This window comes from Mangrovicoccus sp. HB161399, assembly GCF_013184745.1.
Lineage (GTDB): Bacteria > Pseudomonadota > Alphaproteobacteria > Rhodobacterales > Rhodobacteraceae > Mangrovicoccus.
This window is the reverse complement of record NZ_JAATVU010000017.1, coordinates 55,396-113,066: the sequence shown is the minus strand read 5'-3', so window position 1 is coordinate 113,066 and position 57,671 is coordinate 55,396. Positions and strand designations below refer to the sequence as shown.

The window sequence follows — 57,671 nt, the reverse complement described above, 5'->3', positions numbered from 1 at the left end:
GCAGCCGGAATCCGCCGCCGGAGCGGGCTATGCTGCGGCGCTGCAAGTGTCTGATTATATTCTAATGTAGTCAGATGTAGGAAGTCGGGATGACGCCCGTGGCCTTCATCTCCTCCATCGAGATGTAGGAGGAGACATCGAAGAAGTTCAGCCGCGTCACCAGCCGGTTGTAGATCATGTCCCAGTGCTCGACATCGGGCAGGACGATCTTCAGCAGGTAGTCGATATTGCCGGTCAGCCGGTAGGTCTCGGTGATTTCCGGGATGTCGGCCACCGCGCGGCGGAACCGGTCGGTCCATTCCGTGGAATGGTCGGAGGTGCGGATCAGCACGAAGATCGTCGTCGGCACGTTCATCTTGCGGCGGTCCAGGACGGCCACGCGGCGGCGGATGCAGCCCTCGTCGCCCAGCCGCTTGATCCGCCGCCAGCAGGCGGAGACCGAGAGCGCGACGGTCTCGGCCATGTCGTTCACCGACATTTCGGCATTTTCCTGGAGCAGGGCCAACAGCCTGCGGTCGCGGTCATCCAGCATCGGCGTCTCCGTCCGGGGAATGCGGCCAGTCAAGCCCGCGGACGGGCGGGACCGGGCGCGGCATTTGCGGAAGACGGGCCGATTTTCGGCCGGCCGCGCGATCTGCGCCGGATTTCTCCAGCATTCCGCGCCAAATGCACAAAGCTGATGCGCAGTTTGCGCGGAAGGCTACCAGATGCCTTCGTCGAGAAACGCCGAGAGCCGGGCGGCCGGGGCGGAAATGTCGATGCCGCTTCGCGCCAGCCAGCTGGGCGAGAAATAGGTGTCGCGGTAGCGCTCCCCGCTGTCGCAGATCAGCAGTGCATAGAGCTTCAGCGGGCCCTCCCCGCTGCGGGCGGCGAGATCGCAGGCGGCATAGAAGGCTGCGCCGGTGGAGGCCCCGACCGGACGGCCAAGCCGTTCCGACAGGACATGCATCGCCGCGATCGAGGCGGCATCGGGCACTTTCAGCATCTGGTCGACCACGCCGGGCAGGAAGCTCGGCTCCATCCGCGGGCGGCCTACGCCCTCGATTCGCGAAGGGCGGGCGCAGATTGCCGCAGGGTCGCCCGCGCGGACACCTTCGAAGAAGGCGGAGAACTCGACATCGGCGATGCAGAGCCCGACCGGCAGGTCGAGATAGCGGATGTAGCGCCCCATCGTGGTCGCCGTGCCGCCGGTGCCCGCGCCCACCACCAGCCAGTCGGGCAGCAGCCCGAGGCTGGCGGCCAGCTGGGCGAGGAATTCCTGGGCGATGTTGTCCCGCCGCCAGTCGGTGACATTGGCGGCATTGCCGAACTGGTCGAGATAGACGCCGCCCTCGGCATCGGCGAGGCGCTGCGCCTCGGCATAGACCGTGGCCGGATCGGCGACGAGGTGGCACGCGCCGCCATAGGCGCGGATCGCCTCGATCTTGGCGGGGCTGGTGCCGGCCGGGATCACCGCGACGAAGCGCAGCCCCAGCATCCGCGCGAACCAGGCCTCGGAGATGGCGGTCGAGCCGGAGGAGGCTTCGACCAGCACGGTATCGGGGCCGATTTCGCCCGAGCAGAGCCCGCTGACGAACAGCGCGCGCGCGAGCCGGTGCTTCAGGCTGCCGGTGGGCTGGCGGGATTCGTCCTTCAGCGCGAAGCGGATGTCGGGGCGGCCGCGGGCCGAGAGAAAGCAGAGCGGCGTCGGCGCAGCCGCCTCGGCCTCCGCTCGCAGCTTGGCAAGCGCCCCGGCGATCCAGCCGCGCGGCGCGTGGCGCTGCAGCGACAGGCAGTGGCGGTCCGCGGCGGCACGCATGGAACGAGGCGGATCGGGGAAGGCGGTCATGGCGGCACTCTGCGGAAATGTCGGCGCTTTCCCGCAATCCTAGGCGAAGGCGAACGGAAAAGGCGGGCGACCTGGTTCGTCCCCGGCAGCTTTCCTGCGCCGATTTTGCGTTCCGGCGGCCATGCGCGAAAAATCCTGCTGCTCCCCGGCCGGGCCGCGCGGGACCGGCGGCGCGAGTCTCCGCGGCGCCGGAAAAGCGGCGCAGGCGGTCGCGGCAAAGGGGCGGGGATCCGCAGGCCCGGCCACTTGCTGCGGCCGGGAGGCAAGGCTCCGGGCGGGGCGGCGACCCTCCCGGAGCGGCAGGCTCAGGCGGCGAGGACCGAAACGGTGCGGACGATGCCGCGCAGTTCGGCCAGCCCGCGCATCCGCCCGATCAGCGGATAGCCCGGGGCGGTCCTGCGGCGCTGGTCGTCGGCCATGGCGTGGCCGTGATCGGGGCGGAACGGGATCTGCCGCCCGGTGCGGGCCTCGATCGCCAGCGCCTCGCGGATCACCGCGATCATGTCGACATCGCCGTCGAGATGCGGCGCCTCGTGGAAGCTCAGCGGATCGGCCTCGCGCTTGGTCGCGCGCAGGTGCAGGAAATGCACCCGGTCGCCGAACTCGCGCAGCATCGCGGGCAGGTCGTTGTCCTCGCGCACGCCCAGGCTTCCGGTGCAGAAGGTCAGGCCGTTGGCGGGGCTGTCTACCATGGCGAGGATCGCGCGCAGGTCGTCCGCGGTCGACACGATCCGCGGCAGGCCGAAGAGCGGGCGGGGCGGATCATCCGGGTGCATCCCCATGACGATGCCTTCCCTCTCGACGATCGGCACGACGAATTGCAGGAATTGCGCGAGGTTGGCGCGCAGCCCGGCATGGCCCAGCCCGTCATAGCGGGCAAGCTGGGCGCGGAAGCTTTCCACCGTGAAACTTTCCTCCGATCCCGGCAGCCCGGCGATCACGGTGCGGGTCAGCTTGTCCTTCGCGGCCTCGTCCATCGCGGCGAAGCGTGCGGCGGCGCGGGCCGCGACTTCGGGGCCATGATCCTCCGCGGCGCCGGGGCGCTCGAGGATATGGATGTCGAAGGCGGCCATCTCGTCATTGTCGAAGCGCAGGCAGGTCGCGCCGTCAGGCAGGGCGTGCTCCAGGTCGGTCCGCGTCCAGTCGAGCACCGGCATGAAGTTGTAGCAGATCGTCCGGATGCCGCATTTCGCCAGGTTCACCGCGCTTTCCGCCCAGGCCTCGGCATAGCGTTCCCAGCCGGGCGCGCCGGTCTTGATGTCCTCGTGGACCGGGATGCTCTCCACCACCTGCCAGTCGAGCCCGGCAGCGCGGATCATGTCGCGCCGCGCCGCGATCGCCTCCACCGGCCAGACGGTCCCGTTGGGCAGGTCATGCAGCGCGGTCACGATCCCGGTAGCGCCGGTCTGGCGCACATCGGAGAGCGTCACCGGATCGTTCGGGCCGAACCAGCGCCAGGTCTCGATCATCAATAAGCCTCTGTCTTGTCAGGGGTCCGGGGATCGGCGGCCGATCTCCGGGACGGGTTGGAAAAGGTAGCCGTCGAAGGCCGGGTCATCGGCATCCGACACGGCCAGCAGCGTTTCGCGGACATGGCCGAGATGCGCCCACATCGCGCGGCGGGCGGCCTCCGGGTTGCGGGCGCGCAGCGCATCGAGGATCGCCTGGTGGTCGTCCAGCCAGTTGGCGCGGTAGTCCTGGTTGAAGATCCGCGCATGCAGCCGCGCCCACATCGGGCTGCGGTCGCGGGCGGCCCATAGCTCCTCGACCATCGTGGTCAGGACCGAGTTCTGCGTGGCTTCGGCAATCAGCCGGTGGAACAGCTCGTCCGACGAATAGTCGGGACCGCCGCCGGCCTCGATATAGGCGCGCTCGGCCTCCAGCGCATCGCGCATCTTCAGGATGTCGCCCTTGGTCACCTGCTCGGCGGCGAAGGCGGCGATGGAGCTTTCCAGCAGCTGCCGTGCCTGAAGCAGCTCGAACGGGCCGACATCGTCCTGCGGGGCAGGGGCCGGTTCGGCGGGTTCGGCCAGAAGGTAGATGCCCGAGCCCTGGCGGACCTCCACCAGTCCCTGGATTTCCAGCATGATCACCGCTTCGCGCACCAGCGAGCGCGACACGCCGAGGGATTGCGACCACTGCCGCTCGGTATCCAGCCGCGTGCCGGGGGGCAGCTTGCGGCGGGCCACCTCGGCGCGGATCATCGCGGCCACGTCCTGATAGCGGCGGTGCTGGGTCATGCGTCGACCTCCGGGCTGTCCGCCCGCGCCAGCGCCGCGTAATGCGCCGCGAGAATGGCGAAGGCAGGCTTCTTCGTTGCCTTGTCCCCGGCGATCAGCCCCTTGCGGTTCCAGCCGCGCTGGAACGGGTTCTGCCGCCGCTCGACCCGGAAATCGTAGAGGATCCAGGGCGACATGCCCTTGATGTAGCTCAGCCTTTCCAGAGTCTCGATCTGGCGGACATAGACCTCGGACTGGTAGGCGAGGGAGAACAGCCCGCGCTCGGGGCCCGCTTCGCTGTCGCCGTCGGCGCCGGTTTCCGAGATCACCACCGGACGGTCCGGCGCGGAGTTGCGGCCGATGATCTCCAGCTCCGCGAAGTCTTCCTCGTACCAGCCGTAATATTCGTTGAGCCCGATCACGTCGATATGCTGGGCCAGCCGGTCCTCGATCTTCAGCTTGGCGTGGTTGACCAGGCAGGCGGCCGAGGTCAGCCGCGTCGGGTCCTCGGCCTTGGCCAGGTCCGCGAGACCCTTCATGAAGTCGAGCCGCGCATCGGTATCGGGGTTCTCGTTGCCGACCGACCAGATGATCACGCTGGCGCGGTTGCGGTCGCGGCGGATCAGCTCGCGCAGCTGGTTTTCCGCGTCGCGGCGGGTGGCGGGATTGGCGAAGTCGATGGCCCAGTAGACCGGAACTTCCTCCCAGAGCATCAGCCCCAGCTCGTCGGCGATCTGCGCGGCCAGCTCGTGATGCGGGTAATGCGCCAGCCGCAGGTAGTTGCAGCCCAGCTCCTTGGCATGGGCGAAGCGGCGGCGGATATCGGCCTCGGACGTGACCTTGCCCAGCTTGGCGTCATCCTCGTGGACCGAGATGCCGCGCAGGAAGACCGGGCGGCCGTTCAGCAGGATGTCGGTGCCGCGCCGTTCGATGGAGCGGAAGCCGACGCGGTCGGTGACGCGGTCGCCGCCTGCGGTGGCCTCGATGTCGTAGAGCACCGGCGTCTCCGGCGACCAGAGGCGCGGGCTTGCCGGAACCGTCACTTCGCCCTTTCCGGATGCGAGCGCTATCACGAGAGAGAGCGACAGGCCTGGGATCTCGACCCTGGCCTCCGTCGCGGGGCCGTCGGCAGTCACGGCGACGCGGATGCCGCCGTCCGCGAGATGCACGAAGACGTCGCGGATCACCGTCGCGGGCGTCTCGTAGAGCGCGACCTCGCGGTAGATGCCGCCATAGTTGAACCAGTCGGTGTTGCGCATCGGCACCCGGTCCAGCGTCCGCGTGTTGTTCACGCAGAACATGATCCAGTTGCGGCCTTCCTGCAGCGCCTCGGTGACCTCGGCGCAGAACGGGGTCGAGCCGCCGTAGTGGTTGCCGAGGAACTGTCCGTTGACGAAGACCTTGCAGTCGTACTGCGCCGCGCCGACGCGCAGGAAGCGGCGGTTGCCGGGGGCAAGCGGGCCTGCCTCCAGCGCGCGGGTGTACCAGGCGGAGCCTTCGAAGAAGTACCACTTCTCCTTCTGCATCTGCCAGCAGGAGGGCAGCTCCACGGTCTCGCCCGCATAGGGATCGTAATCCCAGGGTTCGGTCCGGTCCTCGGGGGCCTCGGGCGTCATGGCGAACCATTTCTGCCTGAGCCCGGTATCGAGGAGGTCGACGCAGAAGTTCCACGTCCCGTCCAGCGCCAGGCCCTGCCTGCCGCCGGTGAAGATCATGGTATCGGCGTCCAGCGACTGCGTGTTGAAAGGACGGTCGTAGTCCTCGTCATGCAGGCACTGCAGCGCGTTCTCCGCCAGGTCGGACCGTTCCAGCATGGCTCACTCGTCCGCGGCGGCCTGGATGCGCTCGATCAGGTCGCGCAGGTTGTCGGAACGCGCGGCGACTTCCTCGATCATCGGGGCCACGGCCTCGGCGAAGGGGGCCTTGTCGACCTCGTGGATCTCGACGCCCATCTCGGTCCTGGCTGCCTCGATCGCGGCGTCCGATGCCTTGTTCCAGGCCTCGCGCTGGTCGGCCATCGATTCCATCGCGGCGGTGTGCAGCGCTTCCTGCTGCTCGGGGGTCATCGAATCCCAGGCGCAGTTGGAAATCACCACGACCGAGGGGATCATCGTGTGCTCGTCGAGCGAGAAATGCTTGGCAACCTCGCCGTGGCGCGCGGTGGTCAGCGCGGTCGGGTTGTTCTCGGCCGCGTCGACCACGCCCTGCTGCAGCGCGCTGTAGAGCTCGCCCCAGGCGATCGGGGTCGGGTTGCCGCCCAGCAGTTCCACCATGCGGATCGCCGACGGGCTGGGCTGGACGCGGACCTTGACGCCGGCCAGGTCGGCCGGGGAGAGGATCGGCTTGTTGCCGTAGAAGCTGCGCGCGCCCTCGGTGTAGAAGGCCACGCCGCGGAAGCCCTTGTCGGCCGAGGAGGCCAGGATGTCGGCGCCGATGTCGCCGGTGATCACCTTGTTGAAGTGCTCTTCGGACGTGAAGATGTAGGGCAGGTTCAGCGCGGAGTAGCTTTCCTCGAAGGCCTCGAGCTCGGAGGCGTTCGAACGCGCCATGTCGAGCGCGCAGTTCTGCACCAGCTCCATCGATTCGCGCTGCGTGCCGAGCTGCCCGTTCGGGAAGATCTGGATCTTGATGTCGCCGTCGGTCAGCTCGGCGACGCGGTCGGCCATCTGCTGCATGGCGATGTGGACCGGGTGGTCCGGCGGGTTGTTGTGGTTCAGGCGCAGCGTGCGCGCGTCGGCCGAAGCCGCGGCAAGGACGAGCGCAGTGGTGGCCAGCGCGGCGGTCAGAACGGATTTCATGGCATCCTCCCAGGACGGTCTGTCACACGGCCCGGCCAATCACGGAAAATTGGCCGGCCAAACAACGATATTCATGGCGCTGAATTCGCCACTCGTCAAGCGGTCCGACAAATTGGTTGACCAGTTCGTCCGAATGGATAAGTTTTGCCGCACTGTGGACCCCCCTTGTCCGGGTCAGACTGCGGAGGAGACGACATCGTGCTAAAAGACCCGCAACCCGCCATCGCCATGGCCCGGCCCTCCGGGGACGCGCCGTGATCCGCGCCCTCGACCTGGTCCTGCGGCCGATCATCATCGCGATCTTCTCGGTGCTCGTCGGCTGCGTCGTCTGGCAGGTGGTCAGCCGCTACGTGCTGGGCACCCCCTCCACCGTCACCGACGAGCTGGCGCGCTTCCTGTTCATGTGGCTTGCGCTGATCGGCGGCGCCTACACGCTGGGACAGCGGCGTCACCTGGCCATCGATTTCCTCACCGGCCTGATGAAGGGCCGCTCCAGGACCGTCTCCGAGGCGGTGGTGCTGGTCATCGTCGCGCTCTTCGCCGCTCTCGTCATGATCAAGGGCGGCTGGGCGCTGACCTCCAAGACGCTGGCCTCGGGGCAGGTGACGCCCGCGCTGCAGATCCCGATGGCCTGGGTCTATGCCGCGATCCCCTTTGCCGGGCTCGTCATGCTGATCTACTGCGGCCATTTCCTGGCCGAACTGGCGCGCCACGGCGCGCGGCCCGACGATGCCGGCCCGACGCCCGGCCCGCTGGACTGAGGACATTCCATGACCAACGCGATCTTCCTGCTCTTCGGGTCCTTTGCCGTCCTCATGGTGATCGGCGTGCCGATCGCCTTCGCCATCGGCGCCGCGACCTTCCTCACCTTCCTGCTGTTCATGAGCTTCGACCAGTCGCTGTTCATCGTGGCGCAGCAGATGGCCTCGGGGCTCGACAGCTTCACGCTGCTGGCGATTCCCTTCTTCATCCTCGCGGGCAACATCATGAACCGCGGCGGCATCGCGATGCGGCTGATCAATTTCGCGCTCGTCCTCGGCGGGCGCTTGCCGGGCGCGCTGGCGCATTGCAACGTGATCGCCAACATGATGTTCGGCTCGATCTCGGGCTCCGCCGTGGCCTCCGCCGCGGCCGTCGGCGGGGTGATGGCGCCCCTGCAGAAGAAGGAGGGCTATGACCCGGCCTACTCGGCCGCCGTCAACATCGCCTCCTGCCCGACCGGCCTGCTGATTCCGCCCTCCACCACCTTCATCGTCTACTCGCTGATCACCGGCGGCACCTCGATCGCCGCGCTCTTCATGGCCGGCTACGTCCCCGGAATCCTGATGGGGCTCGGCCTGATGGCGGTCGCGGGCTTCATCGCCAAGAAGCGCGGCTATCCGCTGGCGCCGAAGCCGACGCTCTGCCAGGTCTGGCATGCCGCGCGCGACGCGATCCTGCCGCTGGGCCTGATCGTCGTCATCATGGGCGGCATCATCTCCGGCGCCTTCACCGCGACCGAGGCCTCTGCCGCCGCCGTGGTCTACACGCTGTTCCTGGCGCTGGTCTGGTACCGCGAGATCACCATCCGTGACCTGCCCGCGATCATCATGGAAAGCGCGGTCACGACCTCTATCGTGCTCCTGATGATCGGCGCCTCGATCGCGATGAGCCGGGTGATGGCCTTCGGCGGCATCCCCTACATGATCTCCGACACGCTGCTGGCGCTCTCGGACAACCCGCTGGCGATCCTGCTCCTGATCAACATCGCGCTGCTGATCGTCGGCACCTTCATGGACATGACGCCGGCGCTGCTGATCTTCACCCCGATCTTCCTGCCGGTCGTCCAGAATCTCGGCATGGATCCGGTGCATTTCGGCGTGATGATGACGCTGAACCTGTGCATCGGCATCTGCACCCCGCCGGTGGGCTCGGCGCTGTTCGTCGGCTGTTCTGTCGGCAAGACCTCCATCGCCTCGGTGATCAAGCCGCTGCTGCCCTTCTATGCCGTTCTCTTCGGCCTCCTGCTGCTCGTGACCTACGTGCCCTCGATCAGCCTGTTCCTGCCCCGCATTCTTGGTGTTTATCAATGAAGACCCTGACCGACTGGACCCTCAAGGACCGGACCGAAACCGGCGTCGAGATCCTGATCGACGGCCGCCACCTGCTGCTGGTCGCCGTGCTCGACGAGACGCTGTTCCGGGTCTCGCTGCTCAAGGACGGGGCGTGGCGGCTGAACCGCGGCTGGTGCGTGGCGCCCGATGGCGAGATGCCCTGGGAGGGCCGCCTGCGCGATGACCTCTCGGGCCATCCCTGCCCGGATTTCGAGCTGGAGGAAGGCGAGGGAATCGCGCTGTCCACCGGATCGATGCGGCTGGCGATCGAGCATCCGCTGCGCTTCGTCTGGCAGAAGAAGGACGGCGGGAATTGGTCGACCTTTGCCGAGGAGCGCCCCACAGGCGGCCTGATGCTCGGCCTGCGCGACAACCGCCACGGCCATTTCCTGCGCCGCTTCCCCGGCGAGAAGGTCTATGGCCTCGGCGAGAAGGCGGGCAACCTGGAACGCTCCGGCCGCCGCTACGAGATGCGCAATCTCGACGCGATGGGCTATGACGCGGAATCCACCGACCCGCTCTACAAGCACATCCCCTTCACCCTGACCAAGACGCCGGAGGCAGGCTGCTGGTCGATCTACTACGACAACATGGCGGGCGCCTGGTTCGACCTCGGCAACGAACTCGACAACTACCATCTGCCCTACCGCGCCTACCGCGCGGAGGACGGCGATCTCGACTACTACATGCGGTGGGCGCCTACGCTGATCGAGCTGGTCAAGGGCCAGGTCCGGCTCACCGGCGGCACCGCCTTCCCGCCGCGCTGGTCGCTGGGCTATTCCGGCTCGACCATGAGCTATACCGATGCCCCCGACGCGCAGGCGCAGCTGGAAAGCTTCCTCGCGCGGATCGAAGAGCATGACATCCCCTGCGACAGCTTCCAGATGTCCTCGGGCTACACCTCCATCGGGCCGAAGCGCTACGTCTTCAACTGGAACTTCGACAAGTGCCCGGATCCGAAGGCGATGTCGGCGAAATTCGCCGCCTCCGACGTGCACCTGATCGCGAACATCAAGCCCTGCCTGCTGCAGGACCACCCGCGCTATGCCGAGGCCGCCGAAAAGGGCCTGTTCGTCCGCGCGAGCCTGGAGATGGACCCCGATTGCGGGCCGGAGCGCTCGATCTACTGGGACGATACCGGATCGCATCTCGACTTCACCAATCCCGGCACCGTGGACTGGTGGAAGGACGGCGTGACCTCGCAGCTGCTGGACTACGGCATCGGCTCGACCTGGAACGACAACAACGAATACGAGATCTGGGATGACGAGGCGCAATGCGCGGGCTTCGGCGACGCGATCGACGTCGCGCTGATCCGCCCCGTCCACTCGGTGCTGATGACCCGGGCCAGCGAAGAGGCGCAGCGGGCGCATGTGCCGGAGAAGCGGCCCTACCTGATCTCGCGTTCGGGCATGCCGGGCATCCAGCGCCACGCCCAGACCTGGTCCGGCGACAACCGCACCATGTGGAAGACCATCCGCTACAACATCCGGATGGGCCTCGGCATGTCGATGTCGGGCATCTACAATATAGGCCACGATGTCGGAGGCTTCTCCGGCCCGCGGCCCGAGCCGGAGCTGTTCGTCCGCTGGGTGCAGAACGGCATCTTCCACCCGCGCTTCACCATCCATTCCTGGAATGACGACGCCACGGTGAACGAGCCCTGGATGTTCCCGGAGGTGACGCACCATATCCGCGACGCGATCAAGCTGCGCTATCGCCTGCTGCCGTACCTCTACACGCTGCTGTGGCAGGCCGCCGAGCAGGACGAGCCGATGATCCGCCCGGCCTTCATGGACTTCCCCGGGGACGAGGGCGCCTATGCCGAGTCGGACGACTTCCTGCTGGGCCGCGACCTGCTGGTTGCCAACGTGGTCGAGGAAGGCGCGACGACCCGAAGCGTGCGCCTGCCCGACTGCCCGGCCGGCTGGTGGGATTTCCATGCCGGGACCTGGCACGAGGGCGGCACCACGCTGACCCTCGATGTCGACCTGGGCTCCATGCCGCTCTTCGTGCGCGGCGGGGCGGTGATCCCGATGGGGAACTCCACCACCCGCGCCCATCCTGGCGCCGAGACAGAGCGCGTGCTGGCCGTCTTCCCGGCCCCGGGCGATTTCGAGGATGCCAGCGTCCTCTACGAGGATGACGGCATCACCGAGGGCGGCGCCTCCTGCGTCACCACCTTGACGCTGAAGGGCAGCGCGGACAGCCTGTCCCTGACCGCCGCCCGTGCGGGCGAGGGCGCGCCGGCGATCCCGGTGGCAAGGATCGTCCTGCCCGCGGGCGAAACCCGCAGCCTGCCCGAGGAGATCGCGCTGTGAGCACTGAAACCGTGGATATCGGCTTCGACGCCGGGGCGCTGAAGCCCCGCATCCTCCATCTGGGCTTCGGCGCCTTCGCCCGCGCCCATCCGATGGTCTATCTCTCCGAAGGCCTGGCAAAGGCCGGCGGCGACTGGGGCGTCGTCGTGGCGCGGCTGAATTCCGGCCGCGCGGCGATGGACGAGCTCGACGAAGCCGGCCACCGCTATCACGTGGCCGAAGCCGACGGAGAGGGCGTGACCCTGCGCGAGATCGGCGTCGTCACCGGCACGCTGCACCCGGCCCGCGACGGCGTCGCCGCCATCCCGGCGCTGATCGCCACGGAGGCGATGTCGGTCATCCTGCTGACCATCACCGAAAAGGGCTATTGCGCGCGCTCGGGCGGGCTCGACCGCGGCAATGCCGGGATCGTCGCCGACCTGGCCGCGCCGGAAGCCCCCGGCACCGCCATCGGCGTGATCGTCGAGGGGCTGGCGCGCCGCCGGGCCGCCGGTCATGGCGGGCTGACCGTGCTGAGCTGCGACAACCAGCCGGAGAACGGCCACCTGACCCGCGCCGTCATCCTGCAATTCGCCGAAGCGCGGGATCCTGCGCTGGCGGCTTGGATCGCCGAAACCTGCACTTTCCCCTGCTCGATGGTCGACCGGATCGTGCCTGCCATGACCGAAGAGAGCCACGCGCTGCTTGAGGACATGCTGGGCCGCCCGGACCCGAACGGCATCGTCTGCGAGCCCTTCCGCCAATGGGTGATCGAAGACGCCTTTGCCGCCGACCGCCCGCCCTTCGCCGAAGGCGGCGCGGAGCTGGTCGAGGATGTGCGGCCCTTCGAGGAGATGAAGCTGCGCATGCTGAACGGGTCGCACACGATGCTGGCCTGCCGCGGGCAGATCGCGGGCCATGTCACCGTCGACAACTGCATGGGCGACGCCGCGCTGCGCGGCAAGGCGCGCAGCCTGATGCTGGAAGAGCAGGCGCCGACGCTATCGGTGCCGGAGAGCGTCGATCTTGCCGCCTATGCCGAAGCGCTGCTGACGCGCTTCGCCAATCCGCGGCTGCGCCACCGGCTGGACCAGATCGCCTCGGACACCTCGCAGAAGATGCCGCAGCGGCTGTTCGCGCCGGCGCTTGTCCATCTGCAGAAGGACGAGGACTGGCCGGTCACGGCCGAGGGCATCGCCGCCTGGATCCGCCTGCTTTGCGACGGCCGCGGCAGCGCCGATCCTCGGAAGGAAGAGCTCGACGCCGCGGCGAAGGAGGCCGATCCGGTTGCCGCCGTGCTGGCCCTGCCGGGGCTGGTCCCTGCCGAGCTGGCCGCGCAGCCTGGATTCCTGCCGGGCGTGAAGGCCGCTTTCGCGGCGCTGCCCGAGACTGCAGCGGCGGAGTGATCCCCGGCGCGGCGCCCAAGCCGGTTCAGCTTGACGCCGCATCGCCTTTCGCAACCTGAAATCCCGGATTTCGACGCGACAGGCGATGCTTGCTTCCCGGGGCCGAAACCGGACCGGGTCAGTCAGTGCAGCCCCGCGCATCCACCGCGATCTCCCGGTCGCCGAGCCAGAGACGCGGCGCCAGCGCGGCCACCGCGCAGGCATGGTTGGGCAGGACCCGCACCTGTTCGCCCACCGCCAGCAGGCCGTCCGGATCGGCGATCACGCCGTGCTCTTCCGAGAGCCGCGCGACCGTCAGCACATGGCTCTGGCCGCCGCGCACCACCTCGATCCGGCCATGGCCGACATCGCCGCCGGTGCCATGCGCGCCCTTGTCGGAGCTCAGCTCCTTGCTGCCCGCATCGATCACCGCCCGGCCCGGCGCGGCGAAGATCACCGTCGCCTCGACCGACAGCGCGATTTCTTCCGGAGAGCACAGTCCCAGCCGCACGGCGGTCATGTCGAGGAAGGCATAGTTTCCGGGCCGCAGCTCGTCCGATCCGCGCTGGACCGGCGCGCCGAGGCAGGTGGGCGTGGAGCCCACCGAAATGCGGCCGGGCAAGCCCAGCACCGGCGCGACCTCGGCTTGGACGGCGCGCAGCTGCGCCAGCTCCTGCGCGGCGATCTCGGCCCGGCGCGCGGGTTCGGGGGCGCCATAGGCGTGGCCGGCGTGGGACAGGAGCCCGAGATAGCGCAGCGAGGGACTGGCGGCCAGGATATGCGCGAGCACCGCCGCGGCGCCGCTGCCGGCCGTCACGCCGATCCGGGCAAGCCCGGTATCGACCTTGAGGAAAACTTCCGCGATGCTGCCGGTCTCGCGCGCCGCGGCCTCCAGCACCTCCAGATGCACCGCATGGGCGGCAATGAAGCGGAGCCGGCTGCCCGTGCCTTTCGCCGCCGTCATCAGCGCGGCGGCGGCCTCCTTGCGCATCAGCGGATATGCGACGGTCACCGACGGCAGCCCGGCCCGGACGAAGACCAGCGCTTCGGAGGGTTTCGAGGCCGTGACGCCCGCCGCCCCGGCAGCCACCTGCATGCGGGCGATCTCGACGCTCTTGTGGGTCTTCACATGCGGATGCAGCTCGGCCGCGGCGGCCTTCGCGATCCCGGCCATGCGGGCGATGTTGGCGGCAAGCTTCGCGGGGTCGATCCGCACGGCGGGGGTGGCACGGGGGCTGACCGCCGCTTCCTCGAAATGCCGGGCCGGTGTCGTCTCGTTCATGCGCATCTGTCCTTCGGGCTGCGGGTCCGGCCAGATTTCCGCTGCCGCGCGGGAAGGTCAAGCAAATGCCGGCCGGCCGGAAGGCGGCCGGCCGGAAGGATCATTCCGCCGGAGCGGGAGCAGCGAGCGGCGCGTCCACGGTGACCGAGGCCACGCCATGGCGGGCGCGCAGCCCGTCGCGGTAGATCGCCTTGAAGAGCCCGAGGCACATCAGCACCATCACCACCGAGAAGGGCAGGGCGCCGATCACCATCGCCGTCTGGATCGCGGTCAGCCCGCCGACCAGCAGGAGCGCCGCCACCACGACGCCCAGAGTCACGCCCCAGAAGATGATGTGCGGCCGCGCCTTCGGCCCCTCGTCGCCGGCGGCGTTGATCGTGTTGACGATCAGCACGGCAGAGTCGGCGGAGGTTACGAGATAGGTCATCAGCAGGATGACGATCAGCACCGCCATGGCCCAGCCCAGGTAGTCGCCGAGGATCAGCCCGGTCATGGTGAAGATCTTGGCGCCGTCGGTCGAGCCGAAGATCGCGCCGCCCGCGGCGCCGTTCAGCTCCATGTCGATCGCCGTGCCGCCGCCGAAGGAGAACCAGACGAAGCACATGATCGAGGGCACGATCATCGCGCCGAGAACGAATTCGCGGATGGTGCGCCCGCGCGAGATGCGCGCCAGGAAAAGCCCGACGAAGGGCGCGAAGGCGACCCACCAAGCCCAGTAGAAGACGGTCCAGCCGCCCTGCCAGCCCTCCAGCGCCGCGCCCATTTCCGTGCCGTCGCCGCGATAGACGGTGAACAGCATCGAGGGCAGCTCCATTACGTAGTTGAGAGTGCCCATGAACAGCGCCTTCATCCCGAACCAGGTGGAGCCGAAGATCATCAGGAAGGCGAGCAGGAAGATCGACAGACCCATGTTGAGGTTCGACAGCCACTTGATGCCCTTGCCCACGCCCGACAGCGCCGAGAGCGTCGAGGCGCCCATGATGATGACCAGGGCCACGATGATCCCCATTGTGGAGGCGTTGCCCTCGTCGTTCAGCAGCCAGCCGCCGATGCCGATCTTGCTCATCCCGGCGACGAACTGCTCGACCCCGAAGCCCAGCGTTTGCGCCACGCCGAGGATGGTGGCGATCACCGCGACGATGTCGACGACATGGCCGAGCGGACCCGAGAGCCGCGACCCGAACAGCGGGGTCAGCGACGACCGGATGGTCAGCGGCAGCCCGCGGCGGTAGGTGAAATAGGCGAGTGCCAGGCCCGCGACGGCATAGGAGGACCAGGCCGAGAAGCCCCAGTGGAGATAGCTCCACTTGTAGGCGTTCAGGAAGTTGTCCATGTTCTCCGAGGTCGCCAGCCCCTGGATCACGTCGGGGTTGTTGCGGAAATGGTAGATCGGCTCGGCCACCGCCCAGGTCAGCATGCCCACCCCGATGCCCGCGCCGAACATCATGGAAAACCAGGAGAAATTGTCGAATTCCGGTTTCTCGTCGTCATGGCCGAGCTTCAGCTTGCCGGCCGCGGGCCAGAGTGCCAGCGCCAGGCAGACCAGAACGAAGAAGGCCATGACATAGACATACCAGGCCGCGAAGTTCGCCAGGATGAACTTGTTGAGCCCGCCGAGGATGGCGCCCGCCTGATCGGGGAAGGCCACCGCCCAGAGCACCAGACCGCCGACGGCGAGCTTCGAGGTCACGGTCACGTCCAGCGAGAAGCCGTGATAGAATCCGCCGTCTGCCGTCTTGATCGGCAGATGCGAGAGGGGTGGTTCGATTTTTGCCATGCGCGTTTCCCTGTTGATCGGACGGATAATTGGGACCCCGGCGGCGCCGCCCTTCGCTGCGCGGGGATGCTCGTTACGTGCGCGGGGTCATTCTCCCCGCGGAAAGCGTGCGTTCTCCTCGACCACGTTGAGGTCCATGTGGTTGCGCATGTAGCGCTCGGAGGCCTTCTGCAGCGGCTGGTAGTCCCAGGGGAAATAGCTGCCGTTCCTCAGCGCCTCGTAGACGATCCAGCGCCGTGCCTGGGAATGGCGCACCTCGGCGTCGAACCGCGCCAGGTCCCAGCGGTCCCCGGCCATCGCGCGGTAGCGCTTCAGCGTTGCCGCGTGGGCCGGGTCTCCGGCGAGGTTCGCCAGTTCGTGCGGATCGGCCTCGAGGTCGAAGAGCTGCTCGGGGTCGAGCGCGCAGGCGGTGTACTTCCACCGGCCTTCGCGCAGGCAGACCATCGGCGCGTAGCTGGCCTCGGCCGCGTATTCCATTGCCACCGGGCCGCGCGTGCCGCCATTCGCGAGCGGCACCAGGCTCTCGCCGTCGGTCCAGTCGCGGATCTCGTCGAGGCTGATCCCCGCGAGGTCGCAGAGCGTCGGGCAGATGTCGATGTTGCTGACCGGCACGTCCACGCGCCCGGCGGGCATCTGCGGCGCAGCGATCATCACCGGGACGCGGGCGGCGCCCTCGAGGAAGGACATCTTGAACCACAGCCCGCGCTCGCCCAGCATGTCGCCATGGTCGGAAACGAAGAGGATGATGGTGTTCTCCTCCTGGCGGGTGCCGCGCAGCGCCTCCATGACCTCGCCGATCTTGTCGTCCAGATAGGAGATGTTGGCGAAATAGGCGCGGCGGGACCGGCGGATGTCGTCCTCGGAGATGTCGAAACTCTTCCAGTCATTTGCGTCGAAGATGCGCTTCGAATGCGGGTCCTGGTTCGGGTATCCCAGATCGCCGACCTCGGGCAGCAGGCGGTCGCAATCCTCGTAGAGATCCCAGTATTTCCGCCGCGCCACGTAGGGGTCGTGCGGATGGGTGAAGCTGACCGTCAGGCACCAGGGGCGGGCGTCATGGCCGCGGCCGAGGTCATAGATCTTGCGGGTGGCGTGATAGGCGACCTCGTCGTCATATTCCATCTGGTTGGTGATCTCGGCCACGCCCGATCCGGTAACCGAACCCATGTTGTGGTACCACCATTCGATCCGCTCGCCCGGCTTGCGGTAATCCGGCGTCCAGCCGAAATCCGGCGGGTAGATGTCGGTCGTCAGCCGCTCCTCGAAGCCGTGCAGCTGGTCCGGCCCGACGAAATGCATCTTGCCAGACAGGCAGGTCTGGTAGCCCGCGCGGCGCAGGTGATGGGCATAGGTCGGGATCGAGGAGGCGAATTCCGCGGCATTGTCATAGACGCCGGTCCGCGAGGGCAGCTGGCCCGACATGTAGCTTGCACGTCCCGGCGCGCAGAGCGGCGAGGCGGTATAGGCGTTGCGGAACCGGGTGGACCGCTCCGCCAGGGTGCGGATGTTGGGGACATGCAGGAACTCCGCCGGGCCGTCGGGGAAGAAGGTCCCGTTCAGCTGGTCGACCATGAAGATCAGGATGTTCGGGCGGGAAGTTTCGGTCATTGTCTCTCGCTGCGCGTCAATGCCGGCGCCGGAAGGGCGCATCGGCGATATTTCATTGGGAATCCGGGGGCGGCTCCGCGGAAGACTAGTTGACTTTTCCCTATGGTCATTGGGAAATCGGCTAATGTCTGATATTGGAAAAAATTATACCAGCCTGTCGCGCCATGCCGCCGATCTGTGCCTGTTCCTGCTGGTCGCGGACTGCGGGCAGCTGTCGCTGGCCGCCGAGACCGCGGGCCTGTCGCAGCCGCGGCTGAGCCAGCGGATCAAGGCGCTGGAGGAGTCGCTGGGCCGGGTGCTGTTCCAGCGCCACCGCCGCGGCGTGACGCTGACGCGGGAGGGGCGGGAGCTGGCCGAGGTGCTGGGCCCGCCGCTCGGCGAGGCGGCGGCGGGCTTCGCGCGGCTGACGGAAAAGCGGCAGCGGCGGCAGGTGGTGATCCAGTCGGACCTCGCCTTCGCCAGCTTCCGCTTCCTGCCTGCCTTCCCCTCGCTCTGCGCCGCCTTCCCCGATCTCGGCCTGTCGCTGATGACCCGCCAGCTGCCCGAGCCGGGACCGCGCGGCGGGGCCGACCTGATGGTGCGCATGGAGCCTGCCGGCGAAGACGGCCCGTCGCGCCGCCGCCTCTTTCCCGAACGGGTGCAGGCGGTGGCCAGCCCCGGCTTCCTCGCCCGCCATCCCGGGCTCGCCACCCCTGCCGACCTGGCGACCATGCCGCTGATCGACCTCGCCGCCGACGGGGCGCCGCCCTGGTTCACCTGGACCACCTGGCTGCGCCGTTTCGGCGTCGCCCTGCCTGCACGGGCGGAGCGGATCACCTTTTCCAGCTATGACCACGTGATCCAGGCCGCCGAGGAGGGCTTGGGCGTCGCGCTCGGCTGGCGCGGGCTGACGGATGCGCGGCTGGAGGCGGGGACGCTGGCCCCGGCGGTGCCCCAGCTTGCGGAAAGCGGCATGGCCTATGTGCTGCGCATGGAAACGCCCGGAGCCTCTAAAGAGGTCCGGGCGGTGTTCGACTGGATCGCCGCGCGTTTCGGCAGCTGATCCGGGCAGGCTCAGAAGGTCAGCACGGCCTGCGTGCCGACGTCAGGCAGCTTCTCTTCCGTGAGGTTCGCGCGCGCGATCTCGAAGCCGAAGCGCAGCGTGCTGTCGGTGCTGCCCCAGACCTGGCCGCTGTCGAGCTTGAGGCAGAGCATGGTGAGGTTCGGATCCTCCTTGCCGCCCTGGAACCAGGCGGCGGCAACAGGCGACCAGATCTTCTCCAGCCGGTCTGTGTCCATGGTCTCGGTCAGGCTGCCGCGCAGGCAGGCCTGAAAGTCCTGCTTTTTGCCCATCAGCACGTATTTGGCCTTCTGGCCGGGGACGAGCTTGCGGACCAAGTCAGTTTCCCTTGAGGTCAGGAACCAGATCTCGTTCTTCGCCCAGTCGGGGAAATGGGTCATCGGCTGCATGTGGTCGGCCGCGCCTTCGACGCCGAGCATGCCGGCCCGCAGGTCTTCCATCTGCTCGCTCAGGGCGGTGCGCGGGTCTTTCTCGATTGCGGAATAGGCGTTCATGGCGATCTCCTTCCGTGTTGCGTCGTCTGGGTGGTCAACGGCGAAACCGGCAGGACGTTCCCTGCGCGCTCAGGCGGATAGCCCGGCGGCGAGGCGGAGATCCGCTGTCACCTTTGCCTGCAGCTCGGCCCGCAGGACGGGATCGGGCAAGCGCAGCAGATGCGCCGGATGCAGCGTCAGCAGGCAGGGCGTGCCGTCGGCCAGCGTCTCGACCGTGCCGCGGCGGCGGGCGATGTCGCGCCCGTTGCCGGTCAGGGAAAAGGCCGCCGTCGCGCCCATGGCGAGGACCGCCTTCGGCCGGACCAGCTTCCGCTCCAGATCGAGCCACCAGCGGCAGGCCTCCACCTCGCCTGCATCGGGACGCTGGTGGATGCGGCGCTTGCCGCGCGGCGTGAACTTGAAATGCTTCACCGCATTCGTCACCCAGGCGGCAGCGCGATCCAGCCCCGCTTCCTCTGCCATCGCGTCGAAAAGCTGCCCGGCCGGACCCGCGAAGGGGCGTCCCTCCAGATCTTCGCGGTCGCCCGGCTGTTCGCCAACGATCATCAGCCGTGCGGTTTCCGGCCCTTCTCCCGCCACCCCTTGCGTCGCGCAGCCGCCGATCGGGCAGCGGCGGCAGGCATCGAGCGCAGGTTTCATCGTCGCCAGCGTCGCCCCCTCGGGCAGGGCGGGCCGCTCCGGCCTCAACTTGGCCGCGCGCGTCGGCGGTTCGGTCGGCATCGCGGCCTGCATCGCCATGGCGCGTTCCGGCGCAGTGCGGATCAGCTCGGGGATCAGTTCTGCCTCGGGCAGGTTCTTCCAGTATTTCCGCGGCATCTCCGAGGTCATGGCCGAGACCATCAGCCGGGCCGGGTTGAAGATATTGGCGAAATATGTCCGCCACAGGTCTTCGGTGGCATCGGCGGGCGGCGGTGCCTTGCCTTGCGTTTCGCTGAAGTTCAGGGCGCCATCCTCGAACCGCGCGGTCAGATGCGGCGTTGCGATCACCCAGTCCATGTCGCCGAAGCGCCCGGCGAAGAACGGCGCGGCCGCCTCCGCGATCGGGTGGGCCGGCTCGAACCAGGCGGCGAAGGCGCGGCGCACTGCCGCCGGGTCGCCGATCTCGCGGAACCTCACGAAGGCATGCATCTTGTGGATGTCCCGCCGCACCGCCTTTTCCTGTGCCAGCAGCCGGTGCAGCGCAGGGTCCGAGCGGTCGCCCCAGCGCAGCCGGCCCTGCGACAGGCGCAGCACGATCGCATAGGCGCGGGCGAAGCGTTCGGGGTCGGAATGGTGCAGCGCGGTCTCGATCCGCTCCACGGCCTCGCGGGGCAGCCGCAGCTCGATCGCCTGACCGGCCCGGAGCCCGGGGGTTTCGCCGAACAGGTCCGGCGCGGGGTCGCCTACCGTCCATCGCACCTCTTCCGCGGGCACGCCGGACGCCGCCAGCCGCCGCGCCTCGGCCCGCCAGGCGGCGACCATGCCGATCCGGGGCAGAATGACCTGCATCAGAACAGGCTCAGCTGCTCTGGCGGCGACGCGAAACGGGCGCGCAGCTGCGCGGCGTCGGGCAGGGCGCCCGGCGACCAGCCGGGCAGCGAGATGAAGGGCCGCGCGTTCTTCAGGTTGCAGCCGATCCGCACCAGATCCTCGTAGCGCACCTCCCGGTGCCTTCGCGCGGCGAGGATGCGGTCGACGGAGCGCGGCCCGAAGCCCGGCACCCGAAGGAGCATCTCGCGCGGCGCGCGGTTGACCGCGACCGGGAACTGCCCGCGATTGGCCAGCGCCCAGGCGAGCTTCGGGTCGATCTCCAGATCGAGCATGCCGGCGGGCGGCGCGATCTCCGCCGCCTCGAAGCCGTAGAACCGCATCATCCAGTCGGCCTGGTAGAGCCGGTGCTCGCGCATCAGCGGCGGACGGATCAGCGGCAGGGATTTCGACGCGTCGGGGATCGGCGAGAAGGCCGAATAATAGACCCGCCCCAGCCGGTAGGCGGAATAGAGCGTCGCCGATTGTCCGAGTATCTGGCTGTCGGTCGCCGTGTCGGCACCGACGATCATCTGGGTGGATTGTCCGGCCGGGGCGAAGCGCGACGGTCGCTTGCCGCGATGGCTGGTCTCGCGCGCGGCATCCCGGCGCATCCGGACATCCGCCATGGCGCGGCGGATCGTGCGCGAGGATTTCTCCGGCGCGAGGCTTTCCAGCGCGGTTTCCGTCGGCAGCTCCACATTGATCGACAGCCGGTCGGCCCAGATGCCCGCCTGCTCGATCAGCTCCGGCGCGGCGTCCGGGATGGTCTTGAGGTGGATGTAGCCGCGGAAATTCTCCCGCTCGCGCAGGGTCCGCGCGATCCGCACCATGTCGGCCATCGTGTCGTCCGGGCTGCGGATGATGCCGGAGGAGAGGAACAGCCCCTCGATATAGTTGCGGCGGTAGAATTCGATGGTGAGCTTGACCACCTCGTCGACCGAGAACCGCGCCCGCTCCACCCGGCTGGAGGCACGGTTGACGCAATAGGCGCAGTCGTAGATGCAGAAATTCGTCATCAGGACCTTCAGAAGGCTGATGCAGCGCCCGTCCGGCGCATAGGCATGGCAGATGCCCGAGCCGCCGGAGGATCCCAGCCCCTTGCCGTCCTTCGAGGACCGTTTCTCGCCCCCCGACGACGCGCAGGACGCGTCGTATTTCGCCGCGTCGGCGAGGATCGCAAGTTTCTCGGAGAGAGTGCGCTTGACCATATGTTCGTCATATGTTCTGCGCGGGGCCGGTTCAAGCCCCCCGGACATGCCGGAGGGCCCTGCGGGGTCAGAGCCCGTATTGCTCGCGCGCGATGTCGCCCAGGCCGACCGCATCCAGTGCCGAGAGCGGCGCGAGGAAGGTCACCTGGATCACGCCCGGCGCGCGGCCGATCTCGATGGCCCCGTTGATCGTCGCGCGGTTGCGGACTTCGGCGACGGTCATGTCGAGCAGCTTCGCCGCCCGCTCCAGCCCGTTCTCGATTGCCGAATTCATGTCGGCCGCGGTGCCGATCACCGAAACCGGCGCGGTCTCGACGATCTCCGCCACGCCGTACTGCGCCGCCAGCCGCGCTGCCTTGGCTTTCTCCGCCGCGCTGAAGGGCTTGGCCAGCGGCGGCAGGTCCTCCTCGAGCGGGAACAGCACCGGCCCGTCGATCGGATAGCCCTTCTTCAGCTCGACCTGCAGAGTCACCGACCCCGCCACGTCCATCGTGTGGCCAGCGATTTCGCCGTCGCCCTGGGCGGCATGCATGTCGCCCATGTAGATGCCGGCGCCCGGCACCTTGACCGGCGCGACCAGCACCGCGCCGGGGCGCACCGCGTCGATGTCGAGATGGCCGTCGGTCTTGTGCTCGGCCAGCTCCTCGGGGGTCAGCGCGTAGTCATGCGGGGCCTCGACGAGGAAGGCGCCGAAATCGCCGGCATTGTGGCTGTCGGGCATGGCCTTGGACGGGCAGGTGCCGAGCTGGCCGAGGAAGGGCCGCATCCGCACGATCATGCCCGGCATGTCCGAGGGCGCATAGGTCAGGATCGAATGCTGGCGCGAGGCGTCGGGCAGGGCGGCATAGGCGGGCGCGTCCTTCGCGATCTCCTCCGCGGCCTCGGCCGGCAGGGTCAGGCCGACCGCGCGGGTCTGGTCGAAGCCCACCGTGTAGCCATGCACGATCTGGAACGGGGTCACCGCGTTCCCGCACTTGTCGCATTTCACCGCCTGCTGGCCGATCCCCTCGACATGAGTCTCGGGCCAGACCTCGTCGCAGGTCGGGCAGCGCGCGGCGACATAGGGGTCGCCGAGGCAGAAGCCCTCGGGCGAGCTGTCATGGCCGGACGCCGTCGCCATCGAGGTGACATAGACATCGCGGATGCGGATCACCACGGCATCGCCGGGCTCCGCGCCCTCGACCGCGACCGGGCGGGTGACCTCGTGGCCGCCGCGCAGGGCTGGCGTGATCATCGGGCCCCAGCAGCCGGGCGCGGTATTGGCGATGATCGTGCCGCCGCTGGCGACCGGGCCCAGCATCGGCTGGTTCGGATCGAGCACGCTGTTGGTGAAACCGTCGACGATGACGCTGCGCTGCGCCGTTCTTGCCGGGCTGCTTCCGTCGGGCATCTGGACCTCCGTCTTTCTGGCCAGGGACTGCCCGGATGCGGCGCCTGCAATCCCGCGTGCGCAAGCATTTACCGTGCCGAAGCCCGTCAAGATCGGGTGATGATGGGCCGGCTGCCTGCGGGACGGGCAGGATGCGTGCCCGGCGGGCAGCACTTCGCCGGTCCCGGGCGGCTTCTCGGCCAGGCAGTCCGCCGCGGATGGCCGGGCCGGCATCCGGTCTCCGGAGCAGCTGGGAAGGCCGGAGCGGGCCGGGCCTCGGGCTGCAAGTCCCGCGTTTCCGGCGGTTCCTGCGGGCCGCTGGAGGGTACTGGATTGCCTGGCAGACGATTGCGTCGAAGCCGGCAGCCGGACGGGGGGCAGCGCCTTGGGTGTCGCGGTGCCAGTCCCCGAGACTGCCGGGATGCCCCTCGGCCGCCCTCGATCCAGTGCCGTCGCTTCCGCGTGGCGGAGAGAGTTCCATGTCGCGGCAGCTTTCAGGCAGGAGCCAACGCCGAACGCCGGGGGCGTCAGATCCATTTCGAACCCAGCAGGCGTTGATCATGTGGGCCGGACCAACGGCACGGGTGGGCATCGGTCACGCCCGGCGCTCCGCGCCGGTGCCGCAGGATGGCTGGCGAGAGAGGACACGCCCCGCTGCGATCGCTCATCGCTCATCGCTCATCGTGCCCGGTGAAAAGCAGAAACCGTGGCAGCCCGCAACGGCATGCAGCGTCGAAGCCGGGCCGCCCGTTTGCCCCTCCCCGGACTCGGGCAGATTGGGCGGCCCGGCTTCGACGGAGGCTGGATGCGGTCCCGTGGGCCTTCAAGTTGTCGGCATCGGCCCCATTCCCGACGCTCTGCCCGGCGCCATCCGGCGCAAGCCTCGAACGGAGCAGGCAGCGGGAAGGCCGCCCAGCCCATTGACCCCGAACCGCAATCATGGGGCTGGATCGTGGCAGCCCTGGAGTCGCGCATGTCCCGCGCCGTCCCACGCGGAGGCTGAGCATCTGCGCCATCGGATTCCGATGGATCCGGTGCCTGCAAGCCGCGCCGTGCGGCCTGCCCCCCCGAGCGCGGGCCCCGCCAGCACAGGCCCTGCGCGCGCCGAAGCCTGTGCCGCCGGGGGCAGGCCGGTCGTTCCTCAGCCGTGTCCGCAGAATCTCCGTCAGAGGGGGCAGGCACTCCGGCTCGGGCCGGTTTTCCCGCGAAAACGGCGGGCGTCGGGCCGCTCCGGAGGGAGACCCGGACCGTGCCGCGCCGGGGAGGTCAGCGCGGCCGGAGCATGGGGCCGCCGAGGGCGCGCCGGGCAGGGCAGATGTCCCGTGCCGCCCCGGAATGACCGGAGCGCAACCGGCCCTGCCGGAGGCGGCAACCGGCGGTGCCCACCCGCCCGCCATGGCCGCTTGCCACAGGAGGGACGGCGGCGGATAGTCGGGCCATGACCGGCGATCTGGTGAATGCGCTCGGCGGGATCGGGCTGTTCCTGTTCGGGATGTTCTGGCTGACGGACGGGCTGCGCAGCCTGGCCGGCGGCGGGCTGCGGACCGCGCTGTCGCGCTTCACTTCCACGCCGCTCACGGGCGCGCTCACCGGGGCGGCGACCACTGCGCTGATCCAGTCCTCCAGCGCGACCACCGTGACCGCGGTCGGTTTCGTCAGCGCGGGACTGCTGACCTTTCCGCAGGCGCTCGGCATCATCTTCGGCGCCAATATCGGAACGACCATGACCGGCTGGCTGGTCGCCATCCTCGGCTTCAAGCTCGATCTCGGCACCGTCACGCTGCCGCTCGTGTTCCTCGGCGCGCTTCTGCGGCTCTCGGGCGGCAGGCTCCGCCCGCAGATCGGCACGGCGCTGGCGGGCTTCGCGCTGATCTTCCTCGGCATCGACGTGATGAAGGAGAGCTTGGCCGGGTTCGAGGGCGTGGTGACGCCGCGGGACTTCCCGCAGGACAGCCTCTGGGGCCGGCTGCAGCTGGTGGCTGCGGGGGCGGCGATCACGCTGGTCACGCAATCCTCCAGCGCCGGGGTGACCGCGGCGCTGGCGGCGATCGGGGCGGGGGCGATCAGCCTGCCGCAGGGCATGGCGCTGGTGATCGGCATGGATGTCGGCACGACCTTCACCGCGGTGCTGGCGACGCTGGGCGGCTCGACCGCGGCGCGGCGGACCGGGTTTTCGCATGTCATCTACAACTGCCTCACCGGAATCCTCGCCTTCGTGCTGCTCGGTCCGGCCGCCGCCCTGCTGGAGGGGCGCGGCACGGATAGCCAGATCGCGCTGGTCGCCTTCCACTCCGGATTCAACATCCTCGGGGTGATCCTGGTGCTGCCGTTCGCGGGCGCCTTCGCGCGGCTGGTCACCGCGGTGATCCGCGATCCGGTGCCCGGCCTGACCGGCAGCCTCGGCCCGGAAATGCTGCGCGACCCCGAAGCCGCCGCCGATGCCGCGATCTCGGCGCTGGAGACGGTGTGCGAGGCGCAGTTCCGCCATCTCGCGTTCCGGCTGGGCCGGGCGGCGCCGGAGCGCGAGGATGCCGACGGGCTGCGCGCGCTTGCCGAGGCGCTGCCCGAGCTGCGCCGCTTCACCGACGCGATCCCGCCTGCATCCGGCAGCGCGCCCGCGCCCGAGCGGCTGGTCTCGGCGCTGCATGTCCAGGACCATCTGGGACGGCTCTATTTCCGCTGCACCGAGGAACGGCGGATCGCGGCGCTTGCGGAGGACCGGCAGCTGCGCCGCCTCGCCTGCCTGCTGGGGGCGGTCGCGGGCGAGACCGCGAGGTCGGCGGATCCGGCGGCGGCCGAGCAGCGGCTGAACAAGCTCCGGCGGCTGATGCGGCGGCGGCGGGAAGCCTACCGGCAGCGGCTGCTGGCCCAGGCGCGCCGCGGCGGTGCGGGCGGCGAGGCGCTGGCCCGGCGGCTGGAGGCGATGCGCTGGCTGCAGAGGGTCAGCTACCATCTCTGGCGGATCGGACATCACATGGCTCTGATCCGCGAGGGCCGCGCCCCGGTCAGCCAGCGGCGCGAGGCGGCGGTCGACGTGCTGGAGGACTGAGCGCCGTGCCTCTCTGCCGTCGCGGCAATTCCGGCGGATGCCCCAAATTCTCCGCCGGGTCCTTGATTCATCCGGCTTTTCCGTGACATTCATCATGCTTAATTCGGTGGGACGGATATCCGGGGGACAGCGAAGATGGCCGGGAACGGAAGACGCGTGTTCTGCGCGGCCGGAGAAGGCGGGACCGGGTTCGGCGGGTTCGATCCGGGCAAGGGCGCCCTGCTGGAGGACAGCCCGGACTGGGAAGGCCGCTTCGAACTGTTCGACACCTTCGACGCCGAGGTCGCAGCGGCGGGCGGGCTGCTGGTCTCGACCGAGGCCGGGCTGGTGCTTCTCGGCGGCACCGACATGCCCGCCCAGCCGCCTGCCGCCCCCGGCTTCGTCGCGCGGATGCCCGCCGGACCGGTGACGGAGGCGCTGTCGGGACCCGTCTCGCCCCTGCGCGCGCTGATGGCCGTGGCCGCCGGCACCGCGCTCCGCCGCCGCCTGAAGCTGGTCGATGACGAGGAGAAGACGCTGCTGCGCTGCGAGCTCTGGGAGCTGCGGCCGGAGGCGGGCACGCCCGTCTCGCTGGCCGTGCTGTCGCCGCTGCGGGGCTACGAAAAGGCGTTCCGCCGGGCAGAGGCGCATTTCGGCGCCGCCGCGCCGCTCGATGCCGCCGAAGCGGCCGCGCTGCTGCGCGGGCCGGAGGCCGGACTGCCCGCCGGGCCGGCCGAGCCGATGACCGCGGACGAGACGGCCTTCGACGCGGCCACCGGGCTGATCCGTGACCAGCTGGCGATCGCGCGCTGCCATGAACCCGGCATGATCGCCGATATCGACACCGAGTTCCTGCATGACTACCGCGTCGCGCTGCGCCGCGTCCGCTCGGTCGTCTCGCTGTTCAAGGGCGTCTTCTCGGAGGCCCAGACCGAAAGCCTGAAATCCCGCTTCGGCGCGCTGATGGCCCGGACAGGGCGGCTGCGCGACCTCGATGTCTACCTGCTGGAGCGGGAGCAGTACATGGCGCTGGTCCCCGAGGCGCGCCGCGGCGGCATCGGCAAGCTTTTCGGCCGCTTCGCCGCCGAACGCGATGCCGAGCAGAGGAAGCTCGCCGCCTGGATAGGCACCAAGGGCTATGCGCAGGAGATCGCGCGGCTGGAGAAGCTCTTCGCCAAGCCGAAGAAGCTGGAGCGCGGACCCGAGGCGGAGCGCCATGCGCTCGGCTATGCGCGGCAGCTGATCTGGAAGCGCTACCGCAAGGTCTGCAAGCTGGCGCAGGGGATCGGCACCTGTCCCGACGAGCAGGTCCACGAGCTGCGCATCCACTGCAAGAAGCTGCGCTACCTGATGGAATTCTTCGCGCCGCTGTTCGGCGAGGCCGAGGTCAAGCGGCTGATCAAGGCGCTGAAGAAGCTGCAGGACAATCTGGGCCTCTTCAACGACTACTCGGTGCAGCAGGTCGCGCTGGAGGAGGCCGCGGCAGGCATTGCCGCCGATCCAGGCCCCGAGACGGTGGAGATCGCCGCCGCCATCGGCGCGCTGGTCACGGTGCTGCACCAGCGCCAGCGCGCGGAGCGCGACCGCGTGGCCGCTTCCTTCGCCGCCTTCGACAGCGAAGGGACCCGCGCCGAATTCCGCAAGCTCTTCAATCCCGGGGAGGACACCGCATGAAGATCGTCGCCTGCTATTCCAACAAGGGCGGCGTCGGAAAGACGGCGACCTCGGTCAATCTCGCGCACGGGCTGGCGCGGTCCGGCAAGCGGGTGCTGCTGTGCGATCTCGACCCGCAGGGCGCCTCGGGCTTCTATTTCCGGGTGAAGCCGTCGAAGAAGCTGACCGAAGGCAAGTTCTTCACCGATGTCGAACGCTTCACCCGCGCGATCCGCGGCAGCGATTTCGACAATCTCGACATCCTGCCCGCCAACATGACCTTCCGCGATTTCGACGTCTTCCTGTCGCGCATGAAGAACAGCCGGTCCCGGCTGAAGAAGGCGCTGAAGAGCGTCGAGGGCGATTACGACATCATCCTGCTCGACTGCCCGCCGAACATCTCGACGCTGTCGGAGAACGTGTTCAAGACCGCCGACGCGATCCTGGTTCCGGTGATCCCGACCACGCTGTCGGAGCGCACCTTCGAGCAGCTGCTGGACTTCTTCGCGGAGCGGGACCTGCCGAAGAAGAAGATCCTCGGCTTCTTCTCGATGGTGCAGAGCGCCAAGAAGCTGCATGGCGAGACGATGGCGGGGATGACGAAGGCCCATTCCAAGCGGCTGATGGACGTGGCGGTGCCCTTCGCCTCGGAGATCGAGAAGATGGGCGTGCACCGCGCGCCGGTTGCCGCCTTCGCCCCCGGCAGCAGCGCGGCGGTCAAGGCCTATGCGGCGCTCTGCGGGGCGGTGTCCGCCCGGATCTGACCCCGCTTCGCCGTGCCGCGGGCATCTGTCATCATGCTGTCATGGCCTTGTGTTCAGTGGCCGCGGTGCCGCGGTCCGCGGCAGGGGAATCGGGAGAGCGCGGGATGCAGGACGCAGCGGCGGAGACGATCGGAACGGCCGAACTGGCCGGAGGGCTGCGGGAGACGCTGCTGGAGCTGCGCGCGGCCGTGACGGCCGAGGCCGCCGCCGCCATGGCAGGCTGGGCAGCGCCGGCGGAGCGCGGCGGCACCCGCGCGCAGCTGGAAAATCTCGCCCTCTACCTCGCCATGCGCCGCCACGACCTGACCGGGCTGCAGGAGGACCTGGCGGCCCTGGGCCTGTCCTCGCTGGGCCGCGCCGAAGCGCATGTGCTGGGCACGCTCGATGCGGTGATCGCCGCGCTCGGCGCGCTGGCAGGACAGCCGCAGCCCGCGCGGTCCCTGCCGCGCGGCGGCAGACGCCGGACGCGGATGGCGGCGGAACGCGACGAGATCTTCGGGGCCGACCCGTCCGGGCCGCAGACGCGGATCATGGCGACGCTGCCGTCGGAGGCGGCGGAGGATCCCGCGGTGACCGGGGCGCTGGTGCAGGCGGGCGCCAGCTGCCTTAGGATCAACTGCGCCCATGACGGGCCCGCGGCCTGGCGCGCCATGGCCGCGCATGGCCGGAAAGCGGCAGAGGCCGCGGGGCGCGACCTGCGCATCGCCATGGACCTTGCCGGTCCCAAGGTGCGCACCGCGGAGATGCGGATGCCGAAGTCCTTTCTCGGGCGCGAGAAGGACAGCCACCTGAAGAAGCTCAGGAAGGCCGGGCTGGACCCGCGGGCGCAGGGGCCGAAGCTGATGCCGGGCGACCGGCTGGTCCTTGTGCGACAGCTTTCGGAGAAGCCGAAGCTGCCCGAGGCGACACTGAGCCATCCCGAGCTGCTGCTCGCGGCGCGCTCCGGCGCCGATATCTGGTTCGACGACGGAAAGATCGCCGGGCGGATCGCCGATTGCGATGCCGATCATGCGCTGGTGGAGCTGCGCGGCCTTCCCGCGGAAGGCGTCCGGCTGAAGCCCGGCAAGGGCGTGAACCTGCCCGGCGCGCCGCTCGACATTCCCGCGCTCGACGCCGCCGACCTGGCCGCGCTGGATACGGCCGTGGAGATCGCCGACGTGATCGGCTTCAGCTTCGTGCAGACGCCGCAGGATATCCGCGACCTGCGGGGCTCGATCGCGGGCAAGCTGCCCGAGGGGCGCCCGGCCCCGGCACTGATCCTGAAGATCGAGACCGGGCGCGCGGTCGCAAACCTGCCGCGGCTGATCGCCGAGGCTCTGGGCGGCGGGCCCGTCTCGGTGATGATCGCCCGGGGAGACCTGGCGGTGGAGATCGGGCTGGCGCGGCTTGCAGAGATCCAGGAGGAGATCCTATGGCTCTGCGAGGCGGCGGGCGTGCCGGTGATCTGGGCGACGCAGGTGCTGGAATCGCTGGCCAAGGAGGGGCACGCGACCCGCGCCGAGGCCACCGATGCGGCGATGGCGCAGCGCGCGGAATGCGTGATGCTGAACAAGGGGCCGCATGCTGCCGAGGCGGTTGGCTTCCTGCGCCAGATCCTCGGCCAGATGGACCGGCACTATGCCAAGAAATTCCCCCGTCTCGGCCCGCTCAACGCCTGGCACGCCCCGCAGGAGGCGTGAGCGCAGAAACCGGAAATAGCCGCCCGATTTCCGGCGCCGCGGGCCGGGCAGGGATGGTAGAAGGGCGCATGCTCTTCGACCTGCCGGATCACGCCACGATGCATGCCGCCCTTCTTGCCCGCGATGCGAGCTGGGAGGGCCGCGCCTATGTCTGCGTCTCCACCACCGGGATCTTCTGCCGGCTGACCTGCCCGGCGCGGAAGCCCCTGCCGGAGAACTGCAGCTTCCACGCCACCGTCGCCGAATGCATGGAGGCAGGGTTCCGCCCCTGCAAGCGCTGCCGTCCGCTGGCGAAGGCCGGGGCCGAACCGGCGGTGACCGAGCTTCTGGCCATGCTCGAAGCCGATCCCGGGCGGCGCTGGCGCGAGCGCGACCTGATCGCCGCCGGATACGATCCCTCGACCCTGCGCCGCACCTTCCGGCGGCATTTCGGCATGACCTTCCTGGAGATGGCGCGGCTCAGGCGGCTGCGCGAGGGGTTCGCGGCGCTGGAGCAGGGCGGCAAGGTGATCGCGGCGCAGCTCGATGCCGGGTTCGAGTCGGCCAGCGCCTTCCGCGCGGCCTTTGCCCGGCTCCTCGGCCGCGCGCCCGGCGAGCTGCGGGCGGGGCAGCTCCTCTCGGCCAGCTGGATCCCGACGCCGCTGGGCGACATGATCGCGGTGGCCAGCGCCAGCCATCTGCATCTGCTGGAATTTGCCGGCCGCAAGGCGCTGCCTGCGGAATTGCGCCAGCTGGAAACCGAGGCGCGCGGGCCGGTCGGACTGGGGCGGACGGACCCGCTCGATCAGGCGGCGGAAGAGCTGGCGCGGTATTTCGGCGGACAGGATGCGATTTTCGCGACGCCCCTGGCTCCGGGCGGCACGGCCTTCTCGCGGCAGGTCTGGGCCGCGCTGCGCCGGATCCCGGCGGGAGAGACGCGCTCCTATGGCGACCTGGCGCGGGAGATCGGGCGGCCGGAGGCAGTGCGCGCGGTGGCGCGGGCGAACGGGGCGAACCGGATCGCGGTGATGATCCCCTGCCACCGGGTGATCGGCGCGGACGGATCGCTGACCGGCTATGGAGGCGGTCTCTGGCGCAAGCAGCGGCTGATCGAAATTGAGGCCGCGCTGCGCGGAGGACGCGCCCCGGAGGGCGCGCCGGAAAGGCTGGGGGACGGGCGCTGACCCGTCCCGGCCGGGATCAGCTGCGCGGCTTGGCGTTTTCCGGATCGTAGAGCGGGGCATAGCCGACGCCTGCGACCTCGACCGGGTAGGTCTCGTCGAAATAGGTGACGTTCAGCTTGCGCCCCACCTGGCAGTAGTCCCAGGGCAGATAGGCCAGCGCGATGTTCTTGCCGACGGTGGGGCCGTAGCAGACCGAGGTCGTGTATGAGCGGCGGCCTTCGCTGTCGGTCAGGATCGAACCGGTGTCCGGATCCATCACCGGCATGGTGGTGTTCGGATAGCGCTTCACGCCGTTCCGGTCGGTGTTCTCGGTCATCACCAGCGTGCAGAGCATCGCCGGCTGGTGCTCGCGCGCCTTGTACTCGACATGCTTGGCCTTGCCGCGGAAATCGGCCTCTTTCACCTTCGGACGCGCCAGATCGGCTTCCATCAGGTTGTACTGGGTGATGAGATCCGCGTTCTGCAGGCGGAGCGACTTCTCCAGGCGGCGGGAGTTGGCATAGGTCTCCACGCCGACCGCCATCACCCCGGTGGAGCGCAGCGCGTCCCAGACGGCGAGGCCGTCCTCATAGGCCATGTGCAGTTCCCAGCCCTGCTCGCCGACATAGGAGATGCGGAAGGCTGTGACCGTCTTGCCCGCAATCTCGATCGGGCGGATGGCCGCGAAGGGGAAGTTCTCGACGTTCAGGGCTTCCGGATCCGCGACGACCTTTTTCAGGTTCTCGCGGGCATTCGGGCCCCAGATGCCGATGGTGGTGAACTTCTCGGTCGTTTCCTCGATGGTGACGTCGAGGCCGCGGTCCTGCGCCACGCGGCGCATGTAGATCAGGTCGCGCGGGCCGGCATCGGCGCCGTTCACCAGGCGGCAGCGGTCCGCCATGCGGAAGACGGTGAAGTCCGCCCGCACCATGCCCTCGTCATCGAGCATGTGGGTGTAGATGCCCTTGCCGATATTGGCGTCGCCGCCGATCTTGGCCGCGCAGAGCCATTCCATCAGCTCGACATGGTCCGGGCCGGAAATGTCGGTCATGTGGAAATGCGACAGGTTGATCAGGCCGCAATCCGCGGACATCTCCAGCTGCTCGGCGTTGGAGACGCGCCAGAAATGGCGGTTGTCCCACTCGGCCTCGCGCACCGGCACCTGGTCGGCGTATTTCTCCAGCAGGTGCTCGTTCGCGGCATAGCCATGCGCGCGCTCCCAGCCGCCGAGTTCCATGAAATAGCCGCCGAGTTCGACCTCGCGCTCGTAGAAGGGCGAACGGCGGACGCCCCGGCCCTTGGAGAAGGGTTCGCGGACATGGACCGGCGGGTTGTAGATCTTCTTCGCGGTCTCCCAGCAGCGGTCCGCGATGAACTGCTCGTCGAGCTGGAAGTCGGAGAAGCGCGAATAGTCGATCCGGTTGTGGTCGATATGGGTGCGCCCGTCGGTCATCCAGTCGGCGATGAGCTTGGCCATGCCGGGCGCGTCCTTGACCCAGATCGCGACCGCGTACCACAGGCCGCGCACCTTGCGGCTTTCGCCCATCGAGGGGCCGCCATCGGTGGTGGTCTGCAGCAGGCCGTTGAAGGAATGGCTCTCGTTGAAGCCGAGCTCCGCCAGGATCGGGGTCAGCTCCATCGCGCGTTCGAGGGGCTCGATGACGTCCTCCAGCACGAGGTCGCGCATCGACGGCCCGAGACGGGCCTGGCCCTTCTCGAGAATGTCGCGCGGATGCACCATCCGCGGCTCGTTCTCGTAGTAGTAGCCCCATTCCATCTGGCCGCCTTCGGTGGTGGCGGGGTCGCCGGTGTCGCGCATGTAGGCGGAGTTGCCCTGGTCGCGCAGCAGCGGACGGCCGATTTCCAGGCCGGTGCCCGCGAATTCGTCATACGGACCGAAGAAGGTCAGCGGGTGGTCGACGGGCATGACCGGCAGGTCCTCGCCCACCATGCCGGCGATCAGGCGGCCCCAGAGGCCGGCGCAGACCACGACATGGTCGGCCATGATGGTGCCGCGATGGGTCTTCACGCCCACGACGCGGCCGTTTTCCTGGATCAGCTCCAGCGCCGGGGTATTGGCGAAGGCGCGCAGCTTGCCGGACTTTTCGCCGGCATCGACCAGCTTGCCTGCGACGGTCTGCGAGCGCGGCACGACAAGGCCCGCATCCGGGTCCCACATCGCGGCCTGGATCTGGTCCTCTTCGAGAAGCGGGAACTTCTCCTTGGCCTCGGCGGCGGTGATCATCTTCACGCGGGTGCCGAAGGCGCGGCCCGAGTCGCAGCGGCGCTTCAGCTCCTCGAGGCGCTCGTCATCGCCGACGCGCGCGACTTCGAGCCCGCCGATGCGGCTGTAATGGCCCATCTTCTCGTAGAAATCGACAGAGTACATCGAGGACCAGGTGCTGAGCAGGTCGTGGCTGGTCACGTAGCAGAAATCCGACGCGTGGCCGGTGGAGCCGATATCGGTCGGGATGGCCGACTTGTCGATGCCGACGATGTCGTCCCAGCCGCGCTCGATCAGGTGATGCGCGACCGAGGCGCCGACGATGCCGCCGAGGCCGACGATGACGACTTTGGCTCTTTCCGGGAAAGCTGCCATTGGAGAATTCCTTCTACGCGGGTGTGCCAGCCAGTTTCAGCATGCGGCGGGGGTTGCGGACAACGGCCTTTGCGGCCCTTGAAACGGTTTTTCCCGCGCGGAGCAGGGGGCTCCGCGCGGGGGTCGGTCCGGGCTGCGGGGGACGTGGCAGCCCGGCCATGTCAGAGTTCCGGCGCGGGCAGTCCCGCGCGGCGGAAGGCGGCGAGCGCCGTGTTGTGCATCAGCGTCATGATGGTCATCGGGCCGACGCCGCCGGGAACCGGCGTGATCGCGCGGGCGCGGGTGGAGGCGCCCTCGAAATCGACATCGCCCTTCAGCAGCGTCTGGCCGTCGCGCATCACCCGGCTGGTGCCGACATCGATGACGGTCGCGCCCGGCTTGATCCATTCGCCCTTGACCATCTCCGCCTGGCCGACGGCGGCGACGACGATATCGGCGCGCCCGACCTTCTCGGCCAGATCCCTGGTGCGCGAATGCGCCATGGTCACCGTGCAGCTTTCGCCGAGCAGCAGCTGCGCCATCGGCTTGCCGACCAGGATCGAGCGGCCGATGACGATGGCGTCGAGGCCGGAGAGGTTGCCGAGGGTTTCCTTCAGCAGCATCAGGCAGCCCAGCGGGGTGCAGGAGACGAGGCCGGGAAGCCCCGAGACCAGCGCGCCGGCCGAGGCCGGATGCAGCCCGTCCACGTCCTTCGCAGGGTCGATCGCCTCGATCACCGCGAGGCTGTCGAGATGGCCGGGCAGGGGCAGCTGCACCAGGATGCCGTCGACGGTCCCGTCGGCATTGAGCCGGTCGACGAGGTCCAGCAGGTCCTCCTGCGCGGTGTCCTCGGGCAGCACGTGCTCGAAGCTTTCCATGCCCAGCTTGCGGGCCATGCGGCCCTTGGAGCGGACATAGATCTCGCTGGCCGGATCGGTGCCGACCAGAACCACGGCGAGGCCGGGCTTGCGCCCGGTCTGCGTGCCGAAGGTTTCCGCGGCGGCGGCGATCCGGGTGCCGAGGCCGGCCGCGTGGGCCTTGCCGTCGATGATCTGTGCGGTCATCGCTGTCCCTTTCAGAGCGCGGCTTCGAGCTGCGGCAGGACCTCGAAGAGGTCGCCCACCAGCCCGTAATCGGCGACCTGGAAGATCGGCGCTTCCTCGTCGGTGTTGATCGCCACGATCACCTTGGAGTCCTTCATGCCGGCAAGGTGCTGGATCGCGCCCGAGATGCCGCAGGCGATGTAGAGCTCGGGGGCCACGACCTTGCCGGTCTGGCCGACCTGCAGGTCGTTCGGCGCGTAGCCGGAGTCGACCGCGGCGCGCGAGGCCCCGACGGCGGCGCCGAGCTTGTCGGCCACCGGCGACAGGGTGGCGCGGAACCTTTCGTCCGAGCCGAGCGCGCGGCCGCCGGAGACGATGATCTTGGCCGAGCCCAGTTCCGGACGGTCCGAAGCGGAGAGGATGTTCTCGACGAAGCGCGACAGCTCGCCTGCATCGGCTGCGTCCACGGTATTGACCGGCGCGGCGCCCGCGCCCGGCTGGGCGGCGTCGAAGCTGGCGGTGCGGACGGTGACGACGCGCTTGGCGTCGGTGGCTTCCACGACTTCGATCGCGTTGCCCGCATAGATCGGACGCTTGAAGGTGGCCGGGCCGACGACCTCGGTGATTTCCGACACCTGCATGACGTCGAGCAGCGCGGCGACGCGCGGCAGGACGTTCTTGCCGGTGGTGGTCGCCGGGGCGATCAGCGTGTCGTAGCCTGCCATCAGCGGTTGGATCAGCGCGGCGGAGGCTTCGGCCAGGCGGTGCTCCAGCGCCTCGGATTCCGCGAGGATCACGGCGCGTACGCCCGGCAGGGCAGCGGCGGCGGAGGCAGCGGCGGAGGCGCCCTTGCCCGCGACGAGGATGTCGATCTCGCCGCCGATCAGCGCGGCGGCGGTCAGCGCGCGCAGGGTCGGATCGGAGAGGGTGGCGTTGTCGTGGTCGGCGAAAAGCAGGATGGCCATGTAGGTCTCTCCGGGATCAGATGACGGCGGCTTCGTTGCGCAGCTTGTCGAGCAGCTCGGCGACCGAGCCGACCTTGACGCCCGCGGCGCGGCCGGCGGGCTCCTCGACGCGCAGCAGCTTCAGGCGCGGGGCGGTCTCGACGCCGAAATCGGCGGGGGTCTTCTGGTCGAGCGGCTTCTTCTTCGCCTTCATGATGTTCGGCAGCGAGGCATAGCGCGGCTCGTTGAGGCGCAGGTCGGCGGTGACGACGGCCGGGAGCGCGATGTCGATCGCCTGCAGGCCGCCATCGACCTCGCGGGTGACTTTCGCCCGTTCGCCCGCAATCTCGACCTTCGAGGCGAAGGTGCCCTGGCTCCAGCCCAGCAGCGCCGAGAGCATCTGGCCGGTCTGGTTGCAGTCGTCGTCGATCGCCTGCTTGCCGAGGATGACGAGGCCGGGGGCCTCCTCGCGGGTCACGGCGGCAAGGAGCTTTGCGACGGCCAGCGGCTCCACCGGGCCGTCGGTGACGATCAGGATGGCACGGTCGGCGCCCATGGCCAGCGCGGTGCGCAGCACGTCCTGCGCCTGGGCCGGGCCGACGGAAACCGCGACGATCTCGGTGGCGGTGCCGGCTTCCTTCAGGCGGACGGCCTCTTCGACGGCGATCTCGTCGAACGGGTTCATCGACATCTTGACGTTGGCCAGATCGACCCCGGATCCGTCGGCTTTCACCCGGATCTTGACGTTGTGGTCGACCACGCGCTTGACAGGCACCAGAACCTTCATGTCTCGCCCTCTTTTCGCCGCCCTCGGGCGGAAATCCTGTTGTTTCCGCGACAAGCCCCGAACCGTGCCGGTTGCCGTGCCGCCGTTCTTCCGCGCGCCCTGTCTGACCGGAGGCGCTTTCATGAGGGAGAGTCATGCAATACGGGCGCGCCGCAGAATAGGACGATTGCGACGGGCCGGGAAAACCGCTACGACAGCCCGACCAGAATCTCCGGACGGAGAGGCGCCATGCCCGAAACAGCCCCCCAGATCGCCCGCCGCACCACCCGCACGCCCTCGGACCGCATGGGCCGCCGCGCCGACGGCGCGCGCCTGTCGGTAGGGTTCATCCTGGCGCGGCGCTTCACGCTCTGCGCCTTCGCGAATTTCGTGGACGTGCTGAGGCTTGCGGCCGACGAAGGCGACCGGTCGCGGCCGATCCTGTGCAACTGGACGGTGCTGTCGGACAGCATGGACCAGGTGATGTCCTCCAGCGGCATCGCGGTGCAGCCGAAGGAGCGGCTCGGCGATCCGTCGCGATTCGACTACATCGTCGTGGTCGGCGGGCTGATGGACGAGATGCCCGGGCTCGGCCAGGCCTACGAGAAATTCCTGCACGAGGCGGCAGAAAAGGGCGTGCCGCTTGTCGGCATCTGCTCCGGCGCCTTCATGCTGCACCATGCCGGGCTGCTCGACGGCTACCGCTGCTGCGTGAGCTGGTTCCATCACGCCGATTTCCTCGAGCAGTTCGAGGGGCTCGACCCGGTGGCCGACCAGATCTTCGTCGTCGACCGCGACCGGCTGACCTGTTCGGGCGGGGCGAGTTCGGCGCATCTGGCGGCCTATCTGGTGGACAAGCATGTCGGGCGCGCGGCGGCCAGCAAGAGCCTGCACATCATGATCATCGACGAGGCGCTGGAGCCGGAGAAGCCGCAGCCGGGGATCACGCTGGATTTCAAGACCCGGGATCCGCTGGTGCTGCGCACGCTGCTCTTGATGCAGCAGAACATCGACACGCCGCTGTCGATCACCGACATCGCAAAGCGTCTTGGCCATTCCAAGCGGCAGATCGAGCGGCATTTCAGGACGGCGCTGGACATCTCGCCCCAGGCGGCCTTCCTGCAGATCCGGCTGTCGCTGGCGCATCACCAGATCACCTCGGGCGACAAGCCGATCGCGCAGATCGCGCTGGATTGCGGCTTCTGCGATTCCTCGCATTTCAGCCGGATGTTCCGCAAGCAGTTCGACACCACGCCCCATGCGCTCAGGCGCGGGAGCGCGGCGGAATAGCCCCGGCGCGGAAACGCCGGGGCAGGGCGCTCAGCGCGGCTCGGAGGCGAGCCCGCGCCAGATCGCGATGCACATCACCAGCAGCACCACGGTGAAGGGCAGGCCGGTCGAGATCACCATGGATTGCAGCGACTTCAGGCCCCCGGCCGAGAGCAGCAGCACGATGGCGATGACGCCCTCGAACAGGCACCAGAACACCCGCTGGGGCACCGGCGCATCGACCTTGCCGCCGGAGGTGATCGTGTCGATCACCAGCGACCCCGAGTCCGACGAGGTCACGAAGAACACGATCACCAGCACGATGCCGATGAAGGAGGTGACCGAGGCCAGCGGCAGCGCGTCGAGCATCGCGAAGAGCTGCAGCGGAAGTTCCGCCGACTGCGCCCCGGCATAGCCGTCGCGGACCACCTGGCTGATCGCGGTGCCGCCGAAGATCGACATCCAGACCACGCAGACCAGCGACGGAATCAGCAGGACGCTGACCAGGAATTCGCGCACCGTGCGGCCGCGGCTGACGCGGGCGATGAACATGCCGACGAAGGGCGACCAGCTGATCCACCACGCCCAGTAGAACGAGGTCCAGCCCTGGGCGAAGTTCACGTCCTCGCGGCCGACTGGGTTCGACAGCGCGGGCAGGTATTGCAGGTAGGCCAGCAGGTAGTCGCCGATATCGGTCAGCAGGAACAGCGTCGGACCCGCGAGCAGGACGAAGGCCAGCAGGACGAAGGCAAGGCCCATATTGATCTCGGAGAGCAGCTTCACCCCGGCCTCGAGGCCGCGGACAACCGAGAAGAGCGCGATCGCGGTGATGCCGCAGATCAGGATGACCTGGGGCACCGGGCCGACCGGGACGCCGAAGAGCTTGTGGAAGCCGGCATTGGCCTGGGCCGCGCCGAGGCCCAGCGAGGTGGCCAGGCCGAAGAGCGTGGCGAAGACCGCGAGGATGTCGATGACGTGGCCGGGCCAGCCCCAGACGCGCTCGCCGAAGACCGGGTAGAAGGCCGAGCGGATCGTCAGCGGCAGGCCCTTGTTGTAGGAGAACAGGGCCAGGCTCAGCGCGACGATGGCGTAGATCGCCCAGGGATGCAGCGCCCAGTGGAAGATCGAGGCCGCCATGCCGAGCCGGATGGCTTCTTCCTGGCTGCCTGCCGCGCCGAGCGGCGCCCAGTCGGTGCGGATGCCGTCGGCGCCGACGGAGGCGCCCCCCAGCGACGAGCCGAAATGGGACAGCGGCTCCGAGACGCCGTAGAACATCAGGCCGATGCCCATGCCTGCGGCAAAGAGCATGGAGAACCACGCCGGATAGCTGAAATCGGGCCGCGCCTCGCGTCCGCCGAGACGGATGCTGCCATAGGGGCTGAGGATCAGCACGAGGCAGAGGATCACGAAAATGTCCGCAGCGCCAAGGAAGAACCAGTCGAATCCCGTGGTGACGCCCGAGAACAGCGCGCCGAACAGCGTCCCCGCGGTTTCGGGCAGCGCCAGGGCGAAGGCCACGAAGGCCACGACCGAGACGGCGGAAATCAGGAAGACCGGGTTGTGGATGTCGAAGCCGATGGGACCGACCGAGCCCTCGATGTTGTCCTGGCCGATGGTGTAGTCCGTGTCGATCTGGCCTTCGGGGACCGGAACGGCGGCGCCGTCCGTGCCCGTCAGGTCCGGGCTTGGCGTGTAGGTCAAGGGTGCACCTCCTGTGCTGGCTGCGGTTTCCGCGTGCTGGATCCCGTTGGCCGGGATTCCCGTCGGGAGGCGGCTTGCCGCGGCTCCGGTGCCGCGGGCGCGCCGGCCCGATGCGGCAGTTACCGCCCGGACGCTGCGGAAGCGCAGGATCTTAGCGACAGGCACAGGGCAGCTTTGCGACGGAGCCCTGCGCAGCGCTCAATTTCCGCGGGGGCAGGAAGGGCGCGGTTGCAATTCTGCTACCGTGCTGTCGCATTCGTTCAATCGCGCCGGCCGGGCCGCGGCTAGTGTCCAGCGGTCCCCGGGGAAGCCGCCTCCGCAAGGAGGGCCGCGGGGAAGCACATCCCTTCCCCAGCCTGCCCGCTGCGCCCGCCTGCCGGACGCGTCCGGCGCATGTCCGGAAGGCCCGCAACCCCCCCGCAGGGCGGCACTGCCGCGCCCCTGCCCGAATGCTGACGGAGTGCCCATGTCCGCCGCCATCCCCGCCGCCATGACCCCCCGCGTCATGACCGTCTCCTGCCCCTCCACCACCGGCATCGTCGCCGCCGTTTCGGGCTATCTCGCCGACCACGGCTGCAACATCCTGGACAGCTCGCAATTCACCGATCTCGATGCGGGCCGCTTCTTCATGCGGCTGGGCTTCCTCGCCCCCTCGGAGACCTCGGCCGAGGCGCTCGAGACAGGCTTCGCCCCCGTGGCCGAGCGCTTCGGCATGGATGCCGCCTTCCCCGATCCGCGCCGCAAGGCCAAGATCGTGGTCATGGTCAGCCGCTTCGGCCATTGCCTGAACGACCTGCTCTACCGTGCCCGCATCGGCGCCCTTCCGGTGGAAATCGTCGCGGTGATCTCCAACCATCTCGACTACCAGAAGCAGGTGGTGAATGCCGATATCCCCTTCCACCACATCGAGGTTACGAAGGAAAACAAGCCCGAGGCCGAGGCCGAGATCATGCGCGTGGTCGAGCGCACCGGCGCCGAGCTGGTCGTGCTGGCGCGCTACATGCAGATCCTGTCGGACGAGATGTGCCGCAAGATGTCGGGGCGGATTATCAACATCCACCACTCCTTCCTGCCCTCCTTCAAGGGCGCGAACCCCTACAAGCAGGCCTGGGCGAAGGGCGTCCGGCTGATTGGCGCGACGGCGCATTACGTCACCGCCGATCTCGACGAGGGCCCGATCATCGAGCAGGACACCGTCCGTGTGACCCATGCGCAGTCGGCGGCCGACTACGTGTCGCTCGGCCGCGACGTGGAGGCCCAGGTGCTGGCCCGCGCGATCCACGCGCATATCCAGGGCCGCAGCTTCCTCAACGGCGACCGCACGGTGGTCTTCCCGGCTTCCCCGGGGGAGTACGCCTCCGAAAAGATGGGCTGAGCCCGGCCAGCCGCCTGCGCGGGCGGCCCGGCAGGCAGGAGGGCCCGATCCGGCTGCGGCAGGGAGAAAAGCTCCTGCGGCAGCCGGGGCGGGCCTTCTTCCGCTGTCCGCCTTCGGGCCGGAATCCGCCTTTGTCCGCTCCCCCCCTGCCTCCAGGGGAGGCGCCGGACGGCCGGGCAGGGCGTTCCGTCGCGGCACTCGAGTTGGGCCCCGGCGGATCCACCCGTCCGGTCCGCCCGCGCTTCCGCCGATGGCCCCGGGGGCCGGGGACGCGTTGTCTCCAAGGATCCCGACGGCCCGGGGCGGGCTTGGTCCGAGGCATGGCCGGAGCCGCAGGAGTCTGTCCGCAGGGATCATGCACGGGCTGCCGCGGCGGCGCAGTTGTCCCGGCATGCGGCGTGGCAGCGGTCCCGCGACATCACGCGGCCACTGCCAGATCATGGGAGTTCCCGCGATTACCGCCGCCGCCACTACCGCAAGTTCCATCAGGCCATGGACACGCCGGCGGGCGACATCCGCGCGGTGGCGTTCGCCTCCAGCCGCGGCGGCGGCAGACCCGTCCTGCCGGAACGTCTCGACCGGATCCCGGCCGACGCGGAGAGCGGCTCCGTCACAGCCGAGTTGCCGGCGGCTGGCCATTGATGGCGTGAATTTCTTCCCCCTGTGGTGGCTTTGTCGGCGCCTAATGGCATACATTGGGATTCCGGGAGCGGGAGCCGTCCACTCCTTCAATGCCGCGCAAGGCGCGCAGCGCAAGATCCGCCTCGGAAACGACGGGGGCCGGTCTCCCCGGCGAACTTGGGGATGCGACCGGCCGAGTTCACCTCCAGCAATGCCGGCGGCAGCGACCCGGCACGTGCCACCGGTCCGAGAGAACCGGCGAGGGATGCCGCCGGACCTTCTTGCCCAGATCCCCGCGCACGGGGAGATCGCCACGGTGACCGACAACGGCGCTTCCGACATCCGTGCGTGTCTTGGCACCTTCGCTGCCCGCGGCGCGGTGTCCGTTCGCCGCAATGCGAGGCCATGGACGCCGGATGCCGCCGGTGCGAGGGCGCAACGGCATCCTGCGGGCTTCGAAAATCTCGGCGGTCCCCGCTCTGGCGTCGCTGGAGCGGGGACCGCCGCCGCAGCCGGACCGAAACATGAGCCGGAACGGGGAAAGCGTCTGGGATCCTTTCCCCGGCGATTGGACGAACTGCGCGGAGCAGCACGGCCAGCGGCCGATGTCCGTTCGCCATCGGCTCCGGACCGATGGCCGCGCGATGCCTCGCCTTCGACCGCCAGGTTGCCGAGGTCCGGATCCGGGCATTCGCGGCTGCGCTTGGTCTGACCTGCCCCCTGCCGGTCATTGCCGAACGGCTTCACTGGTCCCGGCAGCGTCGGGATAGGTACGCCGGGCGAAAGGGCAACTGCCGTCGTCAACTGATTGGCGCAACTGCACCCGTCCAATGCGGGCTTGGCAGGGCCTGCCAGGCCGTGCCGCCGCTGCCGGACCGTGCCGGCCCGATCCGGCTGGCCCCGGGACTCCCGCGCCACGGCAGCCGGGTCGGGCCTTCGCCGGCACAGCCCGACCGGTGGTCAGGCAGGCGTCTGCGCCGGGACATCCTGCTCCACCAGCCAGTCGGCGAAGAGCCGGGCATTGGCCGAGGCATGGGCGTGGATGCGCAGGTAGAACGGACAGGGCGAGATCATCGTGTCCGGCACCAGCTGCACCAGCCGCCCGCTTTCCAGATGCGAGCCGAGCAGTCCCTCCCATCCCAGCACCGCGCCGACATCGTCCTCCGCCGCCTGCAGCGAGATCAGGTAGTTGTTCAGCGCGAAGCCCGGGCCCTGCGGCGCGGGCCAGCCCAGCGTCTCGAACCATTCCTGCCAGTCGGTCCAGGCATTCGTGCCCGAGAGCGTGTGGATCAGCGGCACCTTCAGCAGGTCGGCCACCCCGCGGATCCCGTGCGTCGTGGCGAAGCGCCTCGTCCCGAGCGCCAGGATGCGGTCGTGGAACAGCAGCCGCGTCTCGTCGGTCTCGCGCTCCGGCCGCCCGTAATGGATGCTCAGATCCGGCGGCACCGCGCCCGGCCCCAGCGGCGCGCCGGTATCCTGCACCATCTGCGAGATCGCGATGCCGGGATGCGCGCGCCAGAAGGCGGCCAGCCGTGGCGTGAGCCAGAGTCCGCTCATGGCAGTCGTCGCGGCAATCGTCACCCCGGTCTGGTCGTGCCGGTAGCGGATCCGGGACACGCCTTCGGAGATCGCCTCGAAGCCGCGCTGGAGCGACACGAAAAGCAGCGCTCCGGCCTCGGTCAGCTCCACGCCTCGATATTGACGGGTGAAAAGCGGCTGGCCGAGATCCTGTTCAAGCGCCTTGATTCTATGGCTAACTGCGGCCGGCGTGACGTTCAGCTCGACCGCGGCGAGCTTGAAGCTCAAATTTCGGGCAGCGCATTCGAAACAGGCAAGATCGCCGAGAGAGGGCAGGTCATAGGGCTTGGGCAAGGCGGATGTCGCTTTTGTGTCGGGAAGTGCCGCTTGCGCGCCACCGGGTCCATGAGTTTACTTGATCTAATCCCACATGAGAATTTTGCCAATTGTCAACCTTCCGGCCAGATGTCTTTTCCTGCCGGAAACCCGCCATCCGGCTTTGGAGCGCCGCCATGACCGCATACGCCGCCACGCTTTCCGACCTGCTCGCCCGCCATGTCGCGGGCCGCTCGCTGGCCCAGCCCTTCTACACCTCGCCCGAGATCTACCAGCACGACCTGGAAACGGTCTGGTACCGCGAATGGCTCTTCGCCCTTCCGGCCGCGCAGCTGGACAAGTCCGGCAGCTACCAGCGTCTGAAGATCGGCGTCTACGACGTCATCGTCATCCGCGACGCGAAGGGCGGCATCCAGGCGTTCCACAACACCTGCCGCCACCGCGGCTCGATCATCTGCCGCGGCACCTCGGGCCGCGTGGCCAAGCTGACCTGCCCCTACCACCAGTGGACCTACGACCTCGACGGCAAGCTGCTCTGGGCGCGCGACATGGGCAGCGATTTCGATCCCAAGGCGCACGGGCTGAAGACCGTGCATTGCCGCGAAGTGGCCGGCCTCGTCTATATCTGCCTGGCCGAGTCCGCACCGGATTTCGATGCCTTCGCCGAGACCGTGCGCCCCTATCTGGGCGTGCACGACCTGTCGAACGCCAAGGTCGCATTCCAGTCCTCGATCGTCGAGAACGGCAACTGGAAGCTCGTCTGGGAAAACAACCGCGAATGCTACCACTGCGCCGGCAACCACCCGGACCTGTGCCGCACCTACCCGGAAGATCCGACCATCACCGGCGTCGCGCAGGACGGCACCTTCCCCGAGAAGGTGGAAAACCATTTCAACCGCCTCGAGGCCGCGGGCGCGCCCTCGCGCTTCAAGATGGATGACGGCGGCCAGTACCGGGTGGCGCGCATGCCGCTGCTCGACGGTGCCGAAAGCTACACGGTCAGCGGCAAGATCGCCGTGCAGAAGCGCCTGGGCCAGGTGCCCTTCCTCGATGCCGGCACGCTGCTGCTGTTCCATTACCCGACGACCTGGAACCACTTCCTCTCCGACCACTCGATCACCTTCCGCGTGCTGCCGATCAGCCCGACCGAGACCGAGGTGACCACCTTCTGGCTGGTCAACAAGGATGCCGTCGAGGGCGTGGACTACGATCTGGAGAACCTGACCAGGGTCTGGATCAACACCAATGACGAGGACCGCCGCGTCGTCGAGGAGAACCAGCAGGGGATCAACAGCCCGGCCTACGAGCCCGGCCCCTACTCGATGACCCACGAGGACGGCGTGATGCAGTTCGTCGAATGGTACATCTCGCGCCTGCGTGCCGCGCAGGCCCCGACCACCCTTGCCGCGGAGTGACCCCCAGACAATGAGCAAGCAAGCTGCCGGCCACTGGACCGACGAGGAACGCCTGGAATGCGTCTCGGTCCTGCCCGAGTCCCCGGATGTCGTCACGGTCTGCTTCCAGGCCCCCTCGGGGCGGCCCTTCGCCTTCCAGGCCGGGCAGTTCGTCACGCTTGAGCTGCCCGTCCCCGGCGGGCCGCTCTACCGGACCTACACGATCTCCTCGCCGCCCTCGCGGCCGCTGTCGATCACCGTCACGATCAAGGCGCAGGCGGACTCCATCGGCACGCGCTGGATAATCGAGAACATGCGGCCCGGCATGATGCTGAAGGCGACCGGCCCAGCCGGGCGCTTCACCTCCGCGGCCTTCCCGGCGAAGAAGCACCTGTTCATCTCGGCGGGCTCGGGCATCACCCCGATGATGTCGATGACCGGCGAGATCTACGACCGCGGCCGGTCCTGCGACATCGTCTTCGTCAACTGCGCGCGGCGTCCGTCCGAGATCATCTTCAAGCGCCGCCTGGAGCACATGGCGACGCGGATCGAGGGGCTGGACCTGAAATGGGTGGTCGAGGAGAATGACGCCTTCTCGCCCTGGACCGGCTACCAGGGCCGCTTCAACCAGCTGATGCTGGGCCTGATGGCGCCCGACTACCTGGAGCGCGAGGTGTTCTGCTGCGGCCCCGAGCCGTTCATGCAGGCGGTGCGCGAGGCGCTGGCGGGTCTCGGCTTCGACATGGACCACTACCACCAGGAGAGCTTCGGCGCGCCGCAGCAGCCGGAGGCCGGCCTGATCGTCTCGCCCGAGCCGGATGACGACCTGCCTGCCGAGGGCACGATGGCGGAGATCACCTTCGACATCTCGGGCGTCACCCAGTCGGTGCCCCAGACCGAGACGGTGCTGGCCGCCGCGCGTTCGGCCGGGATCGCCATCCCCTCGGGCTGCACCTTCGGCGTCTGCGGCACCTGCAAGGTGAAGAAGGTCGAGGGCGAGGTGCACATGGTGCATAACGGCGGGATCACCGAGGAGGAGATCGAGGAAGGCTACATCCTCGCCTGCTGCTCGAACCCGATGGGCAAGGTCACGATCGACGCCTGACCGGGCGCGCAGGTTACCTGAGTTTCGAGGCCCGGCCGGTTTTCCGCGCCGGGCTTTCTGCCGTTCCGCCGGGGGCCTGCGCCCCGGGCATTGCCCCGCCGGGACCTTGTTGGCCAATCGCCGATTGGTCCTCGGCGCCCCTTTCCCCGCTTGCTTCGGGCGAGGGCTGCGCTCTCGGACCTTCCGAGGGCCGAGCGCAGCCGCGAATGATGCGGATCCGGATTTCGGCGGTTTGGCGATCAGGGTCGCGTGACATGATCCGATCGCCTGGCAACTGTATCCTCCAGGCTGCTTGAAGGCCCATGGTTTGCGCGCTTTGCATGGAGCTTTGGCGAGCTTGCGCGCGACTGCGGCGATGATGACCTTGAGCGGCCGTCCGGCGTCGCGCAGTCGCTGCGCGAAGGCTTCCAGCATGGGGTTGTGATATGCGGCGGCGAGGGCGGCTTGGAACAGGACATGCCGCAGGGCGCGCCGTCCTCCGGCGATGGCCCGTTTGCCTCGCAACGCGCCGCCGTCGTGCGCAATGGGAGCGAGCCCAGCCAGGGCGGCGGCCTGTTCTCCGGACATGGCCCCGAACTCGGGCATTTCGGCCATCGGCATGGTGCCGGCAACGGGGCCGATCCCGGGAATGGAGCGCAGGATGCGGTCGGATCCGGTCCGTGTTCCGCCGTCCGCGAGGGTTTGCCCGACGCGTTCTTCCAGCTCTGAGATCCTGTTGTCGAGCAAGGTCTTCAACTCCACGTCCATTTCGGCGAACATTCCAGTGGCCGCGCGCCTTTCGCGTGGCTTGATCTGGGCAAGCTGCCGCTTGCGCATCTCGGGGAGTTGCGCCCGCTTCGATGCCGAAGCTCTGAGCGCGCACAATTTTCCGGCCGGATGGCTAGGTTCCGCCCCGGGGCGGAACGCCATGAAGCGGGCAATGAGTTCCGCATCGATCCGGTCCGTCTTGGACCGGGTTCCACGGCCGGCGGCAAAGGCCTTGACCCGTGCCCGCGGCAATTGACGCGCGGCGATCCTCGCCGCGTCGAGCGAAGCCCATGGCCGCCGTTCCTGCCCGCGGCCACTCGGGAAAACCATCCCCCGGATCGTTTCCTGATCCTCGCAGCCTTCGAAGCAGACCAGGGCGCCACGCCGCCGCGCGAGGGACGCCACCTGGGCATGGCCATCCGATGCGTTGGCAACCGAAAGCGCTTCCCATCGGGCAGGCAACAGATGTCCGGCCAGTCACGCGAGACGTCCATGCCGATGGCCTGTTCGGATGATGCCGTGTTCATCCTCTCTTCCTTCGGCTCCGCGGTCCTTGCCGGCCGCAGATCTCCTCATGGATCGGTTTGGGAGCGCCGGCACCGCGCTGTCCCGCGGCAGGCAGCGGCGCGCGCGGCGGTTGAGGCTCTCGGCCTGGCCCTTCCGCCACCGCGCCTGCGGGCCGCAGGGCGGGCCGTCGCGCCGCCGCGGGTCCGGGGCCGGTGGCGAACGCCCTCCGTGCCCATGCCGGGTCCGAGGTCCCGCCGGGCGGCGAACTCGGACCCTCGGCCGGATCCGCCTCGGCCGCAGCGATCGCCTCCTGGCCGTTCCGCGCCGAAGCCACTTGGCAGCCGAACCCTTCGAGCGCGGAACTGATGGACCGCCAGGGGCGGCGGCGGGAGGGCGCGGATGACCGTCTCCGCCCTCGGCCCGGCCCTGCAGCCGCTGTTCCGCAGCATCGCCGCGGCCCGCGTCCGCCGCCCGGCCATGGACAGGACATTGCGCCGAGCGTCCTGCGGAAGATCATCAGGTCGTCCGCGGCGCTTCCGCGGCCACGCCCGCCGCTCCTTCCCATTGGCCAAGCCCCCGGCGGTCATTGATTTCCGCAAGGCACATCGATCGAACGGACGGCAGGGACCATCCTGTCCCGAGGCCTCCGGGCTGGGCGCGGGCGCCGCTTCCTCCGCCGCTCCGGCAGATGGCGGGCGAGGCCGGCGGCCCTGCCGCGCGGCGCGTGGACAGAGGCGCAGGTCGCCCCCCTCCCGGGACGTTGCCGCGCAATGCCCTGCCGGCCAGCGCGCGGCAGGCCCGGACGGCCAGCGTCCCGTGACGCATCCTGCCTGCAATCTGCCCGGGCGCCCAGCCGGCCGCGAGACGGTCGATGAACGGCCGTCCGCAGCTTGGGGTCCGGCAGCAGCTTCGCGCGGCGGCGGCGTTGATCGGCGGCAAGGCCATGGGCAATCGGGGCAGCAGCATCCGTTCGGCCCGGGCTCGTCCCCGAAGCGGTTCCGCTCGGGTTCGCGGCAGATCTTGGAGCGGTGGCGGCCGGCCTGCTGCGAGATCCCGGCCACGCGCAGGCCCTGGCCGGAAAGTTTCCGGACGGGGCGGCGTTCCCTGAGGTCGAGCTCGGCATCCGCCATCGCACGATCTCCTGTTTTCGAGCGGAATGGCGGAGAGGCCGCAAGCCGGGATGGAATGTACCCCAGCTTCATCCGGAGCCGCGATAGGCTTAATTATGTATACCTCTTGCTCGCGCCCGGCCTGGAGAGGGAAATATTCCGGCCCGGCTGCCCTTCGGACAATGTCCTCGCGGCAGCCGGGCCGTGGATTGCTCCAGCGCGGCGGCGGTTCCGGCGGGGCTCAGCCCGCCAGAAGCATCGCGTTGCCGCCGGCCGCCGTGGTGTCGATGCACAGGTGGCGCTCGTGCAGCACATGGGCCGCGTCGGGCATCCCGGTCACCAGCGCGACGATCGGGCCCGGACGGGCCGCCAGCGCGCGCGCCTGCGCGGCCGCGTCCTCGCCCCAGCTCAGCACGGCGGCAATTCCCGGCAGCCATTCCAGCGCGTCTGCCGGAACATGGCCCTCGGAACTGACCGCGATGCCGCCGAGCCGTTCGACCTCGGCAATCTGCGCCGCCACGGCCTCGGCGCCCGGTCCCAGGCAGAGCACCGGCCCGCGGGCCATCACGCTCAGCCGGTTCGACTCGCCGGTCGGCCCCGGCAGGTCGAGCCGGCGCAGCGGGACGTGGGTCTCGCCTGCCAGCGCCTCCAGCCGCGCGGCAAGCCGGTCGAGATTGGCCGGGGCCTTCCAGCTGCCTGCCGCGACTGCGGGCGCCGGGGCCGCGATGCGCTGCAGGTAGAGCGGTCCGCCCGCCTTCGGCCCGGTGCCCGAAAGGCCCTCGCCGCCGAAGGGCTGCGAGCCCACCACCGCGCCGATCTGGTTGCGGTTGATGTACAGGTTCCCGGCATGGACCATGTCCGAGATCTCCTGCACGCGGGTGTCGATCCGCGAATGCAGCCCGAAGGTCAGCCCGTAGCCGGTGGCGTTGATCGCGGCGACGACCTTCTCCAGATCCGGCCCCTTGAAGGTCGCGACATGCAGGACCGGGCCGAAGATCTCGCGCTCGATCGCGGAGATGCCGGTCACCTTGATCAGCACCGGCGGTATGAAGCAGCCGCCGGGCGAAGCCAGCTCGTGCAGCACCCGGCCGCCCGTGCGGGCCGCCTCGACATGCGCCCGGATGCCGGACTGGGCCTCCATGTCGATCACCGGGCCGACATCGGTCGACAGCTTCCACGGATCGCCGACAGCAAGCTCGTCCATCGCGCCCTTGATCATCTCGATCAGGTGCGGGGCGATGTCCTCCTGCACGTAGAGGCAGCGCAGCGCCGAACAACGCTGGCCCGCGGAGCGGAAGGCCGAGGCGACGATGTCGCGGACCGCCTGCTCGGGCAGCGCGGTGGAGTCGACGATCATCGCGTTCATGCCGCCGGTTTCCGCGATCAGCGGCGCGCCGGGGTCGAGGTTTTCGCTCATCGCGCGCTGGATCAGCCGCGCGGTCTCGGTCGAGCCGGTGAAGATCACGCCCCCGATGCGCCGGTCCGAGGTCAGCAGCCGCCCGACCGTGCCGCCCTGGCCCGGCAGCAGCTGCAGCGCGGAAGCCGGAACGCCGGCCTCGTGCAGGAGCCGCACGGCGATGGCGGCGATCACCGGGGTCTGCTCGGCCGGTTTCGCCAGCACGGCGGCGCCGGTGGCCAGCGCGGCGGCGATCTGGCCGGTGAAGATCGCCAGCGGGAAGTTCCACGGGCTGATCGCGGTCACGATGCCGCGCGGCGCCGGCCCGGAGGCCTCGGCCTGGGCAGCGTAGTAGCGCAGGAAATCGACCGCCTCGCGCAGCTCGCCCACGGCATCGGACATGGACTTGCCGGCCTCGCGCGCCAGGGCGGCGAAGATCGGGCCGAAATCGCGCTCGTAGAGCTCGGCCGCCTTGCGCAGCACCGCGGCGCGCTCCGCCACGGGCGCGTCCCAGATCGCAGCGTCCTCGATGGCGCGGGCGACCGTCTCGGCATCGGCCTCGGTCACCTGCGCAACGGCCTCTCCGGTCGCCGGATTGGTCACGGGCACGGTCTCGCCGGTGCCCGGCCGCACGGTCAGCGGGCCGGCATCGGGCAGTGCGACCGACCGCGCCGCCTCGATCCGGGCGAGCGTGTCCTCGTCGGTCAGGTCGAAGCCCTGCGAATTGGTGCGCCCTTCGCCGAAGATCGCCTGCGGCGCCTGCAGCCCGGAGGGCGCCTTGGCCGTTGCCAGGGCCTCGAACGGATCGGCGGCAATTTCCTCGGGCTTCACCGCCTCGTCGACGATCTGGTGCACGAAGGAGGAGTTGGCGCCGTTCTCCAGCAGGCGGCGGACGAGATAGGCCAGCAGATCGCGATGCGCGCCGACCGGCGCATAGATGCGGCAGCGGCCCTTGGCGTCCTTCAGGACGATGTCGTGCAGCCGCTCGCCCATGCCGTGGAGGCGCTGGAACTCGAAGCTCTCGCCGTCGACCATCTCCAGGATCGCGGCGACGGTATGGGCGTTGTGCGTGGCGAATTGCGGATAGATCCGGTCGGCATAGCCGAGCAGGCGCTTCGCGTTGGCGATGTAGGACACGTCGGTCGCGGTCTTCGAGGTGAAGAGCGGGAAATCGTCCAGCCCCTCGACCTGGGCCAGCTTCATCTCGGTGTCCCAGTAGGCGCCCTTGACGAGGCGCACCATGATGCGGCGGTCGAGCTTCGCTGCCAGCGCGTAGAGCCAGTCGATGGTCATCGAGGCGCGCTTGCCATAGGCCTGCACGACGACGCCGAAGCCGTTCCATCCGGCCAGCTCGGGATCGGACAGCACCGCCTCGATCACCTTCAGCGACAGCACCAGGCGGGCCTGCTCCTCGGCATCGATGTTGAGCCCCATCCCGGCGCGCTTGGCGGCGCGGGCGAGTTCGCGCACGACCGGCACCAGCTCTTCCATCACGCGCTCTTCCTTGGCGACCTCGTAGCGCGGATGCAGCGCCGAGAGCTTGATCGAGATGCCCGGATTGGCCTCGACCGAGCCCTTGGTGCAGGCACCCGCGATCACCTCGATCGCGTCGGCATAGGACTGGGCATAGCGGCGCGCGTCCAGATCGGTCATCGCCGCCTCTCCGAGCATGTCGTAGGAATAGGTATAGCCCTTCTCCTCCATGCCCTTGGCGCGCTCCAGCGCCTTGCCGATGGTCTGGCCCAGCACGAACTGGCGGCCCATTTCCTTCATGGCGCGGCCGACCGCGGTGCGGATGACCGGTTCGCCCAGGCGGCGCACGGCACCGCGCAGCACGCCGGCCATGCCGGGCGCGTCGTCATCCAGCACCTTGCCGGTCAGCATCAGCGCCCAGGTCGAGGCATTGACCAGCGGCGAGGCCGCGTGGCCCATGTGGCGGCTCCAGTCCGAAGGCGCGATCTTGTCCTCGATCAGCGCGTCGATGGTCATCGCGTCCGGCACGCGCAGCATTGCCTCGGCAAGGCACATCAGCGCCACGCCCTCGCGGGTCGACAGCCCGTATTCGGCCAGGAACTGCTCCATCATGCCGGGCTTGGACCCGTCGCGGATGCGCCGGACATAGCCGGCGGCGCGCTGCGAGGCGGCCTTCCGCACCGTCTCGGGAATGGCGGCTTCGGAAATCAGGCGGTCCAGCACCTGGGCTTCGGGCGCGGTCTTGGCAGCAAGGGTGAAGGCGTCGAAGGTCATGAGCGGGTTCCGGTATGCAGCGTCAGGGTTCCAGGCGGTGGTCATGGGGCGGTCCGGGCTGAAGGGCGAATTTCAGTCGAATCTAGTGGAACTCCCATGTCCGATGGGCCTATTCTCAGCCGATGCTATGGTCGATCGGACCAATTTCAAGGAGAAATGCAGGTCATGCCGGGCGAACTTGATGCGATGGACCGGAAGATTCTCCGCGAGCTCACCGCCAATGCGCGACTGCCGACGGCGGAACTCGCGCGGCGCGTGGGCCTGTCGAAGACGCCGGTGGCCGCGCGCATCAGGGCTATGGAGGAAAGCGGCCTGATTTCCGGCTACCGGGTGCAGCTTTCGCCGCTGAAACTCGGGCTGACCCATGTCACCTACGTCCAGGTCAGCCTGTCCGACACCCGGGAAAAAGCGCTGCGCGAGTTCAACGCCGCGGTGCGCGCTATCCCGGAGATAGAGGAATGCTACATGATCGCGGGCGGATTCGACTACCTCATGAAGGTCCGATCGCGCGATATCGGCGAATACCGGCGGGTCATGGGCGAGGCGATCTCCGCCCTGCCCCATGTCAATTCCACCTCCAGCTTCGTGGCGATGGAAGCTGTGGTCGAGAACGCGCTGACCGACCAGGTGCCGGGCTAACGTGGCATCATGTCCGCGCTGCAGCATGCCCTGTCCGATTGAATTGGCGCGCCAGCTGGTCTAGGCGGGGTTCGACCTGCGCCCGCGCGCATGTTGCCGCCCCCGATGGGTCCCGCGCGGGACCCGGACCGGGACGGGCGGCGAGAGGACATCACGACCAAGAGTACGGAAAAGGGCGGACATCATGGCAGACACGACGACCCCGGATATTGTGTATACGATTGTGGACGAAGCACCGGAGCTGGCCAGCGCCTCGCTTCTTCCGATCATCCGGTCCTTCGCCGAGGCGGCCGGCATCACCGTCGGGACCAAGGACATCTCCCTGGCCGGCCGGATCCTGGCCAACTTCCCGGAATACCTCACCGAAGAGCAGCGCATCCCCGACGATCTGGCCGCGCTCGGCGAGCTGGTGAAGACGCCGACCGCGAACGTGATCAAGCTGCCGAACATCTCGGCTTCGCAGCCGCAGCTCGATGCCGCCATCGCGGAGCTGCAGGCCAAGGGCTATGCCCTGCCCTCCTACCCGGCCGCCCCGTCGACCGACGAGGAGAAATCCGTCCGTGCGCGCTATGACGCGATCAAGGGCTCGGCGGTGAACCCGGTCCTGCGCGAGGGCAACTCCGACCGCCGCGCCGCCGGCGCCGTCAAGGCCTATGCGATGGCCAACCCGCATTCCATGGGCAAGTGGACCGCGGAGTCGGAGACCACCGTCGCCTCGATGCCGGGCGCGGACTTCTTCGCCAACGAGACCTCCGCGACCCTGACCGCCGAGCAGGCCGCCGCAGGTCCCGCCAAGATCGTCTTCACCGCGAAAGACGGTGCCGAGACCGTTCTGAAGGACGGCATCAAGCTGACCGCGGGCGAAGTCGTCGACGCGACCTTCCTGTCGGCCGTTGCGCTGCGCGCCTTCATCAAGGCGGAAATGGAGTCCATGCCCGAGGGCGTGCTGTTCTCCGTCCACCTCAAGGCCACGATGATGAAGGTCTCCGACCCGATCATCTTCGGCCATTTCGTCGCCGTCTGGCTGGAACCCTTCCTGGCCAAGCATGCCGACGTTCTGGGCGGCGTGTCGCCGAACGGCGGGATCGGCTCGATCGAAGCCAAGATCAAGACCCTGCCGAATGCCGACGAGCTCATGGCCGAGCTGAAGGACACCCTTGCGTCGCGCCCGCCGCTCTACATGGTCGACAGCGACCGCGGCATCACCAACCTGCACGTGCCGTCGGACGTCATCATCGACGCCTCCATGCCGGCCGTGATCCGCGCGGGCGGCATCGGCTGGGGTCCGGACGGCAAGGCGGCGGACTGCAAGTGCTGCATCCCCGACAACTGCTACGCGCCGGTCTATGACGAGACCGTCAACTACTTCAAGGCGACCGGCGCGCTCGACCCGACGACCTCGGGCACGGTGCAGAACATCGGCCTGATGGCGCAGAAGGCCGAGGAATACGGCTCCCACCCGACCACCTTCGAGATCCCGGCCGACGGCACCGTGACCTATGTGCTGGGCGACGGCACCGTGCTGCACAGCCACGAGGTCGAGACCGGCGACATCTGGCGCTCCTCGACCGCCAAGAAGGCGCCGATCGAGGACTGGGTGCAGCTGGCCATCGACCGCCAGGCGGCGACCGGCTACCAGGCGATCTTCTGGCTGGACGCGACCCGCGCGCATGATGCCGAGCTGATCAAGTACGTCACCCCGATCCTCGAGGCGAAGGGCGTCGCCGACAAGTTCGTGATCCTTGCGCCGCGCGAGGCGACCCGCCTGACGCTGGAGACCATCCGCAAGGGCGAGAACTCCATCGCGATCACCGGCAACGTTCTGCGCGACTACCTCACCGACCTGTTCCCGATCCTGGAGCTCGGCACCTCGGCGAAGATGCTGTCCATCGTCAAGCTGATGCAGGGCGGCGGCCTGTTCGAGACCGGCGCCGGCGGCTCGGCGCCGAAGCACGTCCAGCAGCTGGTCAAGGAAAACCACCTGCGCTGGGACAGCCTGGGCGAGTTCTGCGCGCTCGGCGAGAGCCTGAACTTCCTGGCCGATGCCAAGGGCAACAAGAAGGCCGCGGTGCTGGGCAAGGCGGTCGATGCCGCGACCCAGGGCGTGCTGCTGAACAACAAGTCGCCGGAGCGGAAAGCGGGCCAGCCCGACAACCGCGACAGCCACTACTGGTTCGCCCGCTACTGGGCCGAAGCCCTTGCCGCGCAGTCCGAGGATGCCGATCTGGCGGCGCATTTCGCGCCGATCGCGGAGGCGCTGGCCGCCAAGGAAGCCGAGATCACCGGCGAGCTGGCCGGGGTCCAGGGCGCCGAGGCGGATCTGGGCGGCTACTACAAGACCGATGCCGCGAAGACCGCCGGGGTCATGCGTCCCAGCGCGGCGCTGAACGCCATCATCGGCTGACAGCCGCAGTGACGGATTGACCAGCGCGCCTCCCGGTTCGGCCGGGGGGCGCGCCTGCATTTCAGCCCCCCGCGGCGAGCCGGATTTCCGGACGCGCAGCGCCGGGCCGCAGCCGCTGCAGGACCGGCGACAGATCCGGCTCCGTGCGCGCGACCATCTGCACCAGCTTGCGGTCCTGCGCGACATAGCGCTCTGCCGCGGCCTCCAGCGCCTCGTTGCGCCGGAAATGCCTCGACTTGCCCCCGTTCACCCGCTCGTCCAGGGGTATCTCCACGCCCGCCGCGGCGAGGCCCTGCTTGAACTGGTCCAGCGTGGCGCAGAAGGCGAGGCGCGACAGCCGCTTGTGCATCTGCGCGGCCGTCAGGCTATCGAGATCGGTCAGCGCCAGGATGTCCCCGGCGCGGGGGGCGAAGAGCATGGCGGACTGGATGTTGAACAACATCCGCGCCTTCGCAAGGCTGTCGAGTGTGAACAGGCGGCGCATGTCGGCCGTGCTGTCCGGGTCGAGCCCCGCCAGGCTGCGCACGAAATCCTTCATCCCGCGCTTCAGCGCCGCGTGCGAATGCAGGTCGATGCCGTGGTTGAAGCGATCGAGCCAGTTGAGATGCGACACCAGCCGGTCCAGCGGGTCGCGCAGCACGGTGAAGATGCGGTAGTGATGCGGCACCCCGGCCGTGCGCAGCGTGGCCATCGGGCTGTGCGCGCTGACGAAGTCATGACCGAGAAAGGACAGCGGGCCGCCCTTGCTGACCGCGTGCTGGACCTCCCGCTCCTGGAAGGTGATGCAGGCATCGGACCCCAGCCGGTCGGCAAACAGCCGGGCGACGAACGAGCCGGCCGTCTTGGGGATGTGCAGGAAGAACAGCCCCCGGTAGTCATGCTGGCCCGGATGTACGGGCAGGTCGGCCAGGTCCGGCACGTCGGTCTCCTCGCTAGGTCACGTTCCGAGACTAGGGGCATTCCGGTTTACGAAGCCTGAAGCCGGGCCGGCTCAGGGCGAGAAGAGACCGGCAATGTCGACATCCGTTCCGTGGCCCTCCAGCCGCACGGCCAGCTTGTCGAAGACCAGCTCGACCCCGCCGCTCCAGGCCCGCACGATCGGCTGCACCGAGACGCCGTCATAGCCGGTCACTTCGAGCCGGTCGGTGCCCAGCTCGAAATCCGCGATCGTGTCGGTCTCGGCCAGGGCCGTGGAATTGAACACGAAGGCATCCGCGCCGCTGCCGCCGCGCAGCTGGTCCGGGCCGGGACCGCCGTTGAGCTCGTCATTGCCGGTGCCGCCGTCGAGCGTGTCCGCCCCGTAGCCGCCCGACAGCCGGTCGTCCTGCGACCCGCCGTGCAGATAGTCGTTGCCGTTGCCGCCCGACAGGCTGTCATTCCCGGCATTGCCCTCCATCGTGTCATTGTCGTCGCCGCCGCCCATCAAGTCGTTCCCCGGCCCGCCCGAGAGCGAGTCGAAGCCGAAGGAGCCGGCAATCGTGTCGTTGCCGTCGCCGCCCAGCACCGTGTCGTTGCCGTAGCCGCCGGTCAGCCCGTCGGAATCCTCCGCCCCGTCGAGATAGTCATGCCCCGGCCCGCCGCGCAGAGCGTCGGCGCCGATCTCGCCGAACAGCCGGTCGTTGCCGTTGCCGCCGCCCAGCAGGTCGCGCCCCGTGCCGCCCATCAGCGTGTCGTTGCCGTCGCCCGCCCCGATCGTGTCGTTGCCGTTCCCGGCCAGGAAATAATCGTTGCCGCCCATGCCGTAGAGCCGGTCGGCCTTGTTGCCGCCATGCAGGGTGTTGCCGATGTCGTCGCCGCGGATCAGGTCCGCGCGGGCGGTGCCGATGATGGTCTCGATCCCGCGCAAAGTGTCGACATTGCCCCAGCTGTCGGTCACCAGCCCGGTCCCCAGATCGGCCGAGATCGGCGAGCTGCCGCCTTCGGCGCCGTAATCCGCAGCGTCGTTGCCCGCGCCGCCGTCGAAGACGTCGCCGCCCTCGTGCCCGGTCAGGGTGTCGTTGCCGTCGCCGCCTTCCAGCGTGTCGGAACCGCTGCGGCCCAGCAGCGTGTCCGCGCCCCCGCCGCCGTTCATCCAGGCCCCGGCGATCGAGGCGCGCATCAGATCGCCGTAGCGCGAGCCCTCGACCATCTCGACCAGCTTCAGCTGGTCCGTGTCGCCATAGGTGTCGATGACGGTCAGCGCCTCGAAATCCACCACGATGCCGCGCCCGCCGGTTTCGGCCGCGTAGGACACGGTGTCCTGGCCGAAGCCGCCGTCGATGGTGTCCGCCCCTGCGCCGCCGCCGAGCAGGTCGAAGCCGAAATTGCCCAGCACGATCTCCGCCCCGCTGCCGCCGAGGATGGTGTCGCCGCCGTCGCCCCCCGCCAGCGTCGCCGCGAAGCTGCCGCCCTGGATCGAGTCGGCGTATTTCGTGCCGGTGAGCCGGGTGATGCCGAAGACCCGGTCGGTGAATCCATGGGTGTCGCGCACGGTCAGGGTCTGCAGGTTGGCGACGATCCCCTGGGTGCCGCCGTCGCTGCCGTAATCGGCCTCGTCATCGCCGCCGCCGCCGTCCAGCGTGTCGTTCCCGGCCCCGCCGGTCAGCGAATCCTGGCCGATGCCGCCGTTGATGTAGTCCGCGCCGCCGAAGCCCCAGATGTGGTTGTCCCCGGCGTCGCCGGTGAGCCGGTCGTTGCGCCAGCTGCCCTGGATGTCCTCGAACTCGCCGACGCTGTCGGTGTTGCCGTAGGAGTCGGTGGCGGTCCCGGCGGTGAGGTTGACGGTGACGCCGCGGGT

38 protein-coding genes and 3 pseudogenes (1 of these 41 running past the window's edge) are annotated in these 57,671 nt (G+C 68.9%); 18 read left to right on the top strand and 23 right to left on the bottom strand.

The features are described from left to right. Window positions 1–70 precede the first annotated feature (70 nt). From HCC78_RS12140 to HCC78_RS12115, 6 genes are all read right to left on the bottom strand, one after another. Window positions 71–532: an Lrp/AsnC family transcriptional regulator gene (locus HCC78_RS12140; protein ID WP_172329037.1), complete on the bottom strand. Its 462-nt coding sequence runs from the start codon at window positions 530–532 to the stop codon at window positions 71–73. A 168-nt stretch (window positions 533–700) separates the two neighbouring features. Then, window positions 701–1,828 carry a PLP-dependent cysteine synthase family protein gene (locus HCC78_RS12135; protein ID WP_216671126.1) on the bottom strand — a complete coding sequence of 376 codons (1,128 nt, stop codon included), beginning with the start codon at window positions 1,826–1,828 and terminating at the stop codon, window positions 701–703. A 305-nt stretch (window positions 1,829–2,133) separates the two neighbouring features. Beyond that, window positions 2,134–3,297 carry a mannonate dehydratase gene (uxuA, locus tag HCC78_RS12130; RefSeq protein ID WP_172329036.1) on the bottom strand — a complete coding sequence of 388 codons (1,164 nt, stop codon included), beginning with the start codon at window positions 3,295–3,297 and terminating at the stop codon, window positions 2,134–2,136. Window positions 3,298–3,315: 18 nt separating this feature from the next. Beyond that, on the bottom strand, window positions 3,316–4,068 hold the full coding sequence (locus tag HCC78_RS12125) for an FCD domain-containing protein (RefSeq protein ID WP_172329035.1): 753 nt from the start codon (window positions 4,066–4,068) through the stop codon (window positions 3,316–3,318). Beyond that, window positions 4,065–5,861, bottom strand: coding sequence for a glycoside hydrolase family 2 protein (locus HCC78_RS12120; RefSeq protein ID WP_172329034.1), 1,797 nt, complete (start codon window positions 5,859–5,861; stop codon window positions 4,065–4,067). Before HCC78_RS12120 ends, HCC78_RS12125 begins: the two co-directional genes overlap by 4 nt. A 3-nt stretch (window positions 5,862–5,864) precedes the next feature. Then, window positions 5,865–6,845, bottom strand: coding sequence for a TRAP transporter substrate-binding protein (locus HCC78_RS12115; protein ID WP_172329033.1), 981 nt, complete (start codon window positions 6,843–6,845; stop codon window positions 5,865–5,867). 254 nt (window positions 6,846–7,099) lie between these two features. On the opposite strand from HCC78_RS12115, the gene HCC78_RS12110 reads away from it, so the two are divergent. The 4 genes from HCC78_RS12110 to HCC78_RS12095 are packed head-to-tail and all read left to right on the top strand — an operon-like array spanning window position 7,100 to window position 12,644. Then, complete coding sequence (locus HCC78_RS12110) at window positions 7,100–7,606, top strand: TRAP transporter small permease (RefSeq protein ID WP_371743815.1); 507 nt, start codon at window positions 7,100–7,102, stop codon at window positions 7,604–7,606. 9 nt (window positions 7,607–7,615) lie between these two features. Next, window positions 7,616–8,917 carry a TRAP transporter large permease gene (locus tag HCC78_RS12105; protein WP_172329032.1) on the top strand — a complete coding sequence of 434 codons (1,302 nt, stop codon included), beginning with the start codon at window positions 7,616–7,618 and terminating at the stop codon, window positions 8,915–8,917. Then, window positions 8,914–11,259 carry a glycoside hydrolase family 31 protein gene (locus HCC78_RS12100; protein WP_172329031.1) on the top strand — a complete coding sequence of 782 codons (2,346 nt, stop codon included), beginning with the start codon at window positions 8,914–8,916 and terminating at the stop codon, window positions 11,257–11,259. Before HCC78_RS12105 ends, HCC78_RS12100 begins: the two co-directional genes overlap by 4 nt. Further along, window positions 11,256–12,644 (top strand): mannitol dehydrogenase family protein, encoded by a 1,389-nt coding sequence (locus HCC78_RS12095; protein WP_371743814.1) that lies wholly within the window; start codon window positions 11,256–11,258, stop codon window positions 12,642–12,644. Before HCC78_RS12100 ends, HCC78_RS12095 begins: the two co-directional genes overlap by 4 nt. Before the next feature lie 118 nt (window positions 12,645–12,762). On the opposite strand, the gene HCC78_RS12090 is transcribed toward HCC78_RS12095, so the two are convergent. From HCC78_RS12090 to betC, 3 genes are all read right to left on the bottom strand, one after another. Beyond that, window positions 12,763–13,905, bottom strand: a complete 1,143-nt coding sequence (locus HCC78_RS12090) for an alanine racemase (protein ID WP_172329030.1) — start codon at window positions 13,903–13,905, stop codon at window positions 12,763–12,765. A gap of 100 nt (window positions 13,906–14,005) precedes the next feature. Then, window positions 14,006–15,682 carry a BCCT family transporter gene (locus tag HCC78_RS12085; RefSeq protein ID WP_172329029.1) on the bottom strand — a complete coding sequence of 559 codons (1,677 nt, stop codon included), beginning with the start codon at window positions 15,680–15,682 and terminating at the stop codon, window positions 14,006–14,008. Window positions 15,683–15,769: 87 nt separating this feature from the next. After that, window positions 15,770–17,290 carry a choline-sulfatase gene (gene betC, locus HCC78_RS12080; RefSeq protein WP_172329028.1) on the bottom strand — a complete coding sequence of 507 codons (1,521 nt, stop codon included), beginning with the start codon at window positions 17,288–17,290 and terminating at the stop codon, window positions 15,770–15,772. Window positions 17,291–17,414: 124 nt separating this feature from the next. On the opposite strand from betC, the gene HCC78_RS12075 reads away from it, so the two are divergent. Next, on the top strand, window positions 17,415–18,332 hold the full coding sequence (locus HCC78_RS12075) for a LysR family transcriptional regulator (protein ID WP_172329027.1): 918 nt from the start codon (window positions 17,415–17,417) through the stop codon (window positions 18,330–18,332). A gap of 11 nt (window positions 18,333–18,343) precedes the next feature. Here HCC78_RS12075 and HCC78_RS12070 read toward each other — a convergent pair whose 3' ends face one another. From HCC78_RS12070 to HCC78_RS12055, 4 genes are all read right to left on the bottom strand, one after another. Next, complete coding sequence (locus HCC78_RS12070) at window positions 18,344–18,844, bottom strand: pyridoxamine 5'-phosphate oxidase family protein (RefSeq protein ID WP_172329026.1); 501 nt, start codon at window positions 18,842–18,844, stop codon at window positions 18,344–18,346. A gap of 69 nt (window positions 18,845–18,913) precedes the next feature. Continuing rightward, window positions 18,914–20,335, bottom strand: coding sequence for a UdgX family uracil-DNA binding protein (locus tag HCC78_RS12065; protein ID WP_172329047.1), 1,422 nt, complete (start codon window positions 20,333–20,335; stop codon window positions 18,914–18,916). Beyond that, window positions 20,332–21,561, bottom strand: coding sequence for a putative DNA modification/repair radical SAM protein (locus HCC78_RS12060; RefSeq protein ID WP_172329025.1), 1,230 nt, complete (start codon window positions 21,559–21,561; stop codon window positions 20,332–20,334). Before HCC78_RS12060 ends, HCC78_RS12065 begins: the two co-directional genes overlap by 4 nt. A gap of 67 nt (window positions 21,562–21,628) precedes the next feature. After that, window positions 21,629–22,951 carry an acetamidase/formamidase family protein gene (locus HCC78_RS12055; RefSeq protein ID WP_172329024.1) on the bottom strand — a complete coding sequence of 441 codons (1,323 nt, stop codon included), beginning with the start codon at window positions 22,949–22,951 and terminating at the stop codon, window positions 21,629–21,631. A 1,417-nt stretch (window positions 22,952–24,368) separates the two neighbouring features. Between HCC78_RS12055 and HCC78_RS12050 the strand changes: the two genes are divergently transcribed. From HCC78_RS12050 to HCC78_RS12030, 5 genes are all read left to right on the top strand, one after another. After that, window positions 24,369–25,979, top strand: a complete 1,611-nt coding sequence (locus HCC78_RS12050; RefSeq protein ID WP_172329023.1) for a Na/Pi cotransporter family protein — start codon at window positions 24,369–24,371, stop codon at window positions 25,977–25,979. A 135-nt stretch (window positions 25,980–26,114) separates the two neighbouring features. Next, window positions 26,115–27,632 carry a CHAD domain-containing protein gene (locus HCC78_RS12045; RefSeq protein ID WP_172329022.1) on the top strand — a complete coding sequence of 506 codons (1,518 nt, stop codon included), beginning with the start codon at window positions 26,115–26,117 and terminating at the stop codon, window positions 27,630–27,632. Beyond that, complete coding sequence (locus tag HCC78_RS12040) at window positions 27,629–28,375, top strand: ParA family protein (RefSeq protein ID WP_172329021.1); 747 nt, start codon at window positions 27,629–27,631, stop codon at window positions 28,373–28,375. Before HCC78_RS12045 ends, HCC78_RS12040 begins: the two co-directional genes overlap by 4 nt. 104 nt (window positions 28,376–28,479) lie before the next feature. Further along, window positions 28,480–30,054, top strand: a complete 1,575-nt coding sequence (locus HCC78_RS12035; RefSeq protein WP_172329020.1) for a pyruvate kinase — start codon at window positions 28,480–28,482, stop codon at window positions 30,052–30,054. A 68-nt stretch (window positions 30,055–30,122) separates the two neighbouring features. Continuing rightward, window positions 30,123–31,217: a bifunctional transcriptional activator/DNA repair enzyme AdaA gene (locus tag HCC78_RS12030; RefSeq protein ID WP_172329019.1), complete on the top strand. Its 1,095-nt coding sequence runs from the start codon at window positions 30,123–30,125 to the stop codon at window positions 31,215–31,217. Window positions 31,218–31,233: 16 nt separating this feature from the next. Here HCC78_RS12030 and HCC78_RS12025 read toward each other — a convergent pair whose 3' ends face one another. From HCC78_RS12025 to HCC78_RS12010, 4 genes are all read right to left on the bottom strand, one after another. Continuing rightward, the gene (locus tag HCC78_RS12025) at window positions 31,234–33,795 is read right to left on the bottom strand and encodes an FAD-dependent oxidoreductase (protein ID WP_172329018.1); all 2,562 of its coding nucleotides are present in this window, start codon (window positions 33,793–33,795) and stop codon (window positions 31,234–31,236) included. Window positions 33,796–33,956: 161 nt separating this feature from the next. Continuing rightward, window positions 33,957–34,838 carry a bifunctional 5,10-methylenetetrahydrofolate dehydrogenase/5,10-methenyltetrahydrofolate cyclohydrolase gene (locus HCC78_RS12020; RefSeq protein ID WP_172329017.1) on the bottom strand — a complete coding sequence of 294 codons (882 nt, stop codon included), beginning with the start codon at window positions 34,836–34,838 and terminating at the stop codon, window positions 33,957–33,959. 11 nt (window positions 34,839–34,849) lie between these two features. Continuing rightward, window positions 34,850–35,782: an electron transfer flavoprotein subunit alpha/FixB family protein gene (locus HCC78_RS12015; protein WP_172329016.1), complete on the bottom strand. Its 933-nt coding sequence runs from the start codon at window positions 35,780–35,782 to the stop codon at window positions 34,850–34,852. A gap of 16 nt (window positions 35,783–35,798) precedes the next feature. Further along, entirely contained in the window at window positions 35,799–36,548 is a 750-nt protein-coding gene (locus HCC78_RS12010) for an electron transfer flavoprotein subunit beta/FixA family protein (protein ID WP_172329015.1), read from the bottom strand. A gap of 285 nt (window positions 36,549–36,833) precedes the next feature. Here HCC78_RS12010 and HCC78_RS12005 point away from each other — a divergent pair, with 285 nt between their 5' ends. Then, window positions 36,834–37,817 (top strand): GlxA family transcriptional regulator, encoded by a 984-nt coding sequence (locus tag HCC78_RS12005; RefSeq protein ID WP_172329046.1) that lies wholly within the window; start codon window positions 36,834–36,836, stop codon window positions 37,815–37,817. Between the two features lie 30 nt (window positions 37,818–37,847). Here HCC78_RS12005 and HCC78_RS12000 read toward each other — a convergent pair whose 3' ends face one another. Next, window positions 37,848–39,473, bottom strand: coding sequence for a BCCT family transporter (locus tag HCC78_RS12000; RefSeq protein ID WP_172329045.1), 1,626 nt, complete (start codon window positions 39,471–39,473; stop codon window positions 37,848–37,850). 514 nt (window positions 39,474–39,987) lie between these two features. On the opposite strand from HCC78_RS12000, the gene purU reads away from it, so the two are divergent. The 3 genes and pseudogenes from purU to HCC78_RS33680 form a co-directional block, all read left to right on the top strand. Further along, window positions 39,988–40,872 (top strand): formyltetrahydrofolate deformylase, encoded by an 885-nt coding sequence (purU, locus tag HCC78_RS11995; RefSeq protein WP_172329044.1) that lies wholly within the window; start codon window positions 39,988–39,990, stop codon window positions 40,870–40,872. Window positions 40,873–41,328: 456 nt separating this feature from the next. Then, window positions 41,329–41,493 (top strand): annotated as a pseudogene (locus HCC78_RS33685) (IS5/IS1182 family transposase); the annotation flags it as partial. Between the two features lie 265 nt (window positions 41,494–41,758). After that, window positions 41,759–42,018 (top strand): annotated as a pseudogene (locus HCC78_RS33680) (IS5/IS1182 family transposase); the annotation flags it as partial. A 435-nt stretch (window positions 42,019–42,453) separates the two neighbouring features. Here HCC78_RS33680 and HCC78_RS11990 read toward each other — a convergent pair. Then, a complete protein-coding gene (locus HCC78_RS11990) occupies window positions 42,454–43,365 on the bottom strand; it encodes a LysR family transcriptional regulator (RefSeq protein WP_172329014.1) in 912 nt (303 codons plus the stop codon). A gap of 158 nt (window positions 43,366–43,523) precedes the next feature. On the opposite strand from HCC78_RS11990, the gene HCC78_RS11985 reads away from it, so the two are divergent. Further along, window positions 43,524–44,762, top strand: a complete 1,239-nt coding sequence (locus tag HCC78_RS11985; protein WP_172329013.1) for an aromatic ring-hydroxylating dioxygenase subunit alpha — start codon at window positions 43,524–43,526, stop codon at window positions 44,760–44,762. A gap of 10 nt (window positions 44,763–44,772) precedes the next feature. Then, window positions 44,773–45,846 (top strand): hybrid-cluster NAD(P)-dependent oxidoreductase, encoded by a 1,074-nt coding sequence (locus HCC78_RS11980; protein ID WP_172329012.1) that lies wholly within the window; start codon window positions 44,773–44,775, stop codon window positions 45,844–45,846. A 456-nt stretch (window positions 45,847–46,302) separates the two neighbouring features. Here the strand turns inward: HCC78_RS11980 and HCC78_RS34785 are convergent. Next, a pseudogene (locus tag HCC78_RS34785) lies at window positions 46,303–46,431 on the bottom strand (IS110 family transposase); the annotation flags it as partial. A 2,019-nt stretch (window positions 46,432–48,450) separates the two neighbouring features. Further along, window positions 48,451–51,852, bottom strand: coding sequence for a bifunctional proline dehydrogenase/L-glutamate gamma-semialdehyde dehydrogenase PutA (putA, locus tag HCC78_RS11970; RefSeq protein ID WP_172329011.1), 3,402 nt, complete (start codon window positions 51,850–51,852; stop codon window positions 48,451–48,453). Window positions 51,853–52,017: 165 nt separating this feature from the next. Here putA and HCC78_RS11965 point away from each other — a divergent pair, with 165 nt between their 5' ends. Next, the gene (locus HCC78_RS11965; protein WP_172329010.1) at window positions 52,018–52,491 is read left to right on the top strand and encodes an Lrp/AsnC family transcriptional regulator; all 474 of its coding nucleotides are present in this window, start codon (window positions 52,018–52,020) and stop codon (window positions 52,489–52,491) included. A gap of 184 nt (window positions 52,492–52,675) precedes the next feature. Then, window positions 52,676–54,895: an NADP-dependent isocitrate dehydrogenase gene (locus HCC78_RS11960; RefSeq protein ID WP_172329009.1), complete on the top strand. Its 2,220-nt coding sequence runs from the start codon at window positions 52,676–52,678 to the stop codon at window positions 54,893–54,895. A 61-nt stretch (window positions 54,896–54,956) separates the two neighbouring features. Here the strand turns inward: HCC78_RS11960 and HCC78_RS11955 are convergent, their stop codons facing one another. Both HCC78_RS11955 and HCC78_RS11950 read right to left on the bottom strand, forming a co-directional pair. Continuing rightward, the gene (locus tag HCC78_RS11955; RefSeq protein WP_172329008.1) at window positions 54,957–55,814 is read right to left on the bottom strand and encodes a sulfotransferase family 2 domain-containing protein; all 858 of its coding nucleotides are present in this window, start codon (window positions 55,812–55,814) and stop codon (window positions 54,957–54,959) included. Between the two features lie 72 nt (window positions 55,815–55,886). Beyond that, window positions 55,887–57,671, bottom strand: partial view of a calcium-binding protein gene (locus tag HCC78_RS11950; RefSeq protein WP_172329007.1) — the 3' portion only. The gene runs 717 nt beyond the window's last position; only the last 1,785 of its 2,502 coding nucleotides appear in the window; its start codon lies beyond the right edge, outside the window; its stop codon occupies window positions 55,887–55,889.

Excerpts from the sequence above, each read along its gene's own strand:
- HCC78_RS12140 (WP_172329037.1), bottom strand. The coding sequence starts at position 532 with ATGCTGGATGACCGCGACCGCAGGCTGTTGGCCCTGCTCCAGGAAAAT.
- HCC78_RS12135 (WP_216671126.1), bottom strand. The coding sequence starts at position 1,828 with ATGACCGCCTTCCCCGATCCGCCTCGTTCCATGCGTGCCGCCGCGGAC.
- uxuA (WP_172329036.1), bottom strand. The coding sequence starts at position 3,297 with ATGATCGAGACCTGGCGCTGGTTCGGCCCGAACGATCCGGTGACGCTC.
- HCC78_RS12125 (WP_172329035.1), bottom strand. The coding sequence starts at position 4,068 with ATGACCCAGCACCGCCGCTATCAGGACGTGGCCGCGATGATCCGCGCC.
- HCC78_RS12120 (WP_172329034.1), bottom strand. The coding sequence starts at position 5,861 with ATGCTGGAACGGTCCGACCTGGCGGAGAACGCGCTGCAGTGCCTGCAT.
- HCC78_RS12115 (WP_172329033.1), bottom strand. The coding sequence starts at position 6,845 with ATGAAATCCGTTCTGACCGCCGCGCTGGCCACCACTGCGCTCGTCCTT.
- HCC78_RS12105 (WP_172329032.1), top strand. The coding sequence starts at position 7,616 with ATGACCAACGCGATCTTCCTGCTCTTCGGGTCCTTTGCCGTCCTCATG.
- HCC78_RS12100 (WP_172329031.1), top strand. The coding sequence starts at position 8,914 with ATGAAGACCCTGACCGACTGGACCCTCAAGGACCGGACCGAAACCGGC.
- HCC78_RS12090 (WP_172329030.1), bottom strand. The coding sequence starts at position 13,905 with ATGAACGAGACGACACCGGCCCGGCATTTCGAGGAAGCGGCGGTCAGC.
- HCC78_RS12085 (WP_172329029.1), bottom strand. The coding sequence starts at position 15,682 with ATGGCAAAAATCGAACCACCCCTCTCGCATCTGCCGATCAAGACGGCA.
- betC (WP_172329028.1), bottom strand. The coding sequence starts at position 17,290 with ATGACCGAAACTTCCCGCCCGAACATCCTGATCTTCATGGTCGACCAG.
- HCC78_RS12075 (WP_172329027.1), top strand. The coding sequence starts at position 17,415 with ATGTCTGATATTGGAAAAAATTATACCAGCCTGTCGCGCCATGCCGCC.
- HCC78_RS12070 (WP_172329026.1), bottom strand. The coding sequence starts at position 18,844 with ATGAACGCCTATTCCGCAATCGAGAAAGACCCGCGCACCGCCCTGAGC.
- HCC78_RS12060 (WP_172329025.1), bottom strand. The coding sequence starts at position 21,561 with ATGGTCAAGCGCACTCTCTCCGAGAAACTTGCGATCCTCGCCGACGCG.
- HCC78_RS12055 (WP_172329024.1), bottom strand. The coding sequence starts at position 22,951 with ATGCCCGACGGAAGCAGCCCGGCAAGAACGGCGCAGCGCAGCGTCATC.
- HCC78_RS12050 (WP_172329023.1), top strand. The coding sequence starts at position 24,369 with ATGACCGGCGATCTGGTGAATGCGCTCGGCGGGATCGGGCTGTTCCTG.
- HCC78_RS12045 (WP_172329022.1), top strand. The coding sequence starts at position 26,115 with ATGGCCGGGAACGGAAGACGCGTGTTCTGCGCGGCCGGAGAAGGCGGG.
- HCC78_RS12040 (WP_172329021.1), top strand. The coding sequence starts at position 27,629 with ATGAAGATCGTCGCCTGCTATTCCAACAAGGGCGGCGTCGGAAAGACG.
- HCC78_RS12035 (WP_172329020.1), top strand. The coding sequence starts at position 28,480 with ATGCAGGACGCAGCGGCGGAGACGATCGGAACGGCCGAACTGGCCGGA.
- HCC78_RS12030 (WP_172329019.1), top strand. The coding sequence starts at position 30,123 with ATGCTCTTCGACCTGCCGGATCACGCCACGATGCATGCCGCCCTTCTT.
- HCC78_RS12025 (WP_172329018.1), bottom strand. The coding sequence starts at position 33,795 with ATGGCAGCTTTCCCGGAAAGAGCCAAAGTCGTCATCGTCGGCCTCGGC.
- HCC78_RS12020 (WP_172329017.1), bottom strand. The coding sequence starts at position 34,838 with ATGACCGCACAGATCATCGACGGCAAGGCCCACGCGGCCGGCCTCGGC.
- HCC78_RS12015 (WP_172329016.1), bottom strand. The coding sequence starts at position 35,782 with ATGGCCATCCTGCTTTTCGCCGACCACGACAACGCCACCCTCTCCGAT.
- HCC78_RS12010 (WP_172329015.1), bottom strand. The coding sequence starts at position 36,548 with ATGAAGGTTCTGGTGCCTGTCAAGCGCGTGGTCGACCACAACGTCAAG.
- HCC78_RS12005 (WP_172329046.1), top strand. The coding sequence starts at position 36,834 with ATGGGCCGCCGCGCCGACGGCGCGCGCCTGTCGGTAGGGTTCATCCTG.
- purU (WP_172329044.1), top strand. The coding sequence starts at position 39,988 with ATGACCCCCCGCGTCATGACCGTCTCCTGCCCCTCCACCACCGGCATC.
- HCC78_RS11985 (WP_172329013.1), top strand. The coding sequence starts at position 43,524 with ATGACCGCATACGCCGCCACGCTTTCCGACCTGCTCGCCCGCCATGTC.
- HCC78_RS11980 (WP_172329012.1), top strand. The coding sequence starts at position 44,773 with ATGAGCAAGCAAGCTGCCGGCCACTGGACCGACGAGGAACGCCTGGAA.
- putA (WP_172329011.1), bottom strand. The coding sequence starts at position 51,852 with ATGACCTTCGACGCCTTCACCCTTGCTGCCAAGACCGCGCCCGAAGCC.
- HCC78_RS11965 (WP_172329010.1), top strand. The coding sequence starts at position 52,018 with ATGCCGGGCGAACTTGATGCGATGGACCGGAAGATTCTCCGCGAGCTC.
- HCC78_RS11960 (WP_172329009.1), top strand. The coding sequence starts at position 52,676 with ATGGCAGACACGACGACCCCGGATATTGTGTATACGATTGTGGACGAA.